Origin of the sequence: Streptomyces sp. F63 (assembly GCF_018070345.1) — a bacterium.
Taxonomy (GTDB): Bacteria; Actinomycetota; Actinomycetes; order Streptomycetales; family Streptomycetaceae; genus Streptomyces.
The window spans coordinates 1-57,671 of the sequence record NZ_JAGPXX010000016.1 but is presented as its reverse complement, the minus strand read 5'-3'; the positions used below and the strand labels follow the sequence as shown (position 1 = coordinate 57,671).

Here is a 57,671-nt window from a genome sequence, read left to right as displayed (position 1 = left end):
ACTTGCCAGAACTGGCAATCAATCTTTCATTCGTTGACAAGTTCTGCGCGCCTGATCTAGCTTCCCTGGCAAGGATCTTTCCGGGCGGCCTCATGTCGCCGCTCGGGACGGTTGATCCCCTTCCCTCGAAGCCCAGCGGCGTCAAGTCGACTCGGCAACCAGCGACCCGGCACAGGTGATCACTCGGCGACAGCTCTGGTGCACACCCCGGTCCTCGGTTCCCAGTCCCCAGGTGTGGGTCACTCACGTGCCCTGCCGGCGACGGAACAGGACCGGGACTTCCTTCGGACCCTCTTCGATGACAGCCTCGGCCCGTTCTATGAGGGCGACCACCGCGCGCCGGCAAACTCGGCGCGATCGTCGACGCGCTGCGCCGGCTGCTCGGGGAGCGGGTGCGCTTCGTGGGCCCCGGGTCCCGGCTGGGCCGTGACGTCGTACGCGGCCACGGCGTCGACGACTGGTACGACGTGGACACCGGCGACAGCGAGGCGCTCGCCGCTCTCGTCCGCCGGGAGCACGTCGACGCGGCCGTGTGCGTTCTGGACCGCTCCTTCGCCACCGCGCTCGAAGCCATCGGCTGCCCGGTGGTGTTCGTGGACAGCCTGCCCTTCCTCTGGACGCGGGACGACACCGCCAGTCTGCCGCTGCGGGCCTCCGCCTCCTGCGCGCAGCTCTGCCTGAGCCTTCCGGCCCCTGCCTGGCCGGTCATGGCCCAGGTGGACAACCTGCGCTGGGTCGAGGCGGTCGTCCTGCGGCTCCGGCCCGCCCGCGGCCCGCGCTCCGTGCGCCCGGTGAGCGCTCCGCCGTGGTGAGCCTCGGCGGTCTGCTCTCCCCGCTGCCGGCACGACCCGTCCGACTACGTCTCCGTGGTCGTGCCGGCAGCCCTGCGCGCCCTGGTCCACTGGGGCGCACGGGACATCACGCTGTGCGGCAACCTGCCCCGTGGCCTGCTGCCGGACCTGCCCCGCGCGGTCGGCGACGACGTCCGGCTGCACTACGGCGCGTTGGGACACCGCGCCTTTCTCGACGCGGCCGGCGAGGCCGACGTGCTGCTCGCCTCGCCCGGACTCACCACGTTGCTCGAGTGCAGTGCCCGCGGCATCCCGGTGGTCTGCCTGCCGCCGCAGAACATCAGCCAGATCCTGAACGCCTCCTCCTACGCGCAGGTGACCGGAGCGTCCACCGCGGACCGGCCCGAGAAGGTGTTCCGTGCCCAGGACGTCCTCGACACCCGCCTCACCGCCCCGGCCGACAACCCCGGGAACAGCGGCGGGTCACCGGGCGAGGACGCGGCCCTGGAGTTGATCTACCAAGGCATCGCCCGCGCGGCCGCGGCTCCGGAGACCGTCCGCGCCGAACTGGCCGACCGGGTCCTCGGCTGTCTGACGGAGGTGGGCGACCGGCGCAAGCAGTGGACCGCGCTGGTCCGTCTCATCGGTACCGGAGGCGCGGCACAGATTGCAGACGCGGTGCTGTCCGTCGCCCGCTCTTCCAAGCTCCCAGCGAAAGGCTGAAAGACGTGCGGGATCGTCGCCGCTATTTGTTCGTCCGCATCCTCGAAGCATGCAACGCCGACTGTTTCATGTGCGAGTTCGCGCTCTCCCGGGACACCTACCGGTTCACCGTGCAGGACTTCGCCGAACTACTCCCCGAGGCCGTGCGCGCCGGGGTGGGTTACGTCCGGTTCACCGGCGGTGAGCCCCTGATGCACCGCGACGTGGTCGAGCTGGTGCGGCTCGGCACCGAGCACGGCATGCGGATGTCCCTCATCACCAACGGAATGTTCCTCCCCCGCTTCGTCGACCGGCTGGCCGACACCGGCTCCCGGCCCGCCCTGCGCATCCTGACCGCCGCCCGCCCCGGCCTCGAATCCCAGGCCGCACGGCGCTACATCGCCGCTCACCTGACCGAGGCCGAGACGCTCACCAGGGAAGCCTGCGCACCGCCGCGTTCTCCCTGGAAGCCATCCTCGGGGAGGTCTTCGTCATCGGCGGCCCGCTGCTGATGAGTGCCCTGCTGCTGGTCAGTTCACCGGGCACCGTTGTCGTCATCGGCGGCCTCATGGGGGCCGCCGGCGCACTCGGCCTGGCCATGACCGGCGCCTCCCGGCAGTGGCGGTCGCAGGCCGGGCAGCGCAGTCTGCTGGGGCCTCTGCGCTCGCCGGAACTCCTGTCCCTCATGGCCGTTCTCACCGTGTGCGCCGTGGCCGGCGGGGTGTTCAACCTGGCCCTCCCCGCCTTCGCCGCCGGCCGGGGCGACCCCGGCGCGGTGGGGCTCCTCTTCGCCGCCTGGGGCGTCGGCGGGGCTCTCGGCGGCATCTGGTTCGGCCGGCGCAAGCCGGCCCTGCCGACCGAACAGCTCCTGTCCCGCGGCGTGGCCGTCTTCGCCGTGCTCACCGCGCTGCCGGCCCTCGCCTGGGACTTCTGGTCGATGGCGGTCGCCCTGCTGATCGGCGGCACGGTGATCGCTCCGGTGACGGCCGTCGAATACGACCTGATCGGCCGTGCCGCCCCTCGGGGAACGCTCGCCGAGGCGTTCACGTGGGTGATGACCGCCAACATCGCGGGCGGGGCCCTCGGGTCCCAGCTCGCCGGACTCCAGGTGCACGCCCACGAGACACGCGCGGCCTTCCTCACCGCGGCTCTGGTGGCCGGCGCGGGAGCTGTCATCGCCTTCACCGTCCGGCACCGGCTGGCCGCCCTGCCCCGGGCGGCGGACGACAGCCCCGAACAGCATGCGGACACCGCACAGGCAGCCCCTGCGAACTGACGGAACCCGCCCACCGGAAGACGGACGAGAAAAACGGAAGAGAGAAGAGGACCAGCATGTCAGCAGCCGTTCTCGCGGAGCCCCAGCCGCCCGTCGCGCCGAACCCGGTACCCCGCGTCCACAGCCACCGTCTCGGGGCGGCCGAAGCAGCGGCGGCACGGGACCTGGCGGCCCGGTGTCTGCACCGCTACGGCTCCCCCCAAGCCCCTGATTTCCTCGACGACGCCCCGTTCCTGGCCCGGCTACCCGAAGCGGTGCGCCGGACAGTGACCGTCCGGGTCGCGCCCTCCGGCTGCGCCTCCCCGCTGCCCGTCCCGGACGGGGCCGTCTGTCCGGCCGTCCTCGCCCGCCCTCAGCCGTTCCGGCTGCCGCCCTCGCCCGGCTCCGTCCCGAACGGGACGCGCGGCCGGGCGAGGGACGTCGTCAGGGGGCGCGGCGGTACTCCCCGCGCGCCGTGGCCCCCTGCCGCGGCCCGACCGGCCGCGAGTACCCCCGCGCAGCCGTCCCGCCGGGCCGGGGCCACCCGGCGAGGAGACACTCGGGCGGCTTCCGCGCGGCTCCACCGGACGTCCGGCCTTTCCGGGTCAGGCCAGGCCGAAGCGCTCGGCGTGCACCTGCCGCGCGGGGACCCGCAGGTCTTTCAGGCCCGCGAGGGCGGCCGCGGTCATGGCGGGCGGGCCGCAGACGTACACGTCGCGTCCGGTGATGTCGGGGACCAGCCGGCGCAGGCGGCCCGGGCCGAACGGCGGCTCGCCGTGCTCGCCGTGCTCGCCGGTCCTGCCGGTGAGCAGGTGCAGCCGTCCGCCCCGGAGTCCGACCAGCTCGCGCACCTCGTCCAGCAGCACGGCGTCGTCCTCGCTGCGGACGCGGTACAGCACGACGACGTCGTCGCCGGCCGTCCGCTCCTCCAGCATCGCCCGCACGGGCGTGATCCCCACACCGCCGGCGATCAGCAGGGCGCCTGGCCGGGTGCGGTGCAGCGAGGTGAACGCCCCGTACGGTCCCTCGACGAAGGCGCGGCTGCCGACGGGGACGTTCCGCAGGCCGGCGCTGGTGCTGCCCGCCGCCTTCGCCGTGAGGCGCAGCCCTTCCCCGGTGGGCGCCGCCGACAGGGAGAAGGGGTTGGCCGTCCACCAGTGCTCGTGCCCGGGGAACCGCCAGATGCAGAACTGCCCCGCGCGGGCGGGGAGTTTGCCGAGGTGCCGGCCGGTGACGTACACGGAGACCACGTTCTCCGACTCCGGTACCACGGCCGCGACGCGGAAGCGGTGGTAGGCGTTGCGCCACAGGGGCAGGGCGACCCGCCCGGCCAGCAGGGCGCCGAAGGCGAACAGCCACAGGGTCCACCAGTAGGCCGTCGCGACCGGGGAGGACGTGAACGTCTTGGTCTCCAGCAGCTGGTGGGCGAACGACAGGCCGAGGGCGACGTAGAGCAGCAGGTGCAGACCGTGCCAGACCTCGTACCGCAGCCGCCGCCGCAGGGGCCGGGTGGAGATCACGCCGATCGCGACGATGACGGCCGCGGCGAGCATGCCGAGCAGGGAGGCCGGCACCCCGCCCAGGGCGAGGAACGTCTTCCCCATGGACGCGTCGTCGAGCCGCGCGTAGCCCAGCACCACCAGCACGGCGTGGGTGACGACGGTCCACAGCAGGGAGAAGCCGGTCCAGCGGTGCCACACCGTGAGGCGGTCCATCCCGATGCGCCGGTCCAGCCACGGCAGCCGGGCCACGAGCAGCAGTTGGAGGAACATCAGCAGGGCCGCGTGCACGCCGAAGAACTTGGCGACCGTGAGCACCCCGTTCTTGCCCGGAGCGGCGCCGAGGAACAGCGCCTCGACGATCGCCACGTTGGCGATGACGAACGCCCCCGTGGCCCAGCGCGCCGCGTCCGCCGGAGGCACGCCGTCTCTCCGTACCGCTTCACTCACCGACACCACATCTGCCCCCATCCCCCTGCGGCCGCGGTTCTCACGGCCCGTCTGCGCCACCCCGCGAAGCTACCGCGAGCCCGGGCGGAACGCGCCCCCCGATCGGCTACAAGTACGGGGCGCGAGCCCGATCCGTTCGCCGGAGCGGTGAATCCGGCGCACCCCGGGTGCGTTGCGGGGCCCGGGATATTCCCCGGCGCCCGCAGGGCCGGGTCGGGGCCGGTGCGTTCGCGGGGGCGGGCGCCTGCCCGTGAGGTGCGGTTCGGCGGACCGCGGCCGGGGAGCCGTCAGCACTCCGTGGGCCTGCTTCCGGGGGTCGCGGACGTCCGCGTGCCGGCTCGTATCAGACCGTCCGGCAGGCCGAGAGCCCGGCCGGCGAGGCTGCCGGAGCTGCGGGCGTAGCGCCCCGGGGTCGTGCCCAGGAACCGTTTGAAGTGGCGGGTCAGATGGGGCTGGTCGCAGAAGCCGGACGCGGCCGCCGCCTCCGCGGGCGGGCGGCCGTCGAGGAGCATACGCCGCGCGCACTCGACCCGGCGGGCCGTCAGGTACTGGTGCGGGGCGATGCCGAACGCGGTGGTGAACGCCCGGACCAGGTGCGTCGGGTGGGCGTGCAGCAGCTTCGCCGCCTCGTCCAGGGTGAGCCCGTGGGGCAGCCGTTCGTCGAGGAGTTCCCGCAGGTCGCCGGCCACACCGCGGCCGGTTGCCCGCGGGTCGGCGGCCGGCCGGGGCTGCCGCAGGTGGCCGCGCAGGCGTTCGCCGATCAGCGCGAGGCGGCTCTCCGCCTCCAGCTCGTCGCCGCGCCGGGCCAGGGCCGTGTGCAGTTGCCCGACACGCCGGCGCAGCAGGGGGTCGGCGATGTCGGGGCTGTCCGCCGCGGGGTCGATGAAGTCCTCGTCCAGTTGGGTCAGGTCCAGGTAGAGCACCCGCTTGCGGAAGCCACGGGCGGTGGCGGAGGAGCCGTTGTGCGGCACCTGCGGCGGGAGCAGGGACACCGTGTCGTGCGGGGTGCCGTGCTCGCGGCGGTTCAGGTCGTAGCGGACGGCGCCGTCGTCGACGATCAGCAGGGTCCACACGTCGTGGACGTGCATCGGGTACGCGTGCCCGGTGAAGCGGGCGTGGAGGACCTCCGCGACCCCCGGTACCCGCGGTCGCCACGCGGAGACCTCCTGGCGTGCCACCATGCCAAGAACGTACAAGAAGCCGCGCCGGGGCGGTTGGCAGTCTCACGGCATGACGAACGAGAACACCGAGAACGCCCCCGTGCGGTTCGACACCAAGATCGCCGTCCTCCTGCGCGGGGACCTGGAGTCCTGGCAGCGGCTGAACGTCACCGCGTTCCTGGTCAGCGGTCTGGGCTCGGAGCTTCCCGAGGTGATCGGCGAACCGTACGCCGACGCCGACGGCACGCCCTACCTGCCCATGTTCCGTCAGCCCGTCCTGGTGTTCGAGGGGACGAAGGAGGTGCTGGCCGCCGCGCACGGCCGCGTCCTGTCCCGCTCGCTGCCCCGGGCGGTGTTCACCGCGGACCTCTTCGCCACCGGCAATGACCGCGACAACCGCGCCGCGGTGCGGGCCGTGCCGCGGAGCCGGCTGGATCTGGTGGGCCTCGCCGTGCACGGGCCGCGCAACGCGGTCGACAAGGTGCTCAAGGGCGCGCGCATGCACCCCTGAGCGCCGCGGCCCGCCCGGGCCGGCCGCCCGTGGTGACGCCGCCGCGCGGACCTCCCGGCCGGTGGCGGGAGGCCCGCGCGGTGTGCGGGGTCCGGGCGCGGCGGCGTGGCCGGGCCCGGACCGGCACCGGTCGCCCGTCAGCCGTCGGTGCCCGGGAGCTCCGTGGGCAGCTCCGTGGGCAGGCCCTTCGGCAGGTCCTCGGGGGAGGCGGCCTTGGTGAAGGTGTCGTCCTCGGCGTCGGAGAGGGTGTCCCAGTCGACCTTGAGGGTCTTGCCGCCGTCGGACACGGTGACGGCGCCCATGGTGCGGTCGGTGTTCCCGTCCGGGCACTCCAGCATCAGCAGGTCGCGCGTGTAGTCGCCGCTGCACGCGTGCGGGCCGGCGAGGACGGCCTTGTTGCCGGTGATGGAGAGGACGATCGGCTCGCTGGTGTCGAGCTTGGCGACGTAGGTCCCGGAGACTTCCCCGGCCGCCGGGGCCCCTCCGGCCGCGGTGCCGTCCCCTGTGGAGCCGTCTTCCCGGCCGGCCGTGGACCCGCTCGTGAGGCCGGACTTGCTGTCGTCCTTGCCTCCGTCGCTGCCGTTTCCGCAGCCGGTGAGCAGCAGGGCGGCCGCTATGGCGGCGGCGGCCACGCCCATGTGACGCGCTGACGTGCGCACGTGTGTTTCCTCCCGTTGGTCTGCCAAGAGCACGTCAAGCTAGCAGCCGTGAGCTGCCGTTCCCGCACGGACGGTCACGCTGTTTCACAGTTGGCACGACCGCTTCCGGATCGTGACGCCGCACGCGCCGCCCCGGGGCGCCGTCAACTTCCTTGACAAGCATCGCTGTTCGAATACCGACCGGCATTCCGGCGCTGCACATCCCCTTTCCGCAGCCGGTCTCACCGGGTGAACCACCGCACCATCTCCACAGAGTCCACCGGAAGGAATCACGCCCATGCGCACGCTCCGCACCGTGGCAGTCCGGCCTTCGCGGCCGGCCTCACCTGCAGCTCGGCGGCCGGTCCCGACACCGGCTCCCGGGTCCGGACGGTGTGGTTGCGTTGAACGCCTCACGGCAGCCGGCCGGCCGGCTGCGCGCCGGCGCCACCTCGGTGAAGTAATGCGGTCACAGCGTCAGGAGGCGTCCTCGACGGTGCCGGAGAGGCGGTGGGCGGTGGAGGTGTCGACGCCGAGGGCCGCGAGCAGATCGAGGGCGGCGGTGAGGGGCGGGGCTCCGGCCAGGCGAGCGGCGGCAAGGTGGGCGGGCAGGCGGCCGGCGGCGATCAGGGCCGACCACTGGGCGCCGGAGAGGGCGAGGTAGCGCAGGCCGGGGAGATCGGCCGGCAACGCCAAGTCCGGCATGGGGCAGCGGGAGAGGTCGAGGGAGCGCAGCGCGGGCAGGGTGCGCAGCGGAGCGAGGTCGACCGGGGTCTCGGAACCGACGGCGAGCGAGGTGAGGTGCCGGTGGCCCGCGAGCGGGGTGAGGCCGGCCCCGGAAGCGAGGTCGACGGCCAGGTCCTCGACGGGGAGTACCGCCACGGGTGACAGGTCGGTGGTGGCGCATCGGTTGAGGTGCAGACGCCGCAGGCGCGGGGTGGCGGAGAGCGGTCCGAGGTCGACGGGCGACGGGGCGTCATTGAGATGGATCGCCTGGACACCTGGCGCAAGCCGCTCGTCCAGGGCTGAGACCACCAGCTGGTGAGGGCCGTCCCCGGACTCCTGCGGGGCGTGCGGATCGGGCCGGCCCAGAGCCCGGCCGAGCCAGGCGGTGACCGAGGAAGCGACATAGCGCGGGCCGTCGTCGAAGTCGCGGCCGACCTCGATCACCTGTCCGGGGCGGCCGTCCGCGGCAGGCGCGAGGTCCACGGCGAGGAAGTTGCCGTCGAACCAGGTGGCGAAGGGAAGCCAGCCCGGATGCCCCGAGCAACGGCGCACGGTGTCCGGCGGGTCGGCGTCGAAGATCATCTGGCGCCAGCCGAGCTCCCAGCCGAACCAGGTCGGCACTCCGACATAGCCGTCGCGCTCGGCCAGGGCCCTGTCGAGCGGCAGCCAGCAGTATCCGTCCAGCGCCTCGCTCCCGCCGTCCCCGTCCGCCTCCAGGTAGAGCGCCCGCAGGTCCGCGGGCAGCGGCCGGCCGAGGTGGCGCTCGGCGGCGGCGAGCCGGTCCTCGGTGACGGGCGCCGGCATCTCCGGTTCCTCACCGGAGTGTTCGGCGTGCTGCCGGAGGACGGCCCGCAGCCGCTCGACCGCCTCCGCGGGGTCGCCGGCCGGGCGCAGTTCGGACGGTTCCGCACGGTCGGCCGCGCCCGGTTCGGGCGGCTGGAAGCCGGGGTCGATGGTCAGTGTCCAACCGTCCTCGGGGCCGCCCCCGGGCCGCAGCGTGTCCCGGAACACCACCAGCTCGAAGGCGCCCGACGGGCGGCAGGTCAGCTCCAGGACGACGGCCTCCCAGCCATGGGTGTCACGGAACCGGGACGCCAGGGAGCCGAGGCCCTGGTACGGGAACGGCTTCTCGAAGAAGGAGCCCGGACGGCTCGGCACCACGTACCCGCCGCCGGACAGGCCGACGCTCGTCCGGCTCCCGTGCCCCCGCAGCACGCACTCCGTCCAGCCCTCCGGCGCCCGGGCGACGATCTCCGCCGCGATCTGCCGTGCCACCTCGTCCACCGTCAGGTCCATACCCGCTCCTCCCGTCCGCACTGGTCGGACGATCATGTCAGCAGGCTGCGACAGAGCGACCGGCACCCGGCACGCGGCCGGACAAGGGAGGTTCCCGGTACGCGTTCGGCGCCGGTTCCGTATCGCCCGGCACGCCCGGCGCACATCCCCCTGCACCGCCGCGAGCCGGGGACGCGGCCCGCGCACGCCGCCGACCTGCGCACGCCACTGATGGTCGGGTGTCGGGTGGGGTTTGTGGAGGGGATCGCGGAGGGGTTGCGCGGCAGGCACCGGGACATCAGGATGCACACTCACGTAACCATCGGTAACGCGCCACCGGTGGCGGAAAATCCCCGCTCTCCCTTTCCTCGAACGTCCCGACGGGAAGTAGGTCCCTGCCGTGCCCACGCCGCATCGCGTCGTCTCCCCCGTGCGCCTGCGCGCCGCCGTGGCCGGGCTGAGCGCCGCACTGTTCCTCGCCGCGCTCCCCGCCACGCCCGCCGCAGCCGCTGAAATCGCCGGAGTCACCGGCGCCGCCGAGATCACCGCCACCGGCGCCGGATACGGCACCGGGTACGAGTACGCCGACGCCGCCGGTTCCGCCGGCGCCACGGGCGGAACCGTCACCCTCGGCATCGGCGGCTACACCGACCCGGCCTTCGGTGACGCATGCGTCTTCCACCGGTACGGCGAGGGCGAGACCCCGCCGCTCGACCTGATCGGCACCGATCCCGTCTGCGTCGAGTACGCCAAGCGCGACATCACCCTCAGCAACGGCGGCGCCCTGCGCTTCCTGCTCGCCGAGCCCGCCCGCTTCGCCCTCGCCATCCCCGCCTGCCGCTACTGGCAGTTGGACCACTGGAGCGTCCAGACCCACCCCGGCGGCCCCGCCCTCGTCGGCTGGGACGGCAGCTACTGGTTCGACCAGTCGACGGGCGAGGCCGCGCTCAAGGCCCGCAACATCAAGATCGCCGGAATACCGGCCACGGGCGAGGAGGCGGCCGACGCCCTCCGTCCGTACGACCCCGCGCTCGCCGACGCCTTGCGGCGGGCGACCCTCGGCGTCAAGGTCGAACTGCCGCTGAGCCTGTCCTGCTCGTGGCGGACCCGGTGAGCACGCGGATGCCGCCTCGGCCGGGCCGCTCGCCGGACGCGACACGAGAAGCCTCTCCGGGGCCGGCCCGGGGCACCGGGGCGGGCGGTGCGCCGGGCGGACCGGGCCGCGCCCCTGGAGCGACGCCGGATGCCGCACCGACTGCCGTGCCGGGCCCGCCACACGGCCGCCTCCCCGGAGCGACACCAACCGCTGCTCCGGGCGCCACGCCGGGCCGCACCCCTGGACCACCGCGCACCACCGGGCCGACCGCCCTGCTGGGCACAACCCCGGACGCGGTCCCGGACGCGGTCCCGGACGCGGTCCCGCACCGCAGGCGCCCCACCCGGCGGCAGCTCGTCCTCGGCCTGGCCGGTGCCGTCGCCGCGCTGCAGGCCGGTGCGCTCGCCGTGCCCGCGCGGGCCTCGGCCGCCGCGCCCGCCGCCGTCCCGGACCTCAGCGCGTGGCGGACCGCCCTGGAGGCGTTCGCCGACACCATGGTTCCCGGCGAGAAGCGCCACTCCGGCGACCGCGCCATCGCGGGTGCCGCCGCCGGGCCCGGTGCCGTCCAGGCCGGAACCGTCGAACTGCTGTGCCTCCCCGAGCTGGGGCTGGCGCCGCTGCTGCCGGTCCTCGCCGAACTGCTCGACACCCAGGCCGTCACCTACGCGCTGGCCAGAGGACGGGTCCTGCTGCCCGTCCTCGGCTCCGCCTTCGCCGGACTGGGCTTCCGCGACCGCACCGCCCTCGCCGCGAAGCTGCTCAAGCCGGGCGCCGTGGACCAGAAGCTCTGGGTCCTGCTGGCCCTCTTCTCCTCCCTCGCGTTCGACACGGCGGCCCACCTCCACACCACCGACGCCCTCGCCCAGCGCCACCCCGGCCTGACCTGGGCCGCCTTCCCGCCCCCGGACGCCGACGGCCTCTGGCGCTTCCCCGAGTTCGGCTACGGCCGCGAACTCGCCCGCACCCACCCGCGCACCACGTCCGGAGGCCACCCCGCATGACGACCGTCATCGAACGCACCGACGTCCTCGTCATCGGCAGCGGCTTCGGCGGCGCCATCCCCGCCTACCATCTGGCGGCGGGCGGGGCGAAGGTGACCGTCCTCGAACGCGGGCCCGAACTGAGCGCCCAGGACTTCGCCCACGACCTGCGGATGGGCGGCTACACGCGCGCTGTCGACCTCGTGCAGGGCGACGGCATCACCGTCGTCGCCGGCAACGCCGTCGGCGGCTCCAGCGTCGTCTACTTCGCCGCCTCGCTCCGCGCCCCCGGCTTCGTCTTCGAACGCCGCGGCGGCCTCGGCCACCGCCTGTGGCCCGCGGCGCTGACCCGCGGCGCCCTCGACCCCTGGTACGACCGGGTCGAGGAGGCCATCCCCGTCGCCCGGCAGAGCTGGGACGACGTGCCGTATCCCGGGGGGCTGTTCGCGTCCGCCTGCGACCGCGCCGGGCGCACCTGCAACCCCGTCCCGCTCGCCGTCGACCTCGGCACCTGCACCAACTGCAACTGGATGCTGAACGGCTGCCGCTTCGACGCCAAACGCTCCATGCTGCTCAACTACCTGCCCGCGGCCAGGGCGGCCGGGGCGGAGGTGCGCCCGCTGCACGAGGTGCAGACCATCGGCCCCGCCGTCACACCCGGCTACCGCTACCAGGTCGCGTACAGCGTGCTGGACGAAACCGACTACCGGGTCCCGGCCGGCGCGGGCCTCATCGAGGCGAAGATCGTGGTGGTCGCGGCCGGTGCCATGGCCACCCCGGTGATCCTCCAGCGCTCGGCCGCCCTGCTGGGCTCCATGCCGCGCGCGGTGGGACGCCACTTCTCCGGCAACGGCGACCGCGTGTCCATCGCGGACGTCGACGAGACGAAGGTGCGCGACCTGCTGGGGCTGGAGCGGTCGCCGGGCGTGCCGTACGAGGGCTTCCCCGTCGGCAAGCCGATCGGCTCGATGTCCTACGACCGGCTCGACCCGGACGCCCCGGAGTTCAGCCGCTTCTCACTCCAGCAGATCTACTTCCCGGGCATCACGAACGTCCTGGCACAGGCCACGGACGACCCGGCGACGAGCTGGTTCGGGGTGGAGAAGAAGGCACTGCGGGCGCGCTGGCGCTCCTGGCTGTCCGTCCTGGCGATGACGGAGGACGACAACGAAGGCGTGTTCGGACCGCCGCCGCCCACCGGCGCCGCCGTCCGCCTCGCCTCCTCGCTGAGCCTCTCCACGCTGCGGTACCGGCCGAACGCCAACACCCGGCGCGGCTGGGCCGAGGCGGACGAGGAGGCGCGGGCCGTGCTGGAGAAGGACGGGCTGGCGCGGGTGCGGCCGTGGAGCGAGTTCGCCGGGTCGGTCAGCGCGCATCCCCTGTCGTCCTGCCGCATCGGCGACGACCCGGCCAGCTCCGCCCTGGACGACCGGAACGAACTCCGTGGCCATCCGGGCCTGTTCGTGACGGACGCCTCCGCCGTCCCGACCTCGCTGTGCGTCAACCCGTCACTGACGGTCGCGGCCCTGGCCGAACGTGCCTGCCCGTTCATCGTGGAACGGGCGGCGGAGTCCGGGGTCGACGTACGGTACGGGGCGCCGTCCCCACACGGCGAGACGGCGGCGCGGAACGCGGCGATCAGGACACTGCAGGGGAGCGGACGATGACGGACGGCACGGGTACGGGGCGGGGCGCGGGCACAGGCGCGGGCACAGGCACGGGCACGACGGCGCACCGCGAGGCACTGGAGCGGCTCTACCGCCCCCGGCTCACCGGCAAGCCCGGCCGCCTGGAGGTCTGGTACGCCACCCTGACCGACCCGCGCACCGGAACGGGCATCTGGATCCACCACGAGGTGGTCGCCCCGGCGGACGGCGGACCGGCGCGCCCGCACGGCTGGATCTCCGTCTTCCCGGCGGACGGCCGCCCGCCGCTGACGGAGCGCTTCGGCCCGGAGTCGCCCGGGGCCACCCTGCCGGTGGCGGACCGCATCGCCCCGTACTACACCTCCCCGGAGGTCCATGCCTCCAGCAGTCTGCTGGCGGGGGCCGCGGGCAGCATCCGCTGGCGGCTGGGCGTGGTGGAGGGCGGCGGCGCGCCGCTGTACACGTTCCCGCGCTGGGCGTGGCGGACGGGGCTGCTGCCGGCCGCGCAGATCGTGCCCACGCCGGACGCCCGCTTCTACGGCGAGGTGGAAGTCGACGGCGAAAAGCTGGAGTTGGCGGGGGCGCATGGCGGAGTGGCCCGGATCGCCGGGCACGGCAACGCGAAGCGGTGGGCCTGGCTCCACGCCGATCTGGGCGGCGGCGACGTGCTGGAGATCGTGGCGGCCGTGGCCCGCCGCCCCGGCATGCGGCGGCTCCCGCCCCTCCCCCTGCTGCAACTCCGCGTCGGCGGCCGGGACTGGCCGCGCGATCCGCTGCTGGCGGCACCGCGCTTCACGGCCGGTATCGGTCTGCCGGACTGGTCGGTGACCGGCCGGGCGGGCCGCCGCCGGATCCGCGTGGAGATCCGCCAGGACCCGGCCGACTGCGTCGCCCTCTCGTACACCGACCCGGACGGCGCGACGGCCACCTGTACGAACAGCGAGCGAGCGAGCGCCGAGGTCGTGACCGAGCGCCGCAGGGGCTCCCGCTGGGAGACCGAACACCGCTGGTCCCTCGACCACACGGCGCACGCGGAGGTCGGCGAGCGGCCGTGACCCCGGAGCGGTCGGCGTCCGGCCGAACGGAGCGAACCCCGCAGCCGTACACCTGACCGAGCCGCCGCTCCCTCCCTGCCGACGGAACCGGGGAGGGAGCGGCGGAGCGTTATTCCGCTCCCGAACCGCAACCGGGGCGACGAGGGCCGCGTCCATCCCGTCAAGGCGAGATCATCACCATCCACCAGGAGAGCGACATGGCGGCTGATCGCTACCTCTGGCTGACCCGGCACGGCGAGGCGTCCCCGGACGAGAGCACCCTGACCGAGAACGGCCGCCGCCAGGCGACGGCTCTCGGCAAGCGGCTGCGGAGCTGCCCAGTCTCGGTGATCCACCACGGCCCGCTGCCCCGCGCGGCGCAGACCGCCCGGCTGATCGCCGCACAGGTGGACGGCGTTCCCGTGCATCGCTGTGAGCCGGCCGGCGATTACGTGCCCCACGTACCGCGCCGCGAGGAACTGCCGCCGGACTCCGCGGATCTCCTGCTCGACCGACTCTCCGGATTCCCGGCGGAGGAGCGGGAGAACGGACCGGCCCTGGCCCGCGAAGCCCTTCGGCGGTTCACCGGGCCGGTGGACGGTGCCGAGCCGCGCCACGAACTGGTCGTCACGCACACCTTCCTGATCAGCTGGCTGGTCCGCGCCGCCCTCGACGCCCCCGACTGGCGCTGGATCGGACTCAACCACGCCAACGCCGCCCTCACGGTGATCCGTCACGCCCCGGGCCGCCCGGCCTCCGTGCTCCTCTACAACGACACGGGGCACCTGCCACCAGAACTGCGGTGGACGGGCTTCCCGGCCGAACTGCGCATCTGAGACCACACCGTACGGAAACTCCCAGTGACTTGTTCCGAACATCCGAGTTGTAACCCGTGGGGGGAGAAGACCCACGCACCGGCCTTCCCGCCCGCACGGACACGGGACCACGGGGAAGGGCACGCATCGATGGTGAAGCTGCGGCTGACGATCGGCCGGGATCACGTCGCGGAACTCGCGCGGCTGCGCAATCCCGTGGGTGCCGTGGAGGAGTTGATCTGGAACGCTCTGGACGCCGACGCCGAGCATGTCGCCGTCGAACTGGAGCGCAACGAACTGGGGGGCGTGGCCCGGGTGACCGTCGCCGACGACGGCACGGGCATCGCCGCCGAGCACTGCGACGCCCGCTTCCGCCACATCGGCGTGTCGTGGAAGAGGCACGCCCAGGTCAGCCCGTTGAAGAAGCGCAGGCTGCACGGTAAGAACGGCCGCGGCCGGGTCCGCGCCTTCGCCCTGGGCAGCGAGGTGCGGTGGACCAGCGTGAGCGACGGCCCACAGGGGCGGCAGCGTGTGGTCATCGAATCCGGCCGCACCTCCATGGACGAGTTCGACGTCAGTGACCCCGAGCCGACGGAGGGCTCGACGGGAACCGTCTTCGAGGCATTCGGCGGCGAGGAGCTGCACAAACTGACCGACAGCACGGCGATGTCCACGCTCACCGCCGCGTTCGCCCTGCACCTGGAGGCCTACCCGGACATCCACATCGAGTACGACGGCCGGCGACTCGACCCGTCCTCGGAGCAGGTCCATGTCGCGGCCTACGACGTGCCGGCCGGGACGGGCAGCGCCTACGGACCGGCCCAGCTCAAGCTGATCGAGTGGGCACGCCCCGTCTCCCGCGCCCTCATCCTGTGCGACGGCCGCGGCATGTCCGTGGCCCAGCTCAAACCCGAGATCCAAGCCCCCGGCTTCCATTTCACGGCCTACCTCTCCTGGCCGGGGTTCGAGGACGACCAAGCGGGGGACCTCACCTTCGCCGACTGGCTGCCGGACGGCGCCACGGCCGAGGTGGTGGCGGCCGCGCGGCAACGGATGCGGGCCCACTTCCGCGACCGGGCCGACGAACGCCGGCGCGAACTCGTGAGCGAATGGCGCACGGACGGCATCTATCCCTACAAGGGGGAGCCGGCCGACAACCGGGAGCGCGCCGAGCGGGAGACCTTCGACGCCGTGGCGACGACAGTGGTCCGCCATCTCCCCCAGTACAAGCGGACACGCAGGATGACGCTGGCCTTCTTGCGGTCCGTCCTGACCCATGAGCCGGGCGATGTGCTCAGGATCGTCGAGGACGTCTTCTCCCTGACCCAGCAGGAGCAGGAGGAACTCTCCCGTCTCCTGGACCGCACGCCCCTCACCTCTCTCATCAAGGCGTCCACCAAAGCCTCGGGGAGGCTCGACTTCCTGGCGGCGCTCGAGCATCTCGTCTTCGACCCCGAGGCCAAGGGTCGCGTCAAGGAGCGCACGGAACTCCACCGCATCCTCGAGAACGAGTGCTGGGTGTTCGGCGAGGAGTACGGGCTGCATGTCAGTGACCGCAGCCTGAACGAAGTCCTCCGGCGCCACTGCCACCTGCTCGGCAGGGAGGCCCCGTCGTGCGAACCGGTGCTCCGCGCGGACGGCCGGAAGGGCATCGTCGACCTCATGCTGTCCCGCGCGAGCCGGCAGCGGCAGGGGGAGCGCCACCATCTCGTGGTCGAACTCAAGCGGCCGAGCGTGCTCCTCGGCATGGCCGAGCTGGGGCAGATCAGCGGCTACGCCCAAGCGGTGATGGGCGATGACCGGTTCCGCGACACCCGCGTCACCTGGGATTTCTGGCTGATCGGGAACACTGTGGACGACAACCTCCGGCAGATGGCCCACCAGCGCGGACGCGCACCCGGCTGCGCTGTCGACCAGCCCTCGTACCGGGTCTGGGTCCGTACCTGGGGCGAGGTGATCCAGGACTGCGAGGAACGGCTGCGCTTCTACCGCGAGCAGTTGGAGTACGAGTCGACGAGCCAGCACGCCATGGACTACCTGATCCGCGAGCACACGGATGCGGTGACGAAGCTGGCCGACCAGGGTGTTCTGCCGACTCAACGGCCGGGGGAGCACAGCGTTCCGCGGTGAGCCCTTCCCGCCCGGGCGGCCGGGCGGCTTCCCTCCTCGTGCGGCCCTGTCGCCGTCCCCCGTCCGCGCCGTGCGCGGAAGTGGCTGCGAGGGCGGGAGTTGCTTGCGAGGGTGGGGTCATGACCGCTTGGCATCGCCTTCACCACCGCCCGGGAGTCGGTCCCGCTCCCCGGCCCACGGCCCGGCCCGGGACACGTAGACGGTCCGGCGGCACGGTCGGAGGGCCCGGCTCGCCGAGCGGCCGATGACGCCGGGGCAGGGACCGGTTCTCGGCCCGGCGGAGAGCGAAGGGCGGTCCGGGGCCGCGGACGGGCCCGCGGGCGAGCCGGTGGGGGAAGTCGCCGGCGGGCATCCGGCGGCCGTCCCGGCGCCGGGCAGGGAAGCGCCCGGCCCCCGCGGGCGCGTTGAGGCGTGGCTGCGGCGGCACCGCCGGTGGGTCCTCGCGCTCCTCGTGACCGCGCTGCTCGCACAGATGGCGGTCGCCATGGTCACGACGGCCGTACGGCAGACGCCGACCATCGACGAACCCGTGTACGTCGGCACGGCCGAGGTCTACCGGCGCGAGCACAGCCTGCGGTTCAACCCCGAGCATCCGCCGCTGGGCAAACTGCTCATCGCGACCGGAACGGCCTTCGCCGACGCCCGCCTCGAACCGGGATTCGACGGCAGTCAGACGGAACTCGGGCGGCGTCTCCTCTACGAGTCGGGCAACGACCCGGGGCGGCTGATGCTGCTGGCGCGGCTTCCGGTGATCGCACTGACCCTGCTGTTCGGTGTTGTCGTCTTCGTCTTCGCCCGCGATCTGGCCGGTGCGGTGGGCGGATTGGCGGCGCTGATCCTGTACACGTTCTCCCCCGACGTCATCGCCCACGGCTCGCTGGCCACGCTCGACGTCCCGGCGGCCGGTTTCCTGCTGACGGCTGTGTGGCTGCTGTGGCGGGCCCGGCGACGGCCGCTGCTCGGCCTCCCGCTCGCCGGTGCGGCGCTCGGCGCGGCCGTGGCGACGAAGATGAGCATGCTGGTGGCCGTGCCGGTGCTGCTGCCCCTGGCCGCCCTGTCGGCCGTCGTCCACCACTCCTCGGGGCGGCCGCGCGGGGACCGGGACGGCCCGGGCGGTCCGGCTGCCTCCCGGGACTCCGCCGCCTCCGGGCGCTCCGCCGCCTCCGAGGGCTCCCGCCTCCCCCATCTCCCCCGCGCCGCCCGGCTGTTCGGACCGGCCGCCTTGGCGACGGGCGTCCTGGCCCTGGCCTGCGTGGCCGTCGTATGGGCGTCCTACCTGGCCGTCGATCCGCAGTTGCGGTGGACGACGCCCGACAGCGTGCCGGACGCGCACGGGCTGCGCGGGCGCCTGGTCGGACTGCTGCCCTTCCCCGAGCCCTTCCGGGACGGGATGCTCCTCCAGTTCGCCTTCGAGAGGGCGGGGTGGGAGGGCTACCTGTTCGGGCGGCACTACAGCGGTTCGCTCTGGTACTACCTGCCGGCCGCGCTGCTGGTGAAGACGCCCCTCGGCGCGCTCGCGCTGTGGGCGGCCGGGGCGCCGGCGATGGTGACTGTCCCCCGGCTGCGGCCCGCGGCCCCGTACGTGCTGGTCCCGGCGGCCGTGCTGCTGCTCGCGGCCATGAGCGGGGACCGCGACCTCGGCGTCCGGTACGCCGTCTTCCTGCCGATGCTGCTGGCGGTCGCGGCGGCCGGTGCGGTCAGTACGGTCTGGTCGGCCGGTACGGTCCGCGCGGCCTGGTCGGCCGGTGCCGCCAGTGCCGCCGGTGCCACCCGTGCACCCTTCCTCCGCCGCACCGGACCGTGGCGGCGGGCCGGTGCCGGGACGGCCGGGCTGTTGCTCCTGTCCGTCGCGGTCAGCTCGCTGCGGACGTTCCCGTACTACCTGCCGTACGCGAACGAGGCGTTCGGCGGGCCGTCGAACACCCACCGCCATCTGCACGACTCGAACGTCGACTGGGGCCAGGATCTGCGGCTCCTCGCCGACCACCTGCGGAAGCGGTACCGGGGCGAGCGGATCTGGCTCGTCTACAAGGGCAGCGGAGTCCCGTCCCACTACGGGATCGAGGCGTCCGATCCGCGCAAGGTGCCGCCGGACCGGGTGCGCGGCGTGCTCGTCGTCTCGAACTCCTCGCTCGCGAAGGCGGAAGGCGGGCTGGCGGCACTGGTCGACAGCAGCAGGCCGGTCGGGCAGGTCGGCCACTCGATCACGGTCTTCCGCAGATAGCCGCGCCGAACTCCCCGGTACTGCTGCGGGTCTGCTCAAGTGGGCGGTGGGGGCGGTGGCACCGCCGGTACGGGCTGTGGAGACTCCGCGGTCTCACGGTCGGCGAACGGAACGGCTCGCCGCAGACGGCCACCATCGCGCGGACGCGGCAGGCGGCGGTTCTTGACCCAACATCGGCGGACGGCACCGCGATCGCAGCCCTCAGCTCGTCGCCCGCCGTCCGGGCTGTACAGCCACCGGCGGAGCGCTCCGTCACAACCGCCGTGTCAGCGCAGCGTCTTGGCCATCACCTGTTCCCGGGCCCCTCCGTCGGGCAGGATGTCTCCCCGCTCTCCCGTGGCGACGAAGCCGTGCCGCCGGTAGAGCTCGACGGCCGCGTCATTGCCGGGCACCACGGCCAGCTTCAGTTGCGTGGCGCCCGCCCGCCGGGCCTGCCGCTCGACCGCCGCCAGCAGCCGGTCCGCGACGCCCCGGCCGCGCGCCTCGGGGCCGACCCACACGGAACGCAGCTCCCAGGTGCGCCCGCCACCGTCACCCGGGAGTCCGCCGGCCACTCCCACGGCCCGGTCGTCCAGCAGCGCGACGACGTTGTACGCACCCGGTGTCCCGAGCCGCGCACGCCACCGCTCCTCGCCGCCCCGGTCCCAGTCCGCGAGCCGGGCCTTGAACGCGTGTGGCGCATCGGTCAGCGCGGCGAGACGGACCTCCCGCCACAGCGGCCAGTCACGGTCCGGGTCGGTGAGAACGCGCAGGCGCAGCATGCCGCCAGTGTGTCCGCTGCACCGGCCGCCCGCTGAGTCGCGTCCGCCTGAGCCACGTCCCCCTGAGCGACTGCCGGGCTGCGCTTCGGCCGCTTGCGTTCGGAGTCCTGCGCTGCGCTGCCCCGGGAGCCGACACGCCTGTATCTGGCATGATCGGCTCATGGCCCGGCCTTCGGTGACCTTGCACAGGATCGAGTTCGCAGACTGGCGAGCCGTCCACTCCTGGGCTTCCCTCCCGCAGGTCTGCCGCTTCCAGGCCTGGGGACCGAACACCGAAGAGCAGACGCGCGCGTTCGTGGCGACCGCCGTCGACGCCTGGGCGCACTCACCTCAGCAACGGTTCGCATATACGGCACGGGTTGAAGGCACCGTGGTCGGCATGGGCGAGCTCCACGTCCGGAGCCGAAGGCAGCGTCAAGGTGAGATCACCTTTGCCCTGCATCCGCGGTTCTGGGCGCAGGGCGTCGGAACGGCGATCGGGCGGGGACTGCTCGCGCAGGGGTTCGCGGGTCAGGGACTTCACCGCATCCATGCCACCTGTGACCCGCGGAACCTCGGATCGGCACGGGTTCTCGCCAAGCTGGGCATGACATGGGAGGGACGGCATCGTCACACGGCGCTGATCCGGGACGGTTGGCGGGACTCCGAGATGTTCAGCATCCTCGAGGACGAGTGGCGTGAAGCCGGGCCGCCACAGCAGGCGGGCGGACACCGGGGCCCCGGCGACAACGAAGGAAGCTCCTACGGCTGTCAGCCGAGCACCGCCAGGAGGCGCTGAGCGAACTCCCGCGGATGCTCGGTGATGCCGAGGTGCCCGCCCGGGAACTCCGCGACGTCCGTGCCGAGCAGCCGCGCCAGCCGCGTCGCCGGCCCGGACAGCGGTATCTGCTCGCGTGAGTCACGGCCGACCGCCAGAACCAGCCGTTCGGCGGCACGGCGCAATGCCTCGACGTCCGGCGGGGTCGTCGCGAACGGGTACAGCATGTGCTCCAGGAAAACGGGGAGGTTGGCGTGCATCCGGGGCGCCATATCCCGTATCTCGGGCGCCAGTTCGGTCGCCGCCTCCGCTTCCTCCCGTTGTCCGCCCAGCCCTTCGGCGAAGCGCGTCATCGCCGCGCCGGCTCCCTCCTTCCGGAACACGTCGCGCACCTCGGCGAAGAGCGCCCGGTACGGCGCGGGGTCCTCCAGCACCTCCAGCAGCGGCGGTTCGTGCGCGACGACCCGGCGCAGCCGCTCCGGGTACCGCGCCAGCAGATCGAGGGCGACGATGGCGCCCGAGCTGCTGCCGAAGACGTACGCCGGTTCGTCCGGGGAGTGCCGTTCGAGGAGCGCGTGCGCGTCATCGGCCCACTCCGCCACCCGCTGGTCGGTGAGCGGTCCGTCGAGCGTGCTGCGGGAGAGGCCGCGCGGGTCGTACGCGACGACGGTGTAGCCGGCGGCCGCCAGGTCACCGGCCGTTCCCGCGTACAGACCGGCGTCGGCGGCCCCGCCGGGGATCAGCAGCAGCACCGGCCCGCTGCCGCGCTTCTCGTAGTGGAGGGTGACGGCATCGGAGACCTGAAGGATGCCGGTGTTGTGGGTGCTCATGAAGTGCGCTCCTGTCGTGTCGGACTGACCGGCTCTCTCTCCGCGGCCGCCTCCGTGGACCGGGCAGCCGCGATCCCCTCCGACGCCGTGCGGCGCCTCCCCGGCTGCCGGTGCTCCGGGCGGAACCCTAGGAACACCGGGCAGCGCCCGTACACCGATTTTCGCCGAAGTCCGCTACGCCGAGGCCGAGTTCGGCCCAGACGCTCTTCTGGGGCGCCGGCCCCGTGGTAACCCCCCAGCGGTCCGCCAGGGCTTTGACGAGGAGCAGACCGCGGCCGGACTCGGCGTCCGGCGAGGCTCGTTCCGGCGCGACGGGCGGGAGGCGGCGGGCCTCAAGCAGTCGGAGCTGGGCAAGGCCATCGGATACGGCGAGGATCTGGTGTCCTCGGTGGAACGCGCCCGCCGCGTACCGCAGCCGGAGTTCCTCAAGAACGCCGACCAGGTGCTGGAAGCCGGCGGCAAGATCGCCGCGATGGCGAAGGACGTGGCGGAAGCGCGCTACCCAAAGAAGGTTCGGGACTTGGCGCGCCTGGAGGCAGAGGCGGTCGAGATCGGGGCCTACAGCGATCACAACATGCACGGCCTGCTTCAAACCGAGGAGTACGCCCGGGCGCTGTTCGCCATGCGGCGCCCCATCCTTTCCGACGAGATGATCGAGCGGCAGGTGACCGCTCGGCTGGCCCGCCAGGGTGTCTTCGATCTTCAGCCCGCACCGATCTTCAGCTTCGTCCAGGAAGAGGCGACACTTCGCCGCCCGCTTGGGGGCAGAATGGTGCTGCGCCGCCAGCTCGAACACTTGCTGGAAATCGGGCAGTTGCGCCACGTCGACATCCAGGTGATGCCAATGGACCGCGAGGAGCACGCGGGCATGGGTGGCGAGCTGCAGCTCCTGAAACTCAAGGGGGGGTAAGACTCTGGGGCACTGGGAGGGACAACTGTCCAGCCGACTGTCGCAGACCCCAAAGAGGTTCAGATCCTTGAGATGAGGTACGGGATCATCCGAGCCCAGGCCCTGACACCACGCGAGTCCATGGCCTTCATCGAGAAACTACTTGGAGAGACATGACCCTCAAGCTCCCAGTCGGAGACGGATCCGCGCCGCAGTGGTTCAAGAGCAGCCACAGCAGCAACGACGGCCCCGCCTGTGTCGAGGTCGCCGCCATACCTGGCTCCATCCTGGTGCGCGACTCCAAGAACGCCCAGGGTCCGCGCCTTGTCGTGCCCTTGTCCGCTTGGGAGGGCTTCGTCCGCTTCGCTAGTCGGCACTGAGGGTCGTCGCCCGAGAGCAACTAGTCGGCCCGGAGAGGGCGGCTCTCGGCGTTGCGCCAGAGCCGCCACCTCCCGGGCAGTGGTGACCGGCGGCACAGCTCCCCTCAGGCCACTCGCGGTCCACCTCTGGGCCACGCATCAAGCGCGGACGGCCTTTGTGTGATCAGCAGAACACCCTCTGTGGACAAATCTCGGTCCACCGGGCCCGGGGCGATAGTGTCCAGACGTGGCAACCCTCGCGCTCTTCGACATCGATGATCTCGCGCTCCCCAAGTCTCTGCAGGAGGCCGTGGAGCACGGTGAGGTGTTCACCCGCGGCTGGGTGGTCGAGCTGATTCTCGACCTCATCGGCTACACACCGGACAAGGACCTTTGCGCTGTGCGGCTCGTGGAGCCTGCCTGCGGTGGCGGTGCCTTCCTCGGCGTCATCGCAGAACGCGTCAGCGCTTCCTGCCGCGCCCACGGACGTCCCCTCAGCGACGGAGCCGAAGCGGTCCGCGCCTTCGACCTCCTGAGCCGCAATGTCGAGGAAAGCCGGTCCGTGATCACGCGGACGCTGCACGACGCGGGGTGGTCCTCGGCCGACGTGGAGCTGATCGCCACCACATGGGTGCGGCAGGGTGACTACTTGCTGCATCCCGACGCGGGTCACCCCACCGACTACGTCGTCGGTAACCCGCCCTACATCCGGCTCGAGGCCGTCCCGGACGACCGAATGGCCGCCTACCGTGACGCCTGTCCCACCATGAGCGGCCGGGCGGACACCTACATCGGCTTCTACGAGACCGCATTGCGCAGCCTCGCCCCCGGTGGCCGACTCGGCTTCATCTGCGCGGACCGCTGGATGCGCAACCAGTACGGCCGTGCGCTGCGCCGCCTGGTGACCCGCAGGTTCAGCATGGACCTGGTGCTGTCCCTGCACGACGTGGACGTCTTCGACGAGCAGGTCTCCGCCTATCCCGCCATCACACTCATCTCCAGCCGCGCCCAGGGGCCGGCTGTCGTCGCCGACACGACCCGCGCCTTTGGCCCGGCACATGCCCGGGATTTCGCCGCTTGGTGCCGTTCCGGATCCGGCGAGCAAGTGGCCGCCGAAGCCTTTCAGGCCGCGCGGCTGCCACAGTGGTTCCCGGGGGAGGATTCCTGGCCGGCGGCCTCCCCGGCCCGGCTGGCGATGCTGGAGGACCTCACCGAGCGCTTCGCGCTGCTTGAGGACGCCCGTACGGGTACGCGTGTCGGAATCGGAATCGCCACCGGTGCGGACAAGGTGTTCATCACCCGGGACACCGACGCCGTCGAACCCGACCGGCTGCTGCCGATGGCCATGGTCCGGGACACCACGAGCGGGCATGTCAACTGGGGTGGCACGTACCTGGTCAATCCGTGGAGCGCGGACGGCGACTTGGTCGACCTCGACGCCTATCCGCGGCTCGCTGCGTACTTCGGCAAGCACGGTGATGTGCTGCGGAAGCGGTACGTGGCGGTCAAGCAGCCCGATCGCTGGTACAAGACGTTCGACAAGGTCGACTCCCGCCTCACCCGCCGGGCCAAGCTGTTGTTCCCGGATATGAAGCTGGCCATCCATCCGGTGCTGGATGAAGGCGGGCTGTATCCGCATCACAACCTGTACTTCGTCGTCTCGGAGACCTGGGACATGCGTGTCCTCGGTGGCCTGCTGCTCTCCAAGGTGGCGCAGGCCTTTGTGGAGGCTTACGCGGTCAGAATGCGCGGCGGGACGCTCCGCTTCCAGGCCCAGTACCTGCGCAAGATCCGCGTTCCCGCCCCGGACGCGATCAGCGAACGGGACAGAGCCGCGCTCGCGGAAGCCTTCGACCGCCGAGACCCGGCGGCCGCCACCAAGGCCGCGCTGCGCGTGTACGGGCTCGCTGAACTGCCCGAGTAGGACGAAGAGAACGAGTAGGGGGAGAGGTCGGCCGATGACGGTCACCCGCCAGGAGTTCGAAGACGCTGTTGCCGCCTACTGGGGCGCGAAGCGGTTACAGGAGGAGCAATCCGCGATCCGGGATGCCCAGGGCGCCGGGACCGCGCCCGGCGCGGCGGACCCGGCGGGGCCGCGCAGGATCCGTGCGAAGCGGTAAGCACTTCGACAGCATCGCCGTCCTGCTGTCCACCTTCTTCCTCAACGCCGGGTACCCACCGGAGAGCATCCGCGTCACCAGATCTCAAGGCCTCGAACTGCCGGGCTACTACAGGCCGCAGAAGCAGTGGGACGTCGTGGTCGTCCATGAGGGCATCCTCGTCGCCGCCTTCGAACTCAAGGCGCTGGGCGGCCCCTCCTACGGCAACAACTACAACAACAGAGTCGAGGAGGCCCTCGGGAGCGCCGTCGATCTGCGGCGCGCCCTTGCGGAAATGTGTCCGGAGGTGGAGCCCTGGCTCGGCTACTTCTTCATCATGCAGGACGGCGAGAGGTGCAGCGCTCCCGTCAGGATCGCGCAGGGCGCGCTGCCGGTGAACGACATCTGGCACGGCACCTCGTACCAGGACCGTTTCGGAGTCTTCTGCCGCCGTCTCCTCGACGAAGGGCTCTACGACGCCGTCTGCTACGTGACGTCCTCGGCCGGAAGCCCCAGACCTGTGGAGCCGGTCGAGAGCCTTGACTGGCTCCATTTCGCGGCAGCGATAAACGCGCGCCTGACCTATCTGAGGAGCCTCGGGATCCCTGGGTAGCCGGCCCGGCGCGCACCGTCTGGCTGCCCCGCCCCGACCGTGACCCCGACCCGCCGGTTCCGGACCGGGCCCTCACCCTCGAGCCCGGCGTGGGCTCGGAAACCCACCGCACCGCTAGCCGCACCAAAACAAACAAATACCCCGGGCGTCATTGACGTCCAGGGTATTTGTTTGCGTATATTAGAGGTTTCCGTGTCCAGAATCACGAGAATCGCACGGCTGCACGGAGAATCTTTATGGAGTCATCATATCGGGGCGGGAGTTGCATTGTCAAACGCGGAATTGATTCGCGAGCAGGAATTCATGGATGTGCTGTACGCGCGGCTCGAGGAGCTGCGGGAGCAGGCCGAGGACGCGCTGCGTTCGGCCATGGCTCCCGCCGGGGAGGCGGGCGGCGGCACGTTCCAGGCGCGGCTGGAGCGGGACGTCCTGGTGGCCGAACAGTCCGGGCTGCTGGCCGCGTTCAACGCCGGTGAGCGCGGGCTGTGCTTCGGGCGGCTGGTGTTCCGGGACGGCCGGGACCACCACATCGGCCGGATCGGCATCCGCCGCGACGACGCCGAACGCACCCCGCTCGTCATCGACTGGCGGGCCGACGTGGCACGGCCGTTCTATCTCGCCACCGGGCACACCCCGATGGGGCTGCGCCGTCGTCGCCACATCACCACCGAGGGGCAGCAGGTCACCGCCCTCCACGACGAGATCCTCGACCTCGGCGACAGCGAGCGCACCGGCTACGAGGGCAGCGACGCCGACGCCGTACTCCTCGCCTCCCTCGACGCCGCCCGCACCGGCCGGATGCACGACATCGTGCAGACCATCCAGGCCGAGCAGGACCGGATCATCCGCGCCCCGCACCAGGGCGTGCTGGTGGTGGAGGGCGGGCCCGGCACGGGCAAGACCGTCGTGGCGCTGCACCGCGCCGCGTATCTCCTCTACGCCCAGCGGGAGTTGCTGGCCCGCCGCGCCGTGCTGATCGTCGGGCCGAACCCGGCGTTCCTCGGCTACATCGGCGAGGTGCTGCCCTCGCTCGGCGAGACGGGCGTGCTGATGGCCTCGCCCGGTGAGCTGTTCCCCGGTGTCACCGCCACGGCGACGGACACCCCCGAGGCCGCCGAGGTCAAGGGCCGGGCCGAGATGGCCGACGTCCTCGCGCGCTACGTACGGGACCAGCAGCGGCTGCCGGAGCCCGGGACCGTCATCGGCACCGAGGACGGCGACCTGCTGCTGGACGCCGACATCGTGACCCTCGCCCGCCACCAGGCCCGGGAGACGAAGCTGCCGCACAACCTCGCCCGGCCGCACTTCGCGTTCCGCGTCATCGACGAGCTGACGGCCCAGCTCGCCGACCGCATCGGCGCCGACCCGTACGGCGGCCCGAACTTCCTCGGCCCGGACGACATCGCCCAGCTCGGCATCTCCGTCGCCGCGAGCAGTGAAGTGCAGGCGGCGATCGACGCGTTGTGGCCGCTGCTGACGCCGCAGGAGCTGGTCGCCGGCTTCCTGGCCGGCCCCGTCCATCTGCCGGAGGCCGACGCCGAGGCGATCCGGCGCACCGGCGGCGAGTGGACCACGGCCGACATCCCGCTCCTGGACGAGGCCGCCGAACTGCTCGGCGAGGACGACGCGGCGGCCCGCGCCCGCGCCGAGGCCGAACGGCAGGAGCGCGTCGCCTACGCGCAGGGCGTGCTGGACCTGTCGTACGGCTCCCGGACGCAGGAGTTCGAGGACCGCGACGACGAGGAGTCGGAGGTGCTGGCCGCGCACGATCTGATCGACGCCGAACGGCTGGCCGACCGCGCCGAGGAGGCGGACCACCGCAGCGCGGCCGAACGGGCGGCGGCGGACCGCACCTGGGCGTTCGGGCACATCATCGTGGACGAGGCGCAGGAGCTGTCACCGATGGCGTGGCGGCTGCTGATGCGCCGCTGCCCGACCCGCTCCATGACGCTGGTCGGCGACCCGGCCCAGACCGCCGAGCCGGGGAGCTGCGGCTCCTGGGAACGGATCCTGCGACCGTATGTGGGCGAGCGGTGGGAGCACGTCCGGCTGGGCGTCAACTACCGCACGCCGAGCCAGATCATGGATGTCGCGGCCGGGGTGCTGCGGGCCGTCGACCCGTCGTTCGAACCGCCGCGGTCGATCCGTACGACGGACAGCGCGCCATGGGCGCACCGGGTGCCGGAGGAGAAGGAGCTGGCCGACGCGGTCGCGGCGGCCGTGGCCCGGGAGGCGGCAGAGCTCGGTGACGAGGCGGGGCAGGGGCGGCTCGCGGTGATCGCGCCCGGGGAGCTGGTGGAGCCGCTGGCCGCCGCGCTGCCGGAGGCGTCCGCCGGGCCCCGGCCGGATCTGACCCGGCCGGTGGTGGTGCTCGGTCCGCGGCAGGCGAAGGGGCTGGAGTTCGACGCGGTGGTCGTGGTGGAACCGGCGGAGTTCGCGGTGAGCGATCTGTATGTGGCGCTGACCCGGGCGACGCAGCGGCTGGGCGTCGTCCATGCGGCGGACCTCCCGGCCGGCCTGGGGGCCCGGCTCGCCGCCGGCCCGGCGGGGCGTGGTGCGGGATCCGGCTCGGGCTCGGGCTCCGGCTGAGGACTGAGGACTGAGCCGGAGAGCTGGGGGCGGAGGCGATCCGGGGCGCGGCACCCGACGGCCTTCCCGCCCCGGCGCCCCGTCCCCGCCGGGGCGCCGGGGCGCCGCCGGTGCGGTGCCGCTTCCGCTCAGTCGAGGACCGCGGTGGCTTCGATCTCGACCAGGTGTTCGGGTACGTCCAGGGCCGCGACGCCCAGCAGCGAGGCCGGTGGGGCCGCGGTGACCCCCAGCTTCGCGGTCGCCCGGGAGATGCCCTCCAGGAGCAGGGGCATCTTGTCGGGGGTCCAGTCGACGACGTAGACGGTCAGTTTCGCCACGTCGTCAAAGGTCGCGCCGACCCCGGCCAGGGCCGTGCCGACGCTGAGGTAGCTCTCCTCGACCTGGGCGGCGAGGTCTCCCCCGGCGTTCCAGGCGACCTGCCCGGCGACGAAGACCAGCTTCGATCCCGTAGCGACCGACACCTGCCGGTACACGTCGATCTCCGGCAGTCCGGGAGGGTTCACCAGGGTGATGGCCATCGGTCCGTCTCCTTCTCGTCCCGTCCGTGGGCGCGCCGCTTCCTCGGCACCACGGGACAGTCGCTCTCTTGTGGTTACTCGGGAACCGTAGGAGAGTGTCCGCTGACGTGGAAGAACGCACTTTTCGGTGACTGGGGAACCTGATGGTGACCAAGCAGCTCAAGGGCTCGGCGGATCCGGTGGACGAAGCGGATCTGCTGCGCGCGGACTCCCTGGCGCGGGAGATCTTCTCGGACGTCGCCAACAAATGGGCGCTGCTGATCATCGAGATCCTCGGGGAGCGCACGCTGCGCTTCAGCGAACTGCGGAACGAGATCGAGGGCATCAGCCACAAGATGCTCACCCAGAACCTGCGCATGCTGGAGCGCAACGGCCTGGTCGGGCGGACGGTGCACCCCACCGTGCCGCCGCGGGTCGAGTACGCCCTCACCGAGGCGGGCACGGCCCTGCGGAAGACGGTCGACGGCATGTGTGACTGGACCCACCGGTACCTGGGCCACATCGAAGCCGCCCGCCACCGCTTCGACGCCTGACGGCGGAGCGGACGGCCCGGGTGCGGCACCCGGCACCCGCCCTCCCCGCCCTCCCCGTCACCCCGTGATCTCCGTCAGCGCCCCGACCGCCCGCCGGGCCCGCTCGCCGTCCGAGCGGACGGCGTGGGCGAGTTCGACGTGCAGGAACGGCACGCCCTCGGCGGCGAACCGCTTCCCCTGCTCGTTGCCGCGGCCGGCCAGCTCGCAGCGGCGGGCCCAGGCCCGGCACACCTCCAGGCCGTTCCGGCGGAGCCCGCGGGCCAGGGTTCGGGCCTCCTCGCGGCCGTCGTCGCCCCGGCCGGTGGACACCACCGCGTCGTACCCGGGTACGGAGTCGTCCGCGAATCCGTGCAGTTGGACGCCGGGGACACCCCGGGAGGCCAGTTCCGCGCAGACCGCGTGGAAGACGGTGTCCCGGCGGTGCGCCACGTCGGCGGCGTCACCCCTGCCCGCCTCGCGGTGCGCGCCCGCGACGACCAGCACACCGCCCGGGGTGCCGCGCAGCACGGCGGCGCCGAGCCGCTCGGTCCCGCGGTCGGCGGCGGGGTGCGGCACCTGTACGGACCAGCGGGCGGTCCCGTCGCCGCCCGGACCACCACCGCCCGGCTCGGCACCGGCCCGGTCCCCACCGCCCAGATCGACGTAGACCCGGCCCCATCCGCGGCCGGCGGGACTCCCGCCGGCGGAGTCCTCGCCGGCCGGACTCCCGTCCGCCGGTTCGGCCAGGTCGGCGATCTCCGCGTATCTGCGCCCCGTGGCACGGTCGGTGAGCGTGCGCACGCCGTAGCCCGCCGCCGCGAGCCGCCGCGCCGCGTCCTCCCGGCGGCCGTCGAGCAGGAGACGGAGGCCGTCCGCGACGGTCCGGCGTTCCGCGCGGTCCGGCGGGTGGTAGCCGCCGTTCCCGCCGAACCGGGACACGAAGCCGGTGATGTGCCGCTCCAGATCGACGGTGGCGTCCCGCCCGTCTTCCCGTCCCGCGGGGCCCCCGGCCCGGCCGGGCCCAACTGGCCCCGGATCAGCGGGAGATGTGATCTGCGACACCACCGCGTGGCCGGCGAAGGCCGTCAGGACCGCCGCCGGGGCGCTTGCGAGGAGCATTGTTATGGCAATTGTTATCTGCCGGGACGTGGGTGCCCTCATATCGGGATGAGAATACCCGGGTGATGAAACGTTCCCTCCGTCCCCGTACCGCTGGGCTAGCCGCCCTCGTCTGTTGCGCGACCGCCCTCGCGGGCTGCGGAGCCCCCGGCAGCCCGGACGACGGCGCCGCGGCGGGCGCCCGGTCCTTCACCGTCGCCGCGGCGGGGGACATCCTCATCCACCCGGAGCTGACGGAGCAGGCCCGGAAGGACGCCCAGGAGACGGGCGAAGGAACGGAAGGGCTGGACTTCGGCCTGCTCATGGCCGGGGTGAAGCCGGTGATCAGCAAGGCGGATCTGGCCATCTGCCACATGGAGCCGGTTCTCGGCGAGCCCGGGGGCCCCTTCCAGAGCTACCCGGACTTCCTCGTCCCGCCCCAGATCGCCACCGCGGTCGAGGACGCCGGGTACGACACCTGCTCCACCGCCTCCAACCACACCCTCGACCACGGCCCCGCCGGGGTGAAGCGGACCCTGGACGTCCTCGACGCGGCGGGCCTGAAGCACACCGGCTCCGCCCGGAACCGCAAGGAGGGGGAGACTCCGCTGATCATGGACGTCAAGGGCGTCAAGGTCGCGCAGCTCTCGTTCGCCGGCGGGTTCAACGGACGCGAGGTTCCGGAGGACACCCCCTGGCTCGTCAACCAGACCTCCTTCAAGCGCGTCGCCGCCGCCGAGCGCGCGGCCCGCGACGCCGGGGCCGACGTGGTGATCCTCAGCATCCACTGGGGCCGCGAGCACCAGCAGGCCCCGAACGGATTCCAGCTCAGGATGGCCCGCCGGATCGCCGAGAAGACGGGCATCGATCTCGTCATCGGGCACCACGCCCATGTGGTGCAGCCGATGGAGAAGGTGGACGGCACCTGGATCGCCTACGGCCTCGGCAATCAGCTGGCCCGGCACGAGGTGCCCAGCGGCCTCTCCGAGGAGGGCGTGATCGGCTGGTTCGAGTTCACCGAGCGCGGCGGCGCGTGGGACGTGCGGGCGCGCTACGTGCCCACCTTCGTCGACATCCCGCCGGACCCGGAGGACGCGGACATCACCACGGCGGCGGACGCGGTGGAACCCGTGGGGGACCACCGTCTGGTGGATGTCGCGGCAGCCCTGCGGGAGGACCGGGACCTCACCGGGGAGCAGCGCTCCCGTTACCGGCTGGCCTTCGAACGCACCGAGGGCACGCTGCTCAACCGGGGCGGGGTCCAGGACGGCCTGGAGCCGCTGCGGGGGCTGCCGGACTGATACCTCCGGACCGAAGCCTCCGGACCGAAGCTGCTGGACCGAAGCCGGACCGCCGCTGCCGGACTGACGTGGCCGGTCCGACGCTGCCGGGCCGGCAGTGCCGGACCGGCCGGGGCGGTCGAGGGATCTGCCTCACATCCCGCCACCTGCGTACAACCATTCGACCGGGCCATCGGTCATGCATCACTGGTTACGGCTCCCAGCCGCAACACGATCCCCGTACGTCACACGGCCGCCGTGCACCTCACGCGCCGCGGTCCGTGTCGCGCACTCCGCCCGTCGCAGCAGGCGCAACACGCCTGTCTGCCCCCCAACTACCCCGTCCCACGCCGTACATGCAGCAGTTGTTGAAGAAGGAGCGCTCGGTGGTCGCCCCCCGCACGACGCCGCGGCACAAAGTCCGCCGCAGGGCCGATATGTCACTGCTGGGCGGCATCCGGCCTCCCATCGCGGCCCTGGCCGCGCTGCTGCTCTCGCTGGCGGCCCTCACCGCCTTCCACCTCGGCCGGGTCGGCAACGATCCGGTCTCCGAGGCGGTGATGACCTCGCAGCAGCACGTCGCCGAGGACGGCGCCATCGCACTGCGCGCCTCCCTGGACGAGAGCATCACCGACCTCAACCGGACGACCGCGCTGTTCAACGCGGGCAAGCCCGTCTCGGCCGACGCCGTCCTCGACAAGATCGGCAGCGTCTACCAGAAGTGGCGGGGCACCGCCGTTCTCGAGATCAAGTCGGGGAAGCTCCTCGCCGCCCGCGGCGAGACGCTGCCGCTCACCGCGATCGACCGCGGCAAGCTGTCCGAGGAGGGCGGGCTCGACCCGCGCATGGTCCGCCTGGAGAACGGCGAGACACGGCTGCTGATCCTCTCCGTGCTGTCCTGGGAGGACCGGCCCCAGCAGCTGCTCATCGCCTCCAGCAGCCTGAAGTTCCCCGGAGTCAGCCTCGGCAAGTTCCGTGCCATCGCCGTGGTCGACTCGACCGGGGAGATCCTCAGCAGCGACGGCATCCTGGCCGACGAGCAGATCCTCTCCGACGAGGTCAAGGAGGACGCCGAGCGGTCACGGAAGGAACTGCGGGGCTTCAGCCGGACCGCCGCGAAGAAGGCCGCGCAGCACCCGGTGAAGGCCAAGGAGCCGGGGTCGGGCGGCTTCCTCGGGGTGAGCGGCAGCCTCCTCGGCGACGAGGCCGGCGGCGAACGCGCCCTGGCCGGCTACGCGACGCTCGCCGCACCGGAAGCCGGCGGCCAGACCGCGGCCACCGGTCTCGGACTGACCGTGGTGGCCCTGCTCCACGTAACCGAGGACACCACCCGCACCACCAACTCGATCTTCGGCCTGCTCGCCGCCGGCTCCCTGCTCGTCATCGGCGCCCTGGCCGTGGGGCTCCTCTACGGCACGGTGCAGCGCCCGCTGCTCCAGCTCTTCCTGGAGAGCCGCCGCCTCACCCGCGGCGACCTGCGCCGCCCGGTCGGCGCACCGCGCTTCGGCGAGACCCGGCGCATCGGCGAGGCCCTGGAACGGCTGCGGCAGCAGCTCCTCGGCGGCACCGGCGACCCGGACGGCTCCGCGGACGGGGACGGCTCCGCCGGGGACGGCTCCGCCGCTCCCGTCCGGCGGGGCCGGAGGGTCGGCAGCCGCGCCCTGCTCACCGTCTCCGCCGTGCTGCTCCTCGCCTGGTGCGCCCCGCTCGCGCTGGTCCTCAACCGGGCCGAGGCCACCGTCGTCGTACCCCAGCAGCTCGTCAACGACCAGCGGGAACGGACCGACACCCTCACCGACCGGGTCCGCCGGGCGCTCAACGAGGGGCACGCCGACCTGACCTCGGTGGCCTCCCTCATCGGCGACCAGACGTCCCCCGGCGACATGACCGCCGTCCTCGACCGGACGCGGAAAGAGCACCTGCGCTACGAGTCGCTGTACGTCCTCTCCGCCGACGGCGAGATCCTCGCCCGCGCCGGCGAGGACCCCCGGCACCCGGCCGGGAAGGGCCCGGGCACCGAGCAGATCGTCCTGCGCGACGACTCCGGCAAGGTGCCGGTCATCAGCGCCTACGCCGAGGTGCCGGGCCGCGACGGCGCCGCCGTCGTCGGCGAGTTCCGGATCGGCTTCCTCAACTCGCTGCTCAAGCAGCCCGGCCTCGGCCAGGTCCGGCTGATCGACGAGAAGCAGCGGGTGATCGCGGCCAACAGCGGCTACCGCGCCTTCCAGGAACTGCCGGACAAGAAGCTGTCCTCGCTGGTGGCCGGCGCCAACCAGAAGGTCGGGCTCAGCCCCCGGCCCAGCAGCGTGCTCTACCGCGACGAGGGCGTCCAGATCGCCGCCGCCGCGCCGTTCGTCGGCGGCGGCCCCGCGAAGCCGCTCGGCTGGACGGTGGTGAGCTGGCAGCCGGCCGCCGGACTCGACATCCCCGAGTACAGCCTGCAGAACCGCACCGTGCTGGCCGGCCTCCTCGGCCTCACCGCGACCGCCGCCTGTCTCGGCTGGCTGCACATCGTGGTCGTCCGTCCGCTGCGCGAACTGGCCGACCGGGCCGAGGCGCTCGCCGACGGCGACCGCCGCACCGTTCTCTACCCGCGCAACCACGACGAGGTCGGCGCCGTCACCCGCAGCCTGGAGCTGATCCGGCAGGAACTGCAGCGGCAGACGCAGCAGCGCAAGCGGGACGCGACCCCCCTCGCCGGAAGGAACTGACCACCGTGCTCTTCCTCTACACCGTTCTGGTGGTGTGCTGCGTCATCCTGCTCGTCGCGGGCGTCATCGAGCAGCGGCGGCACTTCGCCGGCCTGGACCACATACCGTCCCGGGTGCTCGTCAACGGCATCCGCGGCAAGAGCTCCATCACCCGGCTGTGCGCGGGCGCGCTGCGCGGCGGCGGGCTCGTCACGGTCGCCAAGACCACCGGCACCGCGGCCCGCTTCATCCACCCCGACGCCACCGAGGAACCGGTCTACCGGAAGTTCGGCATCGCGAACGTCGTGGAGCAGATCGGCATCGTGCGGCGCGCCGCCTCGTACCACCCGGACGCCCTGGTCATGGAGTGCATGGCGGTCATGCCGGCGCTGCAGGAGATCAACCAGTCGAAGCTGATCCGCTCCACCATCGGCGTGCTGTGCAACGTCCGCGAGGACCACCTCGCCGAGATGGGACCCACCCTCGACGACGTGGCCCGCTCCCTGAGCCGGTCCATGCCGGAGGGCGGGATCTGCGTGACCGCCGAGAAGGAACGGTTCGCCATCCTCCAGGAGGAGGCGGACGCCCGGGACTGTGAACTGATCTACGCCGACCCGGAGTCGGTGACCGACGAGGAACTGCGCGGCTTCAGCTGGTTCACCTTCAAGGAGAACGTCGCCATCGCCCTGACCGTGGCCGGCCTGCTCGGCGTGGACCGGGAGACGGCGCTGCGCGGCATGTACGAGGCGCCGCCGGACCCGGGCGTGCTCTCCGTCGAGCGGTACCTGGTGCCCGGCGGCGCGGAAGCGGCCGAGCGGCCGGGCACGGGCGCCGGGGCGGCCGGTGCCGGTGCGGGGGCCGGTGCGGGGGCGGGTGCGGGTGCGGGTGCGGGTGCGGGTGCCAAGCGGCTGCGGTTCGCGAACGTCTTCGCGGCCAACGACCCCGAGTCGACGCTGATGAACATCAACCAGCTGCTGGACCTGGGCGCCATCCACCGGCCGCTCAACGTGGTGATCAACTGCCGTCCCGACCGGGTCGAGCGCAACGGCCAGATGGGCGAGATCATCCCCGAGCTGGCCCCGGAGACCGTCTTCCTCATCGGCCATCCGACCAAGAGCGCCCTGGACGCCATGCCCGCCGAGTGGCGGCCCCGCGCGGTCGACCTCGGCGGTGACCGCCGCGACCCCGAGGAGTTCATGCGCGCACTGCTGGACCGGCTCGGTCCCGACTCCTCGCTGGTCGCCATCGGCAACATCCACGGCCAGGGCGAAGTGCTGCTGGAACACCTCGCGGAACTGCCGGCCGACGAGGAGCCGGACGGCGCCGGGACGCCGGACGGCACGGCGGCCGCTGCCGGCACCGGCGACGGCTCCGAGGGCACCGGCGGCGCCGGGCCCGAGGGACACGGAACCGGGCGCGAGCCGGCCGCGGTGCCGGCCGGTGCCGGGGCCGGCTTCCCGGCCGGCGCGGAACCGTACGCCCCGCACATCGACCCGTTCGCCCCGTACCCGGAGGCGTACGAGGCCCGCTATCTGAACCGCCCGCAGCCGGAGCCGGCGCCGTTCCCCAACGGCCCCGGCCCGGCGGTCCGGCGGGGGGCGCCGCCCCGCGAGGCGGGTGAGCGGCAGGAACTGCCGCCGGGGCGGCACCAGGAGACCATGCCGCTCCGGGTGCGCGGGCTCTTCGAGCCCCGCCGCCGGCCCGCGCCCCCGCAGTCCGATCCGCCCGAGGGGCCGGAGCGGCCCGGGGGTCCCGAGCGGCCCGGAGGGCGTGGCCCCTCCGCACCGCGGTCCCCGCAGTCCTCACAGTCCCCGCAGTCCCCGCAGTCCTCACAGTCCCCGCAGTCCGGTCCGTGGCAGAGCCCAGGAGAGCCCCGTTGATCCCCGCCGTCCTCACCCCGGAGATCGCCGCCATCGGCATCGCCCTGGGTCTGATGTTCTCGCTGGTCTGCTACCTGACCACCAATCTGTCCCCCGGCGGCATGATCACCCCCGGCTGGCTGGCGCTCACCCTCGTCGAAGACCTCCAGCGGGCGGCCATGGTCGTCGGCGTCACCGTGCTGACCTACGTCTGCACCCTGCTGCTCCAGCGGCACGTGATCCTCTACGGCAAGCGGCTCTTCTCCGCCGTCGTCCTGACCGGTGTCCTCCTCCAGGCCACCGTGATGATCGTGCTGTCCATCGAGTTCCCGCTGATGTACGCCAACCAGACGCTCGGGTTCATCGTCCCCGGCCTCATCGCGTACCAGCTCGTCCGCCAGCCCAAGGGAGCGACCGTCCTGGCCACCGGCTCGGTGACGCTCCTGGCCTATGTCGTCCTCACCGCCGGAATCCTGCTCGGCGTCATGCCGTCCGCCTGACCCCAACGGAGCCGACCGTCCCATGAGTGCCCAGAAGAAGACCCGCGGCAAGATCCTGCACGCCACCACGGTGATCGCCCTGCTCGCCGGCAGCGCCTACCTCACCGTCGAACTCCGCCAGGAGCAGCAGGCCAAGGCGCCCGCCGTGCAGGCCGTCACCGACACCCCCGACCTCAAGTCCTCCGGCAGCGCGAACCTCGGCGAGCAGCGGTGGGAGCGGCTGAAGAGCCCGGACCGCTCGGTGCTGCGCGGGGAGAACGGCCAGGTGCTGGCGACCTTCACCGACGGCGCCCGCACGGCCACCCTCACCGGCCCCAGCCGCACCTTCACCGAACCGGCCAACACCAAGTCCCGGGTCGTCACCGAGAACTGGGTCCGGCTGATGCCGGAGGTCTGGACGAAGGGCGCCGAGAAGGAACGGTGGTTCAAGGAGTGGTTCAAGGAGTACTTCGGCAGCGAGGAGGACGACCTCTTCGCCTACGGCTTCCAGTACGTCGACCAGGCCCCGGTGAAGAAGGACGACGAGGGCGTCGCCTACGCCGGTGACGCCGACTTCGGCCCGATCAACCCCGAGGGCTCGGAGGGCGCCGACCTGCGGCTGGAACAGTCCGACTTCTACGACTACCTGGGCATCCCGTACACCTTCCGGGACGGCACCACCCTGCAGCCCGAGAGCATGCGCAGCCGCTCGATGGACTGCTCCGGCTTCATCCGCACGGTCTTCGGCTACCGCGCCCGCTATCCGCTGCGGGCCAGTGACCAGTCCGGCGACGGCCTGCCCCGCACGGCCAACGGCATGGCCCGCTCGGACCTCGGCGCGGACATCATCGAGCTGAAGGGGAAGGCCCCGTTCGAGCGGCCCGCCTCGATCGACGTGCTGCAACCCGGCGACCTGGTCTTCTTCAAACTGGACGCGCGGACGAAGGAACGCCTCGACCACGTGGGGATCTACCTGGGCCACGACACCGACGGCCACAAGATCTTCCTGTCGAGCCGTGAGGAGGTCAACGGCCCGACCATCGGCGACAAGGGCGGCACCTCGCGGCTGGACGGCAACGGCTACTACGCGAAGACGCTCCGCAGCGCGAAGCGGCTGTAGCCGCGGCGGCGACCGGCGGCGGGGCGGCAGCGACCGGCGGCGGCACGGCGGCCCTCGGCCGCGGTCCGGAGCACGCCCCCGCCCCGGTCCCCGCGGGCGCGGCGGGGCGCGACAGGTGCCGGGGCACGGGGCTGCGCGTCACGGTCCGGGGGCGGGTCGGGCACGGTTGTCCTCGCGGTGCGGACCCGTCCCGGTGTGAGCCGCCCTCCATGGCCTCCCGGAGTTCCCTGCCGGGCTGTTCCGCCGAAGCGTGACCGGGGGTGCGGGAGCAGGTCCGGCGGGCCGGGCACCGTCAGCCGGGCCGGGCACCGTCAGCCGGGCCGCGACTCCCGCACGCCCCGGGACGGCCCGTGGCAAAGCGGGGCGCCCCGGGGCAGGCGGGGCCGTCCGGACCGGGCGGGCCGGTCCGGGCGGCCCTCCTCCGCTCAGAGGATCCGGGTCAGCTTGCTGCCGAAGCCCGGCTCCTCCTTGGCCTTCTCCAGCGCCACGGGGACCTTGACCTGACCGGGCCCGCTGCCGACCGTCAGCAGTCCCACCTCGGTGCCCGCCTCCGCCTCGTGCGGGACGGTCTCCCCGCCGTCGTTGAGAGCGAGGTCCACCGTCAGGCCCGGCCAGCCGACCGCCGTGACGTCCTCGGTGGCGACCACCGGCGTCGTCCCGCCCAGACCGTCGTCGACATGGCCGACGACCTGGCCCTTCTCGACGACCTTGGCGTCCGTGAGCACCGCCTGCGCGGATTCGATCAGCTGCTTGCTGACCTCCGTCACCGAGTCGATGGCGGGCACCTTGTACTGGCCCAGTGCCGCGCCGACGATCAGCTGCTTCGTCCCCGCGATGGGCTGCTCCGCCGCGAAGAGCAGATTGCCGCCCGCCGCGGTGCTCGTGCCGGTCTTGATGCCGATGCCCGTGTAGGGGATCAGGCGGTTGTAGTTGAGCTGCTTGTCGTCGTTGCTGTCGATGTAGTACGGCTTCGCGGAGATCTCCTTGAAGACCGGGACCGCCATCGCCGCCTTGCCCAGCTTTACCAGGTCCTTGGCGGTGCTCACCGTCGTCTTCTCCAGACCGCTGGGGTCGGTGAAGGTGGTGTTCTTCATGCCGAGGTCCTTGGCGGCGTCGTTCATCGCGGCGACGAAATCCCCGCCGTTCTCCTTCTCGTACCAGCGGGCCATCAGCCGGGCCACGTTGTTCGCGGAGGGCAGCATGAGGGCTTCCAGCGCCTCGTACTCGGAGAGCATCTGCCCCTCCGTCAGCCGCACCACGGACTCGCTGTCGGCCCTGCCCCTCTCGTACTCCTCCACGGCCCGGGCGTCGACCTTCATCCTCACGCCCTCGTCGCCCTTCTTCACCGGGTACTCGCGCAGGAACACGTACGCGGTCATCACCTTGGCGACGCTGGCGATCGGGACGGGCTTCTCCGCGCCGGAGGAGCCGAGGCTGCCGAGCCCGTCGATCTCCACATAGGCCTGGCCCTCGTCCGGCCACGGCAGCGACGGCTTCTCCCCCTTGAAGGCGTACTCCGCCGCCGCCGTCAGCCGCAGCTCGGGCTCCGGCAGAGGACGAAGGGACTGTGCGATCGCGAACACGATCAGGAGGAGTACGACCAGCGGCGTCCAGATCTTCACCCGGCGCACCAGGGTGCGCAGCGGAGTCTCGGGCGGCGGCGGGGTGTTGGTGAGCTGGGCGAGCAGGTCGAGCGGGGGCAGCGGCTGCTGCTTGGTCCGCTCGACCTCGGACTCCCCGGCCGGTGACGGGGCGACCGAGCCTCCGGCGCCGCTCGCGGAGTCCGCGCGGGCGGCCTCCGGGCCCGCGGCCCAGGAGGGCCCGGAGGCCGGTGTCTTGGACGGCGCGGGCGTGCGGGGCGCGGTCTCGGAGGACTGCAGCGGTACGAACGTGCTGGTCCGCCCGGCGGCCGGTCCGGCAGCACCCGGCTTCCCCGTTCCGGGCTCGCCGGGTCCGTGCTTGCCGGCGTCCGCCCTCCCGGGCCCGGACTTCCCCGTCCCGGACTTCCCGGCGGTCTCCTTCCCGGCCTCGGGCCCGCCGGCCCCCGCCCTCGCGGGCTCCGGTCCCCCGGCGTCCGGCGCTCCTGCCTCCGATGCGCCCGTGCCGGGCTTCGCGGTGCCGGGCTTCGCGGTGCCGGGCTTCGCGGTGCCGGGCTTCGCGGTGCCGGGCTTGCCACCGCCCGGCTCCCTGACTTCCGGCTGTTTTCCGGCCGTCCCGGCCGACTCCGCTTCCGCGGCCTGCGGCGTCTTCTTCGCGCCCGTCGCGCCGGGGGCCGACTTGCTGTCGCGGGTGCTTTCCGCTTCCTTCCCGCCGGTCCCGGCAGCCGGTTCGGAGTCCCCCGGCTTGCCGGGCTGCCGCACCCGGAAGACCGCCGTCGGCTGATCCACGGGCTTGCCCTGGGCGCCAGCACCGCCCGCCGGGGCGCCGGCGGCACCACTGTCCCCGCCGGCGCGGTCGGCGTCCGCTCCGCTCCCGGCGCTCCCCCCTCGCTCGCCGCTCTCGCCGGGCTTCGAGCCCGCCGCAGCAGGCGACGCGGACCCGGTGTCCCGAGCCGGCTCGTCCGCCCTCGCGGAGTCGCCGCCCTCCGCGTTCGCTTTCGCAAGTGGCCCGGTCTGGTTCCGGTGCCGGGGGGCCTCTTCCGGGGTGGGCTCCTTCCCGGGGTCCACCGCCTCCGCCTCCGCCTCCTCGGCACCCTTGTCCTCGTCCTTCCCGGTCGACGACCCGGACGGCTCTGCGGCGGCGGACTGCCCGGGCGGCTCCGCCGGCTCGCTCTCCTCGTCGCCCGGGAGGGGGCGGCCGAAGACCACGGTTCCCCGGTCTTCACCGCTTCCGGTCGAGGCGCCGGTGCGGGCGGACCCACCGCGTTCCGAGGACTCGGTACGCGCGGCGCGCAGGCCGCCGAAGGCCGCCGTCACCAGATCCGCGCGCCCGGCCGCGTCCTCCACGGCCCCGTCTTCCCCGGCCCCGTCTTCCCCCGTCGCGTCCTCCCCCGTCACGTCCTCCCCCGTCACGTCCTCCCTCGTCACGTCCTCCCCAGGCGTGCCGGCGCCCGGCCCGGCGGAAGCGCCGGTGTCCCCGCTTCCCGAGGCGCTCCCCGAGGCGGGCTGCGCAGCGGGCTCCGAGGGGCGCCGCTCGGCCTCGCTCGTGGCGACCCAGGCCGCGACCGCGTCCCGCAGCCGCGCGTCGCCCAGCCCCGCCGCCTTCTGCTCGCCCCCGGCCCCAGGGATGCCGGCTTCGCCGGTCCCGGATGCGGCACCGTTCCCGGAGGTGGCGTTCTCCGTCTCGCCGTCTCCCGTCTCGCCGTCTCCCGGCCCGCCGTCCGCCGGGGCCGCCTCCCTCGCCGTGGCCCCCTTCGCCGCGGTGTCCCCGGCCGGGGCCTCCTCCGTCACCGCGCCGCGTGTCTCGCCCGAGTCGTCCGCTCCACCCTTCGGCGCCGTGTTCTCCGGCGTCCCGTCTCCGGGCTCCGCGTCACCGCCGTCAGGGCCGTCCGCACGGTCCCCGCCGGGCTCGCCCGTCTTCCCGCCGCCCGTCTTCCCGTCATCCGTCTTCCCGTCGTCCGACGAGGTTCCGAAGACGGCGATCCGCGGGTCGCTCCCGGCTTCCGCTTCCGCTTCCGCGGTCCCCCCCGATGACTTCCGCTGCTCCGACCTACCGGGGGACTCGCCCGCCACCGTGCCTCCTCCATACGTACTGCTGCCCAACGTGCCGCGGGGACCCCGTATGATCCGACGGCACCGCGCGCCACTGCTGATCCGCGCCACCAGTGTCCAGCCCGGAACCCTCCGCTCCGGCCTTCGGATCGCCGGAGTCCGGTTTCCGCCCCCGGCCGGCGCCCGCCCAGTGGCTAGACGAGGACGACATACCTAACGGTTCCCTCACAAAGTCCCCAGGCACTCTCGACAGACCATTGTGAGAGGGGTCACCCTGTCAGACATCCACGCGGGGAGGCATGGATGGGCAGGAGCCGCAGAACAATTCCGGAGGAGCTTCTGCTGCTGGCCTTGGACCCGGCCACGGGAACCACGGCGCAGCCGCAGTCGCTCGACCTCGGTCTTGCCGGGGCGCAGCTAGTGGAGCTGGCTCTGGCAGGACGGATAGCCCCTGACGGGGATCGTATCGCCGTGGTGCTGCCACGGCCGACAGGAGATCCGACACTGGACTCCGCGCTCGAACTGCTGCGCCGTCGCGGCAGCCCGGTGCGCGCCGTCCACTGGATCGGCGGGCCCCGGCTGGGGCTGCGCCAGACGTATCTCACGCATCTGGAGCGGTGCGGCATGGTGCATGCCGTGGCCGGACAGATGTGCGGGGTACTGCCGACGACTCGCTACCAGGCGACGGAGACGGCCATCAGCCGGGACATCAGGAACCGGCTCGACAACGCGATCCGCACCGGCGTACCGCCGGACCCGCGGACCGCGGCGCTGGCCGCGCTCGCCCACGCGGTGGGGCTCGGCAAGCACCTCTACCCGGGCAACGAGGGCAGGTCCTGCCGCTCCAGGCTGCGGGATCTGATCCGGCACGACCCGATGGGCGGGCTCGTGGCCCACGCCGTGATGGACGTGCAGAACGGCGTGGCCGTGCAGCCGCGGCGATCGCCGTCGGCCCGGGGAGGACCGGGCGATCCGGCGGGCGTGCCACCGCAGGCCCGGCGCGGGAGCATGGCGCGCGCCGCGGCTCGCTAGAGCCGGGCCCCGCACCCGGTGCGTCACCGGCCCACGGCCCCCGCCCGCATCGGCGGCGGCGCCACCGGCCACTACCGGCGCGCCGAGCAGCACGACAGCTTGGCACCCGACACCCCGACCACCCTCGAATCCGGACAGTTCACACCCACCGACCGGGCCGCCGTCCCCACGAGCCGGTCCGGAAACCGGCGGACGCGCGCGGGCGGTGGGCCGGAGGCCCGCAGTGGCACCGGCCCCCGCCCGCGCGCGGTGTATGCGGTGTGTTGTCCCGGCATGTTCGCCCGCGCGGCGGCGCGGCCATCGCCCGAAGTGTACGGAGGGCGACCCTCTGTCGCCGTTTCCCAGCGCCGCCGCGGTCCGCAGTGGCAGGCTGCTGGAATCCAGCGGTTTCGAGTCGGAGGTGCGGCCTCGTGGCGTCTCATGTCAATCCCACGGTCAGGCGTCGCCGGTTGGGCCAGGAGCTGCGCCGGCTCCGCGAGCTCAAGGGCATGACGGCGGAGGCCGTCGCGGAGCGGCTGCTGGTGTCCCAGTCCAAGATCAGCAGGCTGGAGAACGGCCGCCGCAGCATCAGCCAGCGCGATGTGCGCGATCTCTGCCGGGTCTACGAGGTCGAGGACCAGCGCGTCGTCGACTCCCTGATGCAGATGGCCAAGGAGTCGCGGCAGCAGGGCTGGTGGCACGCCTTCGGCGACATTCCGTACAGCGTCTACATCGGCCTGGAGACGGACGCGGCGTCCGTCCGCAACTACGAGTCGCTGCTCGTGCCCGGGCTGCTCCAGACCCGCGAGTACGCCGAGGCCGTCATCGAGGGCATGGAGCCGGAGGCGGCCCCGGCCGACAAGGCCAAGCGGGTCGAGGTCCGGATGAAGCGGCAGGAGCGCATCCACGACCCCGTCTCGCCGCTGCGCTTCTGGGCCGTGGTGGACGAGTCGGCGCTGCGCCGGGTCGTCGGGAGCCCGCGCATCATGCGGGAACAACTGGAGCAGCTGATCGAGCTGAGCCACCGCCCGCACGTGACGGTGCAGGTGCTCCCGTACTCGGTGGGTGCGCACCCGGGCATGGTCGGCACCTTCTCCCTCCTGGAGTTCGCGGACGCGGCGGACTCCAGCGTGGTCTACCTGGAGGGCGTCACCAGCGACCTCTACCTGGAGAAGCACGCGGAGGTGCAGCACTACAGCGTGATGTACGAGCACCTGCGGGCCCAGGCCCACCATCCGGAGCGCACCCGGCAGCTCATGTCCCGAGTGGCCAAGGAGTACGCGGGCTGAGCGGCGGGCGGCCGGGCGGTGAGGAGACGGCCGGCGGAGGGGGAGGCCGGGCGGGCGGGGAGGCCGGACGGGGCCGTGGGAGTACCGTCTCCAGCCGTAGTCGGCCCGGGTGTCCGCCGGATGACATCCCGTCAACATGCGGATGACTTCGGGGCTGCGAGGCCGAGACAGGGTACACGCCCTGGTCCGGCGGCCGGCAGGATCACCGCATATGCCATTCGATCGGGTGATGGGGCTTCCGGACGGGGTGGGGTGAGCCCGTAGCGTCGCTCACGCCCCCGTCTCCCGGTGCCGCACGGCCCGGGTGCCGCGGGCGTCACATCAACCCGCGAAGCCATCGGAGCAATCATGGCTGTACCATCCTTCACCCCCGAAACCCCCCGCGTCCAGGGCCTCGACGGCGCCTGGCGGAAGTCGTCCCGCTCGGGCAACGGCAACTGCGTCGAGGTCGCCGCCCGGGTACCCGGAGCCGTCGCCGTCCGGGACTCCAAGGACGTCACCCGCCCGTCCCTGAGTTTCCCCGAGGTCTCCTGGCAGGTGTTCGTCACGGGCCTCGGCCACCGAACGGCCGGCCTGGGCTGACCACCCCACGCGGTGGCCGCGCCGTCGCCTCCCACGGGGGAACACACCCACCGGGCACCGCACGCACCACGCACCACGCACCACGCACCACGCATCACGCATCACCTGAGCTGAGCCCTCTCGACTGCGCCCGCCGTCCCGGCCGAGGGGGCTCGGCCGCCTTCCCCGCACCGCCTCCCTTGCACCGCCCTCCCTTGCACCGCCCTCCCCGCCGCGCCAGGCATCCGCGCCTGCGCACGCGCCCGTCCCGCGCCGCGCCGCGGGCGCGCCCGGTGCTACGCCCGCGGGTAGCGGGCCAGCCAGCCCGGGGAGGAGACCGCCGGCCCGTGCAGGGCCGGGCCCTGCGTCATCTCCATCGCGAAGTCGTCCGCCAGTTCCAGGATCGTCTGCCGCCCCTCCACCTCGGCCAGCCAGCCCGGCGGCAGGGCCGTCTCGCCGTGCAGCACCCCGAGGAGGCTGCCGCAGACGGAGCCGGTGGCGTCGGAGAGGCCGCCGTGGTTCACGGCGAGCAGCAGCCCGTGCCGGACGTCCTCCGCGACCAGGGCGCAGTAGAGGCCGATCGCCAGTGCCTCGTCCGCCGTGCGGCCCTCGCCCAGCGACTCGACGCGCGCCGCCGACGGCAGTCCCTGCCGCACGGCGCCGAGGGCCGCCTTGAGCGCCGCCGTCGTCTCCTCGTGGCCCGGCCGGGAGGCGATCTGCACCATGGCCTGCTGCACGGCCCGGTCGAGGCTGTCGCCGCGCCCCAGCCCGTGCACGACGACCGCGAACGCCCCGGCGGCCAGATAGCCCGTCGGATGGCCGTGCGTCTGTGCCCCGCACTCCACCGCGAGCTGGAAGACGAGCTGCGGCTCCCAGCCGACCAGCAGCCCGAACGGCGCCGAGCGGGCCAGCGCGCCGCAGCCTTTGTCCTCCGGGTTCTTCGGCTGGTCGAGGGTGCCCATCCGGTCGTCGGCGAGCCCGAGGAGACTGGCCCGGTCGGGGTCGCGGCGGGTGTAGAGCCACTCCTCCCGGGCCAGCCAGCCGTCCTCCGTCCGGCGTTCGTCCGGGCCCCACTCGTGCTGGGTGGCCGCCCAGCGCCGGTAGGCCCGGTGGAGGTCGGTCGGCGGGTGCCAGGCCCCGGTGTCCCGCCGGACCTGGGCCCGTATCAGCCCGTCGACGGTGAAGAGCGTCATCTGCGTCTCGTCGGTGACCGCGCCGCGCCGCCCGTGCACCGGGACGAGGTCCGTCAGGCCCTGCTGGCCGTGAGCAGTGCGGATGTCCGGGAGCGAGTCGCCGGAGACCCCCGCTCCGAGCGCGTCGCCGATGGCGCCCCCGAGGAGGCAGCCCCGCACCCGGCTCCGGAAGTCCTGTTGTTCGGCGCGGCCCCAGACGGCCGTGCGCACTGCGGTCACAGCGTTTCCTCCCGACGATGTACGCGCCGCCGGCGCGCGGTCCCCCCGCCATCTCTTCGGCGCGCAGCACTGTAGTGGACTGGTCCACACCTCCGGCCGGGCCGGATGCGGTTCCCGGGGGCGGCCGCGGCGCGCCCGCCCGGAGGTCCGCAACGCGCGTCAACCATCGTCACCCGTGCACCTTCCGTCCCGCTCGTCACACCGCCGCGGCCGTCACACCGCCGCGGCCGGGGCCCCGCCCCCGGCCGCTCAGTCGCCGAGGACCGGCAGCAGCTCCGGCAGATGCCCGTCGGAGGCGTCGGCCGCGGCCCGCCGCTCCGCCGGCACCTCGCCGTAGGTGGTGGTGCGGGGACGGGCCGGCCGGCCGGCGGCCTCGGCGATGGCCGTCAGCTCGCGCACCGAGCGGTACGAGCCGTAGGAGGAGCCCGCCATCCGGGAGATGGTCTCCTCCATCAGCGTGCCGCCGAGGTCGTTGGCGCCGGAGCGCAGCATCTCGGCGGCGCCCTCCGCGCCGAGCTTCACCCAGCTCGTCTGGATGTTGGGGATGTGCGGGTGGAGCAGCAGCCTCGCCATGGCGGTGACGGCCCGGTTGTCGCGCACGGTGGGCCCGGGCCGGGCGATGCCGGCGAGATAGACCGGGGCGTTGGTGTGGATGAACGGCAGGGTGACGAACTCGGTGAAGCCCGCCACCCCCTTCTCCAGCGCCTCCCGCTGCATCCCGGCGAGCAGCCGCAGATGGCCGAGCCAGTGGCGGGGCTGGTCCACATGCCCGTACATCATCGTGGAGGAGGAGCGGAGGCCCAGCTCGTGCGCCGTGCCGATCACCTCGACCCAGGTGGCGGCGGGCAGTTTGCCCTTGGTGAGCACCCAGCGGACCTCGTCGTCGAGGATCTCCGCGGCGGTGCCGGGGACCGAGTCGAGCCCGGCCTCCTTCGCGGCCGTCAGCCACTCCCGGACCGGCATACCGGTCCGGGAGGCGCCGTTGACGATCTCCATCGGCGAGAAGGCGTGGACGTGCATCCCCGGCACCCGGTCCTTCACGGCACGGGCGATGTCGAAGTAGGCCGTGCCGGGCAGGTCCGGGTGGATGCCGCCCTGCATGCAGACCTCGACGGCGCCCACGTCCCAGGCCTGCGCGGCCCGGTCGGCGACCTGCTCCAGGGAGAGGGTGTACGCGTCGGCGTCGGTGCGGCGCTGCGCGAAGGCGCAGAAACGGCAGCCGGTGTAGCAGACGTTGGTGAAGTTGATGTTGCGGGTGACGATGTACGTCACCTCGTCGCCGACGACGGAGCGGCGCAGGTCGTCGGCGACGGAGCAGAGGGCGTCCAGGGCGGGCCCGTCCGCGTGCAGCAGGGCCAGCGCCTCGGCGTCGGTGAGCCGGGTCGGGTCATCGGCGGCGGTGGCCAGCGCGGAGCGCACGTCGGCGTCGATGCGGGACGGGGCCATGCCCGGGGCGGCCGCCTCGCGCAGCGCGCCCCAGTCGCCGTACACCGCGTCGAAGTCCGCGCGGCGGTCCGTGGTGCGGCCCTCGGTGTCGATGGTGCGGTGCAGATCGGTGCGGCCGGTGGCGGTGAACGGCTCGTCCGGCTCCTGCCAGGGCAGGCCGGACGGCGTGACGCCCTCGCGGGCCAGGCCGGTCTCCGGGTCGGCGAGCGCGGTGACGTGCGGCAGCAGGCGCGGGTCGAGCCAGGGCTCGCCGCGCCGGATGAACTCCGGGTAGACGGTGAGGCGTTCGCGGAGTTCGAACCCGGCGTCGGCGGTGCGCGCGGCCAGCTCGTCGAGGTGCGGCCAGGGGCGCTCCGGGTTGACGTGGTCGGGGGTGAGCGGGGAGACCCCGCCCCAGTCGTCGATGCCCGCGCCGATCAGCAGGGCGTACTCGGCGTCCACGAGGTTCGGCGGGGCCTGGATCCGGGCCGAGGGGCCGAGGACGTGCCGGGCCACGGCGACGGCCGCGGCCAGCTCCTCCAGCTCCGCGTCGGGCATGCCGCGCATCGCCGTGTCCGGCTTGGCGCGGAAGTTCTGGACGATGACCTCCTGGATGCCGTGGTGGGCGCGGGCCGTGCGGCGCAGCGCGAACAGCGACTCGGCGCGCTCCTCGTACGTCTCCCCGATGCCGATGAGGACGCCGGTGGTGAAGGGCACGTTGGAGCGGCCCGCGTCCTCCAGCACCCGCAGCCGCACCGCCGGTTCCTTGTCGGGCGAGCCGTGGTGCGGGCCGCCGGGCTCGGACCAGAGGCGGGTGGCCGTCGTCTCCAGCATCATCCCCATGGACGGGGCGACGGGCTTGAGCCGCTGAAGGTCCGTCCAGGACAGCACGCCCGGGTTGAGGTGCGGGAGGAGGCCGGTCTCCTCCAGGACGCGGACCGCCATGGCGCGGACGTACGACAGCGTGTCGTCGTAGCCGTGCGCCTCCAGCCACGCGCGGGCCTCGGGCCAGCGGTCCTCCGGGCGGTCGCCGAGTGTGAACAGGGCTTCCTTGCAGCCGAGTCCGGCGCCGCGGCGGGCGATGTCCAGCACCTCGTCCGGGGAGAGGAACATGCCCTCCCCGGCGCGGCGCAGCCTGCCGGGGACCGTGGCGAAAGTGCAGTAGTGGCACCGGTCGCGGCAGAGGCGGGTGAGCGGGATGAAGACCTTGCGGGAGTAGGTGATGACGCCGGGGCGGCCGACCGCGGCCAGCCCGGCGTCCCGGACGCGGGCGGCCGAGGCGGCCAGGTCGGCCAGGTCGGCGCCGCGGGCCCGCAGCAGGACGGCTGCCTCGGCGGTGTCGAGGGCCACGCCGTCGCGGGCCCGCCTGAGGGCCCGCCGCATGGCGTTGGCGGTGGGAGCGGCCTCCGCTCCGGGTGTCTCGGTGCCGTGCTCGCTCGTGGTCATCACCCGAGCGTATGCGGACCACGGGCGGACCCGGAGGGGCGGGGCGGCCCGGCCCGGAGGACGGGAGGGGAGCCGTCGGCCCGGCAGGCGGGAGGAAAGCCGCCCGCGGCGCGGGCCGAGAGGAGCGCGGGCCCGGGCACGAGCACAGGCGCGGGCCCGGGCTCGGGCTCGGGCTCGGGCGCGGGCGCGAGCACGGACGCGGAAGGCGCTGGCTCGGGCTCGGGCGGCGCGGGCCCGGGCACGAGCACAGGCGCGGACGCGGACGGCACGGGTTCGGGCTCGGGCGGCGCGGGCTCGGGCGGCGCGGGCCGGGGCAGAGCGCGGGCCGGGGCAGAGCACGGGCACAGGCAGCACCGGCGATCCGGCCAGGACCGGGGCGCAACACGGGCACGGACACCGGCAGCGCGGGCAATCCGGGACGGCGCCTGGCACGAGAACAGGCACAGGCACCGACAGCGCGGGCAGCACCGGCGATCCGGACCAAGCCGGGGCGCAGCACGGGCACGGACACCGGCACGGACACCGGCAGCGCGGGCGGTCCGCGACAGGGCCGGCACGGGCACGGGCGGAGCCACGGGACCAGGACCACCATGACCTCATTCGCGGGAAATCGGCCACCGGCCTTCCGTTCAGCGCTTGTTCACGGCTCAATACCAGGGTCGGGGTCGTGGCGTCGGGGACGGGTGCAAAATCCGGGGCCGACGACCGGGACGTTCCGGAACCGCGCCCGGGACGGGCGGCCGCTCCCGGCCCGGCGCCGCGCGCCGCCGGTCCGGCCCAGTCGTTCACGGCACCACGCACCGCCGCTCGGCGCACAGGCGTTCAGCGCCCGGCCGCTCGACCGCTCAGCCGCTCGACCACCCGACCACCCGACCACCCGACCGCTCAGCCGCTCAGCGACTCGACCGCTCAGCCACTCGACTGCCGGCCGCCCGACGGTCGGCCGCACCGGACACCACCCGTTCGTCCACCGCATCGCACCGGCACACCAGGCCGTGAAAGCGCTCGCACTTGCACCCGCACCCACACCCGCACCCACACCCACACCCACCGACACTCCCTGGGGGCCGCGTTGAAGGACCGGAACGTGCACACCGAGGCGCTGGGACGGCGCGGGCTGCTGCGGGCGTCCGCCGCGACGGGGGCCGCGGCCGCTCTGACCGCGACGGCCGCGGGATCCCCCGCCTCGGCGGCCGCGGGCCCCGGCGGCGCGGGCACCGCCGGTACGGCCGCAGCGCCGGGGGACATCACGGGCCGGGACGGTACGGAGACGAGAACGGTCCGGGGCCGGCTGGAGCCCGGTGCGCCGGACTACGTCTACGTTCCGGTGGAGGTCCCCGCGGGCATCCGCGAACTCGCCGTCTCCTACCGCTACGACAAGCCGTCCGTGCCCGCCGGGACCCCCGGCAACGCCCTCGACATCGGCATCTTCGACGAGCGCGGCACCGCACCCGGCGGCCGCGGTTTCCGGGGCTGGTCGGGCGGCTTCCGCACGGAGTTCGCGATCAGCGCGGAACGGGCCACCCCGGGCTATCTGCCGGGCCCGGTGCGACCCGGCACCTGGCAGGTGGTGCTCGCCCCGTACACCGTCGCTCCGCAGGGCCTGGAGTACGAGCTCACCGTCACGCTGCGGCCCGGCCCGGCGGGCGAGACACCGCAGCCGGTGTACCCGCCGCCGCGGGCGAAGGGGCGCGGGCGTGCCTGGTACCGCGGCGACTGCCATCTGCACACCGTGTACTCCGACGGCCGGCGCACCCCGGCCGAGGTGGCCGCCGCCGCGCGGTCCGCCGGGCTGGACTTCATCACGACCACCGAGCACAACACCCACGCCGGCCATGCCGCGTGGGAGGGCCTGTGGGGTGACGATCTGCTGATCATGACCGGTGAGGAGGTCACCACCCGCAACGGCCACGTCCTGGCCCTCGGCATCGACCCGGGCACGTTCGTCGACTGGCGCTACCGGGCACGCGACAACGCCTTCGGCCGGCACGCCGCGCGGATCCGGCGGGCGGGCGGCCTGGTGGTCCCCGCGCATCCGCATGCCGTCTGCGTCGGCTGCGGCTGGAAGTTCGGACCGGCAGAGGCGGACGCGCTGGAGGTGTGGAACGGCCCGTTCACCCCGGACGACGAGGTGTCGGTCGCCGCGTGGGACAGCGCCCTCGCCGCCGCGGCCCAGGACCCGTTCCGGCGCCCGGGGCACGACACGCGGCCGGGCCGGCGCCCCGGGCCGGCCGGTCCCGGCTGGCTCCCCGCCATCGGCAACAGCGACGCCCACCGCGAGGGCCAGGACGTCGGCCTGCCGCAGACCGTGGTGCTGGCCGAGGACCTGTCGCGGGAGGCGGTCCTGGCCGGCATCCGGGCGGGCCGCTGCTGGATCGCGGAGTCCTCGGAGGTCGGTCTGTCCTTCTCCGTGACCGACGGCCGCGGACGGCGCGCGGGCATCGGGGAACGGCTGCGCGCCGCCCCGGACGCGGAGGTGACCGCCCGGCTGGAGGTCTCGGGCGCCCCCGGCTGCTCGGTGCGGCTCATCACCGACCAGGGGCAGTTGTACGCCACGGCGCTGCCCGCAGCGGGCACCGGCAGCGCCGAGTGGCGGACCACTCCCCGGTACGCGGCCTACGTACGGGCGGAGGTGCGGCATCCCGCGTCGGACGGCGGCGCCTCCGGGCTGCCGGGCCCGATGGCGGCCATGACCAACCCGGTCTTCCTCGGCCGGGAGTGAGCGGGACCACCCCGCCCGCTTCCGGTCCGTCCGCGTTGCGCCGCGTTCGTCCAAGTGGAGCATTAATGTGCATGACGCGGCCGGTGGCGGGCACCGGGTAGCGCATGAGTGCTCTGCGATGGATCGCCCGCCCCTTGTTGGCCTCCTATTTCGTCTACAGCGGCATCAACACGCTGCGCAATCCCGAAGCCGTGGTCCCGGCCGCCGAGACCGTGGTCGGACCGATCAGCGAACGCGTCGACCTCCCCCTGGAGAACACCGAGCAAGCCGTAAGGATCAACAGCGCCGTCCACATCGCGGCGGGGACCCTGCTGGGGCTCGGCAAGTTCCCCCGGCTGTCCGCGCTGGCCCTCGCCGGCAGCCTGGTGCCGACGACGCTGGCGGGCCACCGCTTCTGGGAAGCCGAGGATCCCGAGGAGAGGACCCGGCAGCGGATGGACTTCCTGAAGAACGCGTCGCTGCTCGGCGGGCTGCTGGCCGCCGCGGCCGACATCGGCAGCCGGCCCTCGCTGAACTGGCGCGCGCAGCACGCCGCCCACACCGCCCGCCGGGAGATGAACCTGGTCCGCCGCACCGCCATGGCCGCCGGCAAGCGGCCACGCGTCCGGCGCACGGCCCCGGCGCTGCCGGTCAAGGCCCGCGCCAAGGGCGCCTCCAAGGGCGCCGGGAAGGCGCTGCACGCCGCCACCGCGCCGGTGAAGTCCCAGGCCAAGGCCACGTCCGCCGGGGCCTCCAAGGCGGTGCGCGGTACGACCGCCACGGTGAAGCCGCAGGTGAAGGCCGCCTCGAAGGCGGTGTCCACGACCGCCTCCCGCACCGCCTCCGCCACGGCCGGCACGGCCTCCCGCACCGCCTCCCGCACCGCCTCCGCCGCGGCCGGCACGCTGAGCGGCACGGCCGGCGGCCTGAAGGGCCGACTGAAGCAGGGCTCCCGCCGCGCCGGGGCGCTGCGCGGCGGACGCGGACGCGGGCCGCTCTCGTCCCGGCTCTCCCGCTCGTCCCGGCTCTCCCGCTCGTCCCTGCCGTCCCGCTCGTCCCTGCCGTCCCGCTCGTCCCTGCCGTCCCGCTCGTCCCGGTCGGCCCTGCCGTCCCGGCCGTCGCTGCCGTCGCTGCCGTCCCGCTCCGCGCTGCCGTCCCTGCCGTCGCTGTCCTCCCGCTCGGCGCGCCCGTTCAAGCCGTCGCCGCTGCTGTCGCGCAACGGCCACGGCGGCGGGCGCAACGGCGGCGCGCGGAAGGCCCCGAACACGCAGGCGCTGCGGAAGCTCGTCGGCGCGGGCCGCTGACCCGGGCCCGGACCGCCGCCCCCGACCCGGCGGTTCGGGCGCGGACCCTCCGGCCCGGAGCCGTCGCTCCGGTCCCCTTCCTCCCGGTCGGTGTCCCGGCCCCTTCCTCCCGGCCGGTGTCTCCCGGCCGCCGCGAGGCCCCGCCGGTCAGGCCGGTCAGGCCGGTCAGGCCGGTCAGGAGTGCCGCGGCGCGCGGGCCGGCACCGCCCGGACCCAGGTGCCGTCCTCCGTCGCGTACGACTCCACGGCCAGCCCCGCCCCGGCGAGCGCCGCCTCGAACTCCCGCGGCGTCAGCGGGCGGGACAAGAACGTCTGGGTCCACCGCGCGCCGGGGAAGTCGTACTCGCATCGGATCGCGTTCACGCCGGGGCCGGCCGGCTCGGCCGAGACGACACGGATGACGCCCCCTCCGGCGACCCGCCGCTCCCGGGGCACCCGCGTGTGCGCGTCCTCCGGCTCCCGCTGGATCAGCACCACCCCGTCCTCCGCGACATGGCGGCGGCAGGCGCGCAGCAGCCCCTGCCGCACCTCCGGATCCCCGGCGTGGACCAGGAACGAGGCGAGCATCACCACACCGAACCGGGTCCCGAGGTCCAGTTCCTCGATCGGGGAGCAGACCGTGCGCGCGCCCCGCACCCGTTCCAGCATCTCGGGTGACTCGTCGACGGCCGTGACCGTGAATCCGCGGTCCAGCAACGCGTGCGTCACCCGACCGGTACCGCAGCCCAGTTCGAGGATGTGGGCCCCGGCGGGCACCAGACGCGCGATGACGTCCGGTTCGTCCCCCACCGGCAGCCGTTCGTAGAGCTCCACCGCGCAGCCGTCCGGGGTGATCGACCCGGGGCCCGTTCCGTCGTATCCGGCGCGCCTGCGCCGTCCGGTCTCCGCCGTATCCGCCGTATCCGCCGTCTCCGTCATGACGCCATCCCACTCCACCGGACGCCGGATGTCGATTCCCCGGCCCGTACCGGAACGGCCCGGCGGGCACCGGTGTGGCCGAATCGGCGGGGTGGCGCCCGGGTGCCCCCCTCCACCAGAGTGGTGGTTAACCGGAAGTTCAACTACCGCTGTTCGCATGGCGTCATCTCACCCCGGGCCACGGACCGGCCACCGCTCGTGACAGGCTGGGCCGACCATGCGTCAGGTATACGAACTCACGGTTGCTGTACGGGCCTTGTGGAGACCTGACGCCTCTACTGACGCCGGAGTCACGAGCAAGGCAAACTGACCTGTGCGCGGGACAACTCTGACAGCAGGGGGCAGCGATGGACGGTGACAGCGGAACGGGCACCCTGCGCTTCACGGTGCTCGGTCCCGTACGGGCGTGGCGCGGGGAGGAGCAGCTGCCCCCCGGCTCCCCCCAGCAACGCGCCCTGCTCGCCGCCCTGCTGCTGCGCCGCGGCCGCACCGCCACCGCCGCCGAACTGGTCGACGCCCTGTGGGGCGAGGAGCCGCCGGACGCGGCGCTCGCCGCCCTGCGCACCTACGCCTCCCGGCTGCGCAAGTCCTTCGGGCCGGACGCCGGAGCCACCCTCGTGAGCGAGTCCGGCGGTTACGCGATCCGGGTCGCCCCCGGCGGGCTCGACCTGACAGTCGCCGAGGAGTACGCCCAGAAGGCCGACAAGGCCCGGCACAACGGCGACCGCGGCTCCGCCCGCGACCTGCTGGCCGCCGCCCTCGACCTGTGGGACGGCGAGCCGCTGGCCGGCCTGCCCGGCCCCTACGCCGAGGGGCAGCGCAGCCGCCTCGGGGAGTGGCGGCTCCAGCTCACCGAGTCCCGCATCGAACTGGACCTGGAGGCCGGCCGGCACGCCGAGGTCGTCTCCGAGCTGACCGCCCTCACCGCCGAGCAGCCGTTGCGCGAGCGGCTGCGCGCCCAGCTGATGCTGGCCCTCTACCGCAGCGGCCGGCAGGCCGAGGCGCTCGCCGTCTACGCCGACACGCGCAGGCTGCTCGCCGAGGAGCTGGGCGTGGACCCGACCGGTGAGCTCCAGGAGCTGCACCAGGGCATCCTGGAGGCCGACGGCCAGCTGGACGCGCCCGCGCCGTGCGACACCGGCGAGCCGGGCGGCCCCTCCCCGCACGCCGTGGTCCGCCCGGCGCAACTGCCCGCCTCCGTACCGGACTTCACCGGCCGGGCCGGTTTCGTCGGCGAGCTGGGCGAACAACTCGCCACCGCCGAGGGCCGGATCATGGCGGTCTCCGCCGTCGCGGGCATCGGCGGCGTCGGCAAGACGACCCTCGCCGTGCACGTCGCCCACACCGCCCGCGAGCGCTTCCCCGACGGCCAGCTCTACGTGGACCTGCAGGGCGCGGGCCCGCGCCCGGCCGAGCCCGAGGCCGTCCTCGGCTCCTTCCTGCGCTCCCTGGGCTGCTCCGACTCCGCCATCCCGAAGTCCCTCGACGAGCGCTCCGCGCTGTACCGCTCGGTGCTGGACGGCCGCCGGGTGCTCGTCCTGCTGGACAACGCCCGCGACGCCGCCCAGATCCGGCCGCTGCTGCCCGGCACCGAGGGCTGCGCCGCGCTGATCACCAGCCGGGTACGGATGGTGGACCTGGCCGGGGCGCACCTGGTGGACCTGGACGTGATGAGTCCGGAGGAGGCCCTCCAGCTCTTCACGAAGATCGTCGGGGTGGAGCGGGTCGCGGCCGAGCGGGAAGCGGCCCTCGACGTGGTCGCCGCCTGCGGCTTCCTGCCGCTCGCCATCCGCATCGCCGCCTCCCGCCTCGCCTCCCGCCGCACCTGGACGGTCTCCGTCCTCGCCGCGAAGCTGGGCGACGAACGGCGCCGCCTCGACGAGCTCCAGGCCGGCGACCTGGCCGTCAAGGCCACCTTCGAACTCGGCTACAGCCAGCTGGAACCCCAGCAGGCCCGCGCCTTCCGCCTGCTGGGCCTGGCCGACGGCCCGGACATCTCCCTGGCGGCGGCCGCCGCGATGCTCGACCTCGACCCGTACGAGACGGAGGAGCTGCTGGAGTCCCTGGTCGACACCTCGCTGCTCGAATCCGCCGCCCCCGGCCGCTACCGCTTCCACGACCTCGTCCGGCTCTACGCGCGTGCCTGCGCCGAACGGGACGAGCACCCGCCGACGGAGCGCGAGGCGGCGCTGTCGCGCCTGCTGGACTTCTACCTGGCGACGGCGGCCGAGATGTACGCGCTGGAGCGGCCGGGCGACCGTATCCTCGCCCACGCGGCACCCACTGCTCACCGCGGTCTGACGTTCGCCGACCGCGACACGGCCCTCGAATGGCTGTTCTCCGAGGCCCGCTGCCTGCTCGCGTGCGCGCACCAGTCCACGGGCGAGGCCGCACTGCGGCGCGCCGTGGACCTCCTCATGCTGGCCAAGGACCTCGCCGAGTCGGGTGCGGACTCCCGCGCCTACGAACAGGCGACCGTGGCCCTGCGCGACGCGGCGCGGGCCACCGGCGACCGGCAGGCGGAGGCGCGGGCGAGCACCGCGCTGACCAACATGTACAGCCTGGCGGGCCGCTTCGCCGAGGCCGAGGAGCAGGCCAGGAACGCCATGGAGACCGGAAGCCTCGTGGGCGACCCGGTGTCCGCTGGCTACGCGCCCAACGACCGCGCGATCATCGCGATCTACGAGAACCGCCACGAGGACGCGGAATCCTACCTCCAGCAGGCGCTGGACGCGTTCCTCGCCGACGGCAACGAGACCTCTGCGGCCAGCGCGCTCAGCAACCTGTCCCGGACCCACCTCAACACCGGCCGCGTCGACAGCGCCGTGGCGCTCGCCGAACGGGCCGTGTCCATCTACCGCCGACAGGGCGTGGCCATGCGGCTGGCCAACGGCAAGTACGCCCTCGGCCTCGCCCTGACAAGGGCCGACCGGTTCGAGCAGGCCCACAGGGAGCTGACCGAGGCGCTGACCATCTTCCGCACCAGCCGCCAGCGCTTGTGGGAGGGCATGACCCACTTCCGCCTCGCAGAGCTCCAGTTGGCGGCTGGGAAGCCGGGACACGCGGCCAGCCTCGCCGAACAGGCGCTCGCGGTGCTCCGCGGTGTAGGCGGCGAGTGGCGCAGGGCCAACGCCCTGACGCTGCTCGGGCGGGCCCTGAACGGCATCGGGCAGCTCGACCGCGCGCGGGTCTGCTGGCAGGAGGCCCTGGGGGTGTACGAGCGGCTCGGTTCTCCGGAAGCCACCGAGGTGCGCCGACTTCTCCAGCCGCTCGCCCCGGCCGCGTAACCGGGGCCCGGAGGCCCGCGCGACCATGGGCCGGAGAGCTGCGGCAAGGGTTGCGGCGACGGTTGCAGCGAACGTTTATCGATCGTTCATCGGCTCCGGCGATGCTTGAGTCATGCCGGATCGCCGCAACGGGGGGCAGGCGGTCCGGCCAGGTAGCCCCACCCCGACAGCGGGGTGAGCGGCCCTGAGGACCCGTCCGGCAACCGTCGGGGGAGTTGCCGGACGGGTCATTCGGCCCCTGGCTACAGACGAACGGAGTATCTGCCATGACCGTCGAGAAGACGCCGAAGAAGAAGTCGGGCGACCTGAAGCCGCTGGACAACCACGCCACGGGCGGCGGTGACCTCACCCCGCAGGACAACCACGCGACGGGGGGCGACCTCACCACCCAGGACAACCACGCCACGGGTGACGAGAAGGACTAGACGATACCGACGGGGGATCGGGGGACCCGGGGGAACGGCCGCGGCGGCGCGGAGGGGAGCCGCCGCGGCCGTCGCATGTCCGGCCACCTTTCTAAAGAGACCGCCTCTTTGGTCATGCTTCGGCAGAATTCAGCCAAGGTCGGAGTATTTCCATCAACCTGGTCCCCCGTGGGGGCAAAACCGCGTTGCCACCCCGATGAAGGAGAAGGAATGACACGCACGAAGAGGCTGCTCATGGCCTGCGCAGCGGCAGCGGCCCTGGCACTCGCAGCGGCGGCGCCGGCGGCCGCCGACAACCACACGACGGGTGGCACAGCGACCCCACAGGACAACCACTCCACGGTGCCCCCCATCCGGTAGTCCGGGTTCCGTGAGCGTGCCGAGGGCCGAGCCGTCACGGTTCGGCCCTCGGCGCATGCGTATCAGCGACCTCAAAAACGCGGTAGCCAACGTGCGCCCCCTGTGGATCGGCGTCGTCTCAGAGAGCCTCGCGTTACCGCCACCAGAACCAGACATCCGTTGACCAATTCCAGCCAGTCAGCAGGGCGAATGCACAAATGGCACTACCATCACTCCTGACTCGACAGCCCCACACTGAAAACACGAGGAGTCACATAATTCGCGTGAGGCGTACGCTGGCCACTCTCGCCATCACTGCAGCAGCGGTGGGCGGCGCCGCCACTCCGGCTATGGCGAGTGGCAACTACTCCGCCTGTGACAACCACATGACCTGCGGTGTGGCTCCCCTGGACAACCACATGACCGTGGCCCCCCTGGACAACCACATGACCTGAAGCGTCCGCTCCATTGGCGTCGTGCTATAAGCGCCGTGTCCCCGCTGCCAGCTGGCAGCGGGG

General features: G+C 73.2%; 44 protein-coding genes and 1 pseudogene. 33 read left to right on the top strand and 12 right to left on the bottom strand.

Annotated elements, in window-relative coordinates; translation table 11 throughout:
- Positions 1 to 401 precede the first annotated feature (401 nt).
- From KBZ10_RS17715 to KBZ10_RS17700, 4 genes are read left to right on the top strand one after another with little or no spacing between them, the layout of a single operon-like run.
- On the top strand, positions 402 to 812 hold the full coding sequence (locus tag KBZ10_RS17715; RefSeq protein WP_210988608.1) for a hypothetical protein: 411 nt from the start codon (positions 402 to 404) through the stop codon (positions 810 to 812).
- 54 nt (positions 813 to 866) lie between these two features.
- A complete protein-coding gene (locus KBZ10_RS17710) occupies positions 867 to 1,514 on the top strand; it encodes a hypothetical protein (protein WP_210988607.1) in 648 nt (215 codons plus the stop codon).
- A gap of 5 nt (positions 1,515 to 1,519) precedes the next feature.
- Positions 1,520 to 2,005: a radical SAM protein gene (locus KBZ10_RS17705; protein ID WP_210988606.1), complete on the top strand. Its 486-nt coding sequence runs from the start codon at positions 1,520 to 1,522 to the stop codon at positions 2,003 to 2,005.
- Positions 2,005 to 2,769: an MFS transporter gene (locus KBZ10_RS17700; protein ID WP_210988605.1), complete on the top strand. Its 765-nt coding sequence runs from the start codon at positions 2,005 to 2,007 to the stop codon at positions 2,767 to 2,769. Before KBZ10_RS17705 ends, KBZ10_RS17700 begins: the two co-directional genes overlap by 1 nt.
- 584 nt (positions 2,770 to 3,353) lie before the next feature.
- On the opposite strand, the gene KBZ10_RS17695 is transcribed toward KBZ10_RS17700, so the two are convergent.
- Positions 3,354 to 4,718 carry a ferric reductase-like transmembrane domain-containing protein gene (locus KBZ10_RS17695; protein WP_210988678.1) on the bottom strand — a complete coding sequence of 455 codons (1,365 nt, stop codon included), beginning with the start codon at positions 4,716 to 4,718 and terminating at the stop codon, positions 3,354 to 3,356.
- 266 nt (positions 4,719 to 4,984) lie between these two features.
- On the bottom strand, positions 4,985 to 5,878 hold the full coding sequence (locus tag KBZ10_RS17690; RefSeq protein WP_210988604.1) for an AraC family transcriptional regulator: 894 nt from the start codon (positions 5,876 to 5,878) through the stop codon (positions 4,985 to 4,987).
- A 49-nt stretch (positions 5,879 to 5,927) separates the two neighbouring features.
- Here KBZ10_RS17690 and KBZ10_RS17685 point away from each other — a divergent pair, with 49 nt between their 5' ends.
- Positions 5,928 to 6,368, top strand: a complete 441-nt coding sequence (locus KBZ10_RS17685; RefSeq protein ID WP_210988603.1) for a DUF2000 domain-containing protein — start codon at positions 5,928 to 5,930, stop codon at positions 6,366 to 6,368.
- Between the two features lie 137 nt (positions 6,369 to 6,505).
- Here KBZ10_RS17685 and KBZ10_RS17680 read toward each other — a convergent pair whose 3' ends face one another.
- Positions 6,506 to 7,027 (bottom strand): hypothetical protein, encoded by a 522-nt coding sequence (locus KBZ10_RS17680; protein ID WP_307847490.1) that lies wholly within the window; start codon positions 7,025 to 7,027, stop codon positions 6,506 to 6,508.
- A 456-nt stretch (positions 7,028 to 7,483) separates the two neighbouring features.
- A complete protein-coding gene (locus tag KBZ10_RS17675; RefSeq protein WP_247702546.1) occupies positions 7,484 to 9,064 on the bottom strand; it encodes an SMI1/KNR4 family protein in 1,581 nt (526 codons plus the stop codon).
- A 343-nt stretch (positions 9,065 to 9,407) separates the two neighbouring features.
- Here KBZ10_RS17675 and KBZ10_RS17670 point away from each other — a divergent pair, with 343 nt between their 5' ends.
- From KBZ10_RS17670 to KBZ10_RS17640, 7 genes are all read left to right on the top strand, one after another.
- Positions 9,408 to 10,121: a hypothetical protein gene (locus tag KBZ10_RS17670; protein ID WP_210988602.1), complete on the top strand. Its 714-nt coding sequence runs from the start codon at positions 9,408 to 9,410 to the stop codon at positions 10,119 to 10,121.
- A gap of 146 nt (positions 10,122 to 10,267) precedes the next feature.
- Positions 10,268 to 11,104 (top strand): DUF5987 family protein, encoded by an 837-nt coding sequence (locus KBZ10_RS30325; RefSeq protein ID WP_307847489.1) that lies wholly within the window; start codon positions 10,268 to 10,270, stop codon positions 11,102 to 11,104.
- Complete coding sequence (locus KBZ10_RS17660; protein ID WP_210988601.1) at positions 11,101 to 12,750, top strand: GMC family oxidoreductase N-terminal domain-containing protein; 1,650 nt, start codon at positions 11,101 to 11,103, stop codon at positions 12,748 to 12,750. The genes KBZ10_RS30325 and KBZ10_RS17660 overlap by 4 nt, the downstream gene beginning before the upstream one ends.
- Positions 12,747 to 13,784: a hypothetical protein gene (locus KBZ10_RS17655; protein ID WP_210988600.1), complete on the top strand. Its 1,038-nt coding sequence runs from the start codon at positions 12,747 to 12,749 to the stop codon at positions 13,782 to 13,784. Before KBZ10_RS17660 ends, KBZ10_RS17655 begins: the two co-directional genes overlap by 4 nt.
- Positions 13,785 to 13,981: 197 nt before the next feature.
- The gene (locus KBZ10_RS17650) at positions 13,982 to 14,599 is read left to right on the top strand and encodes a histidine phosphatase family protein (protein ID WP_210988599.1); all 618 of its coding nucleotides are present in this window, start codon (positions 13,982 to 13,984) and stop codon (positions 14,597 to 14,599) included.
- Between the two features lie 129 nt (positions 14,600 to 14,728).
- Positions 14,729 to 16,708, top strand: coding sequence for an ATP-binding protein (locus KBZ10_RS17645; RefSeq protein WP_210988598.1), 1,980 nt, complete (start codon positions 14,729 to 14,731; stop codon positions 16,706 to 16,708).
- A gap of 244 nt (positions 16,709 to 16,952) precedes the next feature.
- Complete coding sequence (locus KBZ10_RS17640) at positions 16,953 to 18,932, top strand: phospholipid carrier-dependent glycosyltransferase (protein WP_210988597.1); 1,980 nt, start codon at positions 16,953 to 16,955, stop codon at positions 18,930 to 18,932.
- Between the two features lie 266 nt (positions 18,933 to 19,198).
- On the opposite strand, the gene KBZ10_RS17635 is transcribed toward KBZ10_RS17640, so the two are convergent.
- Positions 19,199 to 19,693, bottom strand: coding sequence for a GNAT family N-acetyltransferase (locus KBZ10_RS17635; protein ID WP_210988596.1), 495 nt, complete (start codon positions 19,691 to 19,693; stop codon positions 19,199 to 19,201).
- 160 nt (positions 19,694 to 19,853) lie between these two features.
- Between KBZ10_RS17635 and KBZ10_RS17630 the strand changes: the two genes are divergently transcribed.
- Positions 19,854 to 20,471: a GNAT family N-acetyltransferase gene (locus tag KBZ10_RS17630; protein WP_210988595.1), complete on the top strand. Its 618-nt coding sequence runs from the start codon at positions 19,854 to 19,856 to the stop codon at positions 20,469 to 20,471.
- On the opposite strand, the gene KBZ10_RS17625 is transcribed toward KBZ10_RS17630, so the two are convergent.
- Positions 20,444 to 21,280, bottom strand: coding sequence for an alpha/beta fold hydrolase (locus tag KBZ10_RS17625; protein WP_210988594.1), 837 nt, complete (start codon positions 21,278 to 21,280; stop codon positions 20,444 to 20,446). The genes KBZ10_RS17630 and KBZ10_RS17625 overlap by 28 nt on opposite strands.
- 208 nt (positions 21,281 to 21,488) lie before the next feature.
- Here KBZ10_RS17625 and KBZ10_RS17620 point away from each other — a divergent pair.
- The 5 genes and pseudogenes from KBZ10_RS17620 to KBZ10_RS17600 all read left to right on the top strand — a co-directional run bounded on the left by KBZ10_RS17620 (position 21,489) and on the right by KBZ10_RS17600 (position 27,829).
- A pseudogene (locus tag KBZ10_RS17620) lies at positions 21,489 to 22,346 on the top strand (Scr1 family TA system antitoxin-like transcriptional regulator).
- On the top strand, positions 22,343 to 22,549 hold the full coding sequence (locus KBZ10_RS17615) for a DUF397 domain-containing protein (protein ID WP_210988593.1): 207 nt from the start codon (positions 22,343 to 22,345) through the stop codon (positions 22,547 to 22,549). The pseudogene KBZ10_RS17620 and the gene KBZ10_RS17615 overlap by 4 nt, the downstream one beginning before the upstream one ends.
- Positions 22,550 to 22,775: 226 nt before the next feature.
- Positions 22,776 to 24,452 carry an Eco57I restriction-modification methylase domain-containing protein gene (locus KBZ10_RS17610; RefSeq protein ID WP_210988592.1) on the top strand — a complete coding sequence of 559 codons (1,677 nt, stop codon included), beginning with the start codon at positions 22,776 to 22,778 and terminating at the stop codon, positions 24,450 to 24,452.
- 182 nt (positions 24,453 to 24,634) lie between these two features.
- Positions 24,635 to 25,240: a PaeR7I family type II restriction endonuclease gene (locus KBZ10_RS17605; protein ID WP_307847488.1), complete on the top strand. Its 606-nt coding sequence runs from the start codon at positions 24,635 to 24,637 to the stop codon at positions 25,238 to 25,240.
- 303 nt (positions 25,241 to 25,543) lie between these two features.
- A complete protein-coding gene (locus tag KBZ10_RS17600) occupies positions 25,544 to 27,829 on the top strand; it encodes a UvrD-helicase domain-containing protein (RefSeq protein WP_247702555.1) in 2,286 nt (761 codons plus the stop codon).
- 128 nt (positions 27,830 to 27,957) lie between these two features.
- Here the strand turns inward: KBZ10_RS17600 and KBZ10_RS17595 are convergent, their stop codons facing one another.
- Positions 27,958 to 28,347, bottom strand: a complete 390-nt coding sequence (locus tag KBZ10_RS17595) for a RidA family protein (RefSeq protein WP_210988591.1) — start codon at positions 28,345 to 28,347, stop codon at positions 27,958 to 27,960.
- 143 nt (positions 28,348 to 28,490) lie between these two features.
- Between KBZ10_RS17595 and KBZ10_RS17590 the strand changes: the two genes are divergently transcribed.
- Complete coding sequence (locus KBZ10_RS17590; RefSeq protein ID WP_210988590.1) at positions 28,491 to 28,880, top strand: helix-turn-helix domain-containing protein; 390 nt, start codon at positions 28,491 to 28,493, stop codon at positions 28,878 to 28,880.
- Between the two features lie 57 nt (positions 28,881 to 28,937).
- Here KBZ10_RS17590 and KBZ10_RS17585 read toward each other — a convergent pair whose 3' ends face one another.
- Positions 28,938 to 29,978 carry a hypothetical protein gene (locus KBZ10_RS17585; RefSeq protein ID WP_210988589.1) on the bottom strand — a complete coding sequence of 347 codons (1,041 nt, stop codon included), beginning with the start codon at positions 29,976 to 29,978 and terminating at the stop codon, positions 28,938 to 28,940.
- Positions 29,979 to 30,043: 65 nt separating this feature from the next.
- Here KBZ10_RS17585 and KBZ10_RS17580 point away from each other — a divergent pair, with 65 nt between their 5' ends.
- From KBZ10_RS17580 to KBZ10_RS17555, 5 genes are all read left to right on the top strand, one after another.
- Positions 30,044 to 31,258 carry a CapA family protein gene (locus tag KBZ10_RS17580; protein WP_210988588.1) on the top strand — a complete coding sequence of 405 codons (1,215 nt, stop codon included), beginning with the start codon at positions 30,044 to 30,046 and terminating at the stop codon, positions 31,256 to 31,258.
- Positions 31,259 to 31,674: 416 nt separating this feature from the next.
- The gene (locus tag KBZ10_RS17575; RefSeq protein ID WP_210988673.1) at positions 31,675 to 33,948 is read left to right on the top strand and encodes a HAMP domain-containing protein; all 2,274 of its coding nucleotides are present in this window, start codon (positions 31,675 to 31,677) and stop codon (positions 33,946 to 33,948) included.
- Positions 33,949 to 33,953: 5 nt separating this feature from the next.
- A complete protein-coding gene (pgsB, locus tag KBZ10_RS29545) occupies positions 33,954 to 35,807 on the top strand; it encodes a poly-gamma-glutamate synthase PgsB (RefSeq protein WP_307847487.1) in 1,854 nt (617 codons plus the stop codon).
- Positions 35,804 to 36,286: a poly-gamma-glutamate biosynthesis protein PgsC/CapC gene (locus KBZ10_RS17560; RefSeq protein ID WP_210988587.1), complete on the top strand. Its 483-nt coding sequence runs from the start codon at positions 35,804 to 35,806 to the stop codon at positions 36,284 to 36,286. The genes pgsB and KBZ10_RS17560 overlap by 4 nt, the downstream gene beginning before the upstream one ends.
- 22 nt (positions 36,287 to 36,308) lie before the next feature.
- On the top strand, positions 36,309 to 37,385 hold the full coding sequence (locus tag KBZ10_RS17555; protein WP_210988586.1) for a C40 family peptidase: 1,077 nt from the start codon (positions 36,309 to 36,311) through the stop codon (positions 37,383 to 37,385).
- A gap of 425 nt (positions 37,386 to 37,810) precedes the next feature.
- On the opposite strand, the gene KBZ10_RS30065 is transcribed toward KBZ10_RS17555, so the two are convergent.
- Positions 37,811 to 40,774, bottom strand: coding sequence for a D-alanyl-D-alanine carboxypeptidase (locus KBZ10_RS30065; RefSeq protein ID WP_210988585.1), 2,964 nt, complete (start codon positions 40,772 to 40,774; stop codon positions 37,811 to 37,813).
- Positions 40,775 to 41,338: 564 nt separating this feature from the next.
- Between KBZ10_RS30065 and KBZ10_RS17545 the strand changes: the two genes are divergently transcribed.
- The 3 genes from KBZ10_RS17545 to KBZ10_RS17535 all read left to right on the top strand — a co-directional run bounded on the left by KBZ10_RS17545 (position 41,339) and on the right by KBZ10_RS17535 (position 43,917).
- Positions 41,339 to 42,067: a GPP34 family phosphoprotein gene (locus KBZ10_RS17545; protein ID WP_210988584.1), complete on the top strand. Its 729-nt coding sequence runs from the start codon at positions 41,339 to 41,341 to the stop codon at positions 42,065 to 42,067.
- 410 nt (positions 42,068 to 42,477) lie between these two features.
- Entirely contained in the window at positions 42,478 to 43,335 is an 858-nt protein-coding gene (locus KBZ10_RS17540) for a helix-turn-helix transcriptional regulator (protein WP_210988583.1), read from the top strand.
- A gap of 348 nt (positions 43,336 to 43,683) precedes the next feature.
- On the top strand, positions 43,684 to 43,917 hold the full coding sequence (locus tag KBZ10_RS17535; protein WP_210988582.1) for a DUF397 domain-containing protein: 234 nt from the start codon (positions 43,684 to 43,686) through the stop codon (positions 43,915 to 43,917).
- Positions 43,918 to 44,192: 275 nt separating this feature from the next.
- Here the strand turns inward: KBZ10_RS17535 and KBZ10_RS17530 are convergent, their stop codons facing one another.
- Positions 44,193 to 45,308, bottom strand: a complete 1,116-nt coding sequence (locus tag KBZ10_RS17530) for an ADP-ribosylglycohydrolase family protein (RefSeq protein ID WP_210988581.1) — start codon at positions 45,306 to 45,308, stop codon at positions 44,193 to 44,195.
- 249 nt (positions 45,309 to 45,557) lie between these two features.
- Positions 45,558 to 48,179 carry a bifunctional FO biosynthesis protein CofGH gene (locus tag KBZ10_RS17525; protein ID WP_210988580.1) on the bottom strand — a complete coding sequence of 874 codons (2,622 nt, stop codon included), beginning with the start codon at positions 48,177 to 48,179 and terminating at the stop codon, positions 45,558 to 45,560.
- A 1,072-nt stretch (positions 48,180 to 49,251) separates the two neighbouring features.
- On the opposite strand from KBZ10_RS17525, the gene KBZ10_RS17520 reads away from it, so the two are divergent.
- Both KBZ10_RS17520 and KBZ10_RS29535 read left to right on the top strand, forming a co-directional pair.
- Complete coding sequence (locus KBZ10_RS17520) at positions 49,252 to 50,901, top strand: CehA/McbA family metallohydrolase (protein WP_374223368.1); 1,650 nt, start codon at positions 49,252 to 49,254, stop codon at positions 50,899 to 50,901.
- Between the two features lie 104 nt (positions 50,902 to 51,005).
- Entirely contained in the window at positions 51,006 to 52,184 is a 1,179-nt protein-coding gene (locus tag KBZ10_RS29535) for a DoxX family membrane protein (protein WP_247702544.1), read from the top strand.
- A gap of 174 nt (positions 52,185 to 52,358) precedes the next feature.
- Here KBZ10_RS29535 and KBZ10_RS17510 read toward each other — a convergent pair whose 3' ends face one another.
- Positions 52,359 to 53,102, bottom strand: coding sequence for a bifunctional 2-polyprenyl-6-hydroxyphenol methylase/3-demethylubiquinol 3-O-methyltransferase UbiG (locus KBZ10_RS17510; protein ID WP_210988579.1), 744 nt, complete (start codon positions 53,100 to 53,102; stop codon positions 52,359 to 52,361).
- A gap of 347 nt (positions 53,103 to 53,449) precedes the next feature.
- Between KBZ10_RS17510 and KBZ10_RS17505 the strand changes: the two genes are divergently transcribed.
- The 4 genes from KBZ10_RS17505 to KBZ10_RS17490 all read left to right on the top strand — a co-directional run bounded on the left by KBZ10_RS17505 (position 53,450) and on the right by KBZ10_RS17490 (position 57,608).
- Positions 53,450 to 56,389, top strand: a complete 2,940-nt coding sequence (locus tag KBZ10_RS17505; protein WP_210988578.1) for a BTAD domain-containing putative transcriptional regulator — start codon at positions 53,450 to 53,452, stop codon at positions 56,387 to 56,389.
- 266 nt (positions 56,390 to 56,655) lie between these two features.
- Positions 56,656 to 56,814, top strand: a complete 159-nt coding sequence (locus KBZ10_RS17500) for a sigma-like protein (protein ID WP_210988577.1) — start codon at positions 56,656 to 56,658, stop codon at positions 56,812 to 56,814.
- A 210-nt stretch (positions 56,815 to 57,024) separates the two neighbouring features.
- Positions 57,025 to 57,174, top strand: coding sequence for a hypothetical protein (locus KBZ10_RS17495; RefSeq protein WP_210988576.1), 150 nt, complete (start codon positions 57,025 to 57,027; stop codon positions 57,172 to 57,174).
- Positions 57,175 to 57,437: 263 nt separating this feature from the next.
- Positions 57,438 to 57,608 (top strand): hypothetical protein, encoded by a 171-nt coding sequence (locus KBZ10_RS17490; protein WP_210988575.1) that lies wholly within the window; start codon positions 57,438 to 57,440, stop codon positions 57,606 to 57,608.
- Positions 57,609 to 57,671 lie beyond the last annotated feature (63 nt).

What these genes read in the sequence shown, in the direction of transcription:
- KBZ10_RS17700 (WP_210988605.1), top strand. Translation starts at nt 2,005, where the DNA reads ATGAGTGCCCTGCTGCTGGTCAGTTCACCGGGCACCGTTGTCGTCATC.
- KBZ10_RS17695 (WP_210988678.1), bottom strand. Translation starts at nt 4,718, where the DNA reads ATGGGGGCAGATGTGGTGTCGGTGAGTGAAGCGGTACGGAGAGACGGC.
- KBZ10_RS17690 (WP_210988604.1), bottom strand. Translation starts at nt 5,878, where the DNA reads ATGGTGGCACGCCAGGAGGTCTCCGCGTGGCGACCGCGGGTACCGGGG.
- KBZ10_RS17685 (WP_210988603.1), top strand. Translation starts at nt 5,928, where the DNA reads ATGACGAACGAGAACACCGAGAACGCCCCCGTGCGGTTCGACACCAAG.
- KBZ10_RS17675 (WP_247702546.1), bottom strand. Translation starts at nt 9,064, where the DNA reads ATGATCGTCCGACCAGTGCGGACGGGAGGAGCGGGTATGGACCTGACG.
- KBZ10_RS17660 (WP_210988601.1), top strand. Translation starts at nt 11,101, where the DNA reads ATGACGACCGTCATCGAACGCACCGACGTCCTCGTCATCGGCAGCGGC.
- KBZ10_RS17655 (WP_210988600.1), top strand. Translation starts at nt 12,747, where the DNA reads ATGACGGACGGCACGGGTACGGGGCGGGGCGCGGGCACAGGCGCGGGC.
- KBZ10_RS17650 (WP_210988599.1), top strand. Translation starts at nt 13,982, where the DNA reads ATGGCGGCTGATCGCTACCTCTGGCTGACCCGGCACGGCGAGGCGTCC.
- KBZ10_RS17645 (WP_210988598.1), top strand. Translation starts at nt 14,729, where the DNA reads ATGGTGAAGCTGCGGCTGACGATCGGCCGGGATCACGTCGCGGAACTC.
- KBZ10_RS17640 (WP_210988597.1), top strand. Translation starts at nt 16,953, where the DNA reads ATGACGCCGGGGCAGGGACCGGTTCTCGGCCCGGCGGAGAGCGAAGGG.
- KBZ10_RS17635 (WP_210988596.1), bottom strand. Translation starts at nt 19,693, where the DNA reads ATGCTGCGCCTGCGCGTTCTCACCGACCCGGACCGTGACTGGCCGCTG.
- KBZ10_RS17630 (WP_210988595.1), top strand. Translation starts at nt 19,854, where the DNA reads ATGGCCCGGCCTTCGGTGACCTTGCACAGGATCGAGTTCGCAGACTGG.
- KBZ10_RS17625 (WP_210988594.1), bottom strand. Translation starts at nt 21,280, where the DNA reads ATGAGCACCCACAACACCGGCATCCTTCAGGTCTCCGATGCCGTCACC.
- KBZ10_RS17615 (WP_210988593.1), top strand. Translation starts at nt 22,343, where the DNA reads ATGACCCTCAAGCTCCCAGTCGGAGACGGATCCGCGCCGCAGTGGTTC.
- KBZ10_RS17600 (WP_247702555.1), top strand. Translation starts at nt 25,544, where the DNA reads ATGGATGTGCTGTACGCGCGGCTCGAGGAGCTGCGGGAGCAGGCCGAG.
- KBZ10_RS17595 (WP_210988591.1), bottom strand. Translation starts at nt 28,347, where the DNA reads ATGGCCATCACCCTGGTGAACCCTCCCGGACTGCCGGAGATCGACGTG.
- KBZ10_RS17590 (WP_210988590.1), top strand. Translation starts at nt 28,491, where the DNA reads ATGGTGACCAAGCAGCTCAAGGGCTCGGCGGATCCGGTGGACGAAGCG.
- KBZ10_RS17585 (WP_210988589.1), bottom strand. Translation starts at nt 29,978, where the DNA reads ATGCTCCTCGCAAGCGCCCCGGCGGCGGTCCTGACGGCCTTCGCCGGC.
- KBZ10_RS17580 (WP_210988588.1), top strand. Translation starts at nt 30,044, where the DNA reads ATGAAACGTTCCCTCCGTCCCCGTACCGCTGGGCTAGCCGCCCTCGTC.
- KBZ10_RS17575 (WP_210988673.1), top strand. Translation starts at nt 31,675, where the DNA reads ATGTCACTGCTGGGCGGCATCCGGCCTCCCATCGCGGCCCTGGCCGCG.
- KBZ10_RS17555 (WP_210988586.1), top strand. Translation starts at nt 36,309, where the DNA reads ATGAGTGCCCAGAAGAAGACCCGCGGCAAGATCCTGCACGCCACCACG.
- KBZ10_RS17545 (WP_210988584.1), top strand. Translation starts at nt 41,339, where the DNA reads ATGGGCAGGAGCCGCAGAACAATTCCGGAGGAGCTTCTGCTGCTGGCC.
- KBZ10_RS17535 (WP_210988582.1), top strand. Translation starts at nt 43,684, where the DNA reads ATGGCTGTACCATCCTTCACCCCCGAAACCCCCCGCGTCCAGGGCCTC.
- KBZ10_RS17525 (WP_210988580.1), bottom strand. Translation starts at nt 48,179, where the DNA reads ATGACCACGAGCGAGCACGGCACCGAGACACCCGGAGCGGAGGCCGCT.
- KBZ10_RS29535 (WP_247702544.1), top strand. Translation starts at nt 51,006, where the DNA reads ATGAGTGCTCTGCGATGGATCGCCCGCCCCTTGTTGGCCTCCTATTTC.
- KBZ10_RS17510 (WP_210988579.1), bottom strand. Translation starts at nt 53,102, where the DNA reads ATGACGGAGACGGCGGATACGGCGGATACGGCGGAGACCGGACGGCGC.
- KBZ10_RS17505 (WP_210988578.1), top strand. Translation starts at nt 53,450, where the DNA reads ATGGACGGTGACAGCGGAACGGGCACCCTGCGCTTCACGGTGCTCGGT.
- KBZ10_RS17500 (WP_210988577.1), top strand. Translation starts at nt 56,656, where the DNA reads ATGACCGTCGAGAAGACGCCGAAGAAGAAGTCGGGCGACCTGAAGCCG.
- KBZ10_RS17495 (WP_210988576.1), top strand. Translation starts at nt 57,025, where the DNA reads ATGACACGCACGAAGAGGCTGCTCATGGCCTGCGCAGCGGCAGCGGCC.